51 protein-coding genes are annotated in these 48,464 nt (G+C 71.9%); 28 read left to right on the top strand and 23 right to left on the bottom strand.

Annotation, left to right across the window (positions count from 1 at the left end):
- Positions 1-99: 99 nt before the first annotated feature.
- Positions 100-1,611, bottom strand: coding sequence for a sensor histidine kinase (locus D0D28_RS25305; RefSeq protein WP_116113016.1), 1,512 nt, complete (start codon positions 1,609-1,611; stop codon positions 100-102).
- Positions 1,612-2,031: 420 nt separating this feature from the next.
- Positions 2,032-2,610 carry a helix-turn-helix domain-containing protein gene (locus D0D28_RS25295; RefSeq protein ID WP_094007774.1) on the bottom strand — a complete coding sequence of 193 codons (579 nt, stop codon included), beginning with the start codon at positions 2,608-2,610 and terminating at the stop codon, positions 2,032-2,034.
- A gap of 92 nt (positions 2,611-2,702) precedes the next feature.
- On the opposite strand from D0D28_RS25295, the gene D0D28_RS25290 reads away from it, so the two are divergent.
- The gene (locus D0D28_RS25290; RefSeq protein ID WP_116113013.1) at positions 2,703-3,602 is read left to right on the top strand and encodes an NAD(P)/FAD-dependent oxidoreductase; all 900 of its coding nucleotides are present in this window, start codon (positions 2,703-2,705) and stop codon (positions 3,600-3,602) included.
- Complete coding sequence (locus D0D28_RS25285; RefSeq protein ID WP_116113011.1) at positions 3,599-4,744, top strand: MFS transporter; 1,146 nt, start codon at positions 3,599-3,601, stop codon at positions 4,742-4,744. The genes D0D28_RS25290 and D0D28_RS25285 overlap by 4 nt, the downstream gene beginning before the upstream one ends.
- Here D0D28_RS25285 and D0D28_RS25280 read toward each other — a convergent pair.
- The gene (locus D0D28_RS25280; RefSeq protein WP_094007771.1) at positions 4,741-5,148 is read right to left on the bottom strand and encodes a MarR family winged helix-turn-helix transcriptional regulator; all 408 of its coding nucleotides are present in this window, start codon (positions 5,146-5,148) and stop codon (positions 4,741-4,743) included. The genes D0D28_RS25285 and D0D28_RS25280 overlap by 4 nt on opposite strands.
- Before the next feature lie 51 nt (positions 5,149-5,199).
- On the opposite strand from D0D28_RS25280, the gene D0D28_RS25275 reads away from it, so the two are divergent.
- A complete protein-coding gene (locus tag D0D28_RS25275) occupies positions 5,200-5,529 on the top strand; it encodes an SRPBCC family protein (RefSeq protein WP_094007770.1) in 330 nt (109 codons plus the stop codon).
- A gap of 4 nt (positions 5,530-5,533) precedes the next feature.
- Here the strand turns inward: D0D28_RS25275 and D0D28_RS25270 are convergent, their stop codons facing one another.
- Positions 5,534-7,081: an FAD-binding oxidoreductase gene (locus D0D28_RS25270; RefSeq protein WP_116113008.1), complete on the bottom strand. Its 1,548-nt coding sequence runs from the start codon at positions 7,079-7,081 to the stop codon at positions 5,534-5,536.
- Positions 7,082-7,300: 219 nt separating this feature from the next.
- On the opposite strand from D0D28_RS25270, the gene tig reads away from it, so the two are divergent.
- From tig to D0D28_RS25245, 5 genes are all read left to right on the top strand, one after another.
- On the top strand, positions 7,301-8,689 hold the full coding sequence (gene tig, locus D0D28_RS25265) for a trigger factor (protein ID WP_094007768.1): 1,389 nt from the start codon (positions 7,301-7,303) through the stop codon (positions 8,687-8,689).
- A gap of 142 nt (positions 8,690-8,831) precedes the next feature.
- Positions 8,832-9,446, top strand: a complete 615-nt coding sequence (locus D0D28_RS25260; protein ID WP_094007767.1) for an ATP-dependent Clp protease proteolytic subunit — start codon at positions 8,832-8,834, stop codon at positions 9,444-9,446.
- Between the two features lie 26 nt (positions 9,447-9,472).
- Entirely contained in the window at positions 9,473-10,102 is a 630-nt protein-coding gene (locus tag D0D28_RS25255) for an ATP-dependent Clp protease proteolytic subunit (RefSeq protein ID WP_094007766.1), read from the top strand.
- Between the two features lie 227 nt (positions 10,103-10,329).
- A complete protein-coding gene (gene clpX / locus D0D28_RS25250) occupies positions 10,330-11,625 on the top strand; it encodes an ATP-dependent Clp protease ATP-binding subunit ClpX (protein ID WP_094007765.1) in 1,296 nt (431 codons plus the stop codon).
- Between the two features lie 42 nt (positions 11,626-11,667).
- Complete coding sequence (locus tag D0D28_RS25245) at positions 11,668-12,069, top strand: hypothetical protein (RefSeq protein WP_094007764.1); 402 nt, start codon at positions 11,668-11,670, stop codon at positions 12,067-12,069.
- A gap of 469 nt (positions 12,070-12,538) precedes the next feature.
- On the opposite strand, the gene D0D28_RS25240 is transcribed toward D0D28_RS25245, so the two are convergent.
- On the bottom strand, positions 12,539-13,471 hold the full coding sequence (locus tag D0D28_RS25240) for an alpha/beta hydrolase (RefSeq protein WP_116113006.1): 933 nt from the start codon (positions 13,469-13,471) through the stop codon (positions 12,539-12,541).
- Between the two features lie 74 nt (positions 13,472-13,545).
- Here D0D28_RS25240 and D0D28_RS25235 point away from each other — a divergent pair, with 74 nt between their 5' ends.
- Positions 13,546-14,442, top strand: a complete 897-nt coding sequence (locus D0D28_RS25235) for an LLM class flavin-dependent oxidoreductase (RefSeq protein WP_116113025.1) — start codon at positions 13,546-13,548, stop codon at positions 14,440-14,442.
- A 3-nt stretch (positions 14,443-14,445) separates the two neighbouring features.
- On the opposite strand, the gene fdhD is transcribed toward D0D28_RS25235, so the two are convergent.
- Complete coding sequence (gene fdhD / locus D0D28_RS25230) at positions 14,446-15,282, bottom strand: formate dehydrogenase accessory sulfurtransferase FdhD (protein WP_116113003.1); 837 nt, start codon at positions 15,280-15,282, stop codon at positions 14,446-14,448.
- 99 nt (positions 15,283-15,381) lie between these two features.
- Here fdhD and D0D28_RS25225 point away from each other — a divergent pair, with 99 nt between their 5' ends.
- Positions 15,382-16,740, top strand: coding sequence for an L-lactate MFS transporter (locus D0D28_RS25225; RefSeq protein ID WP_116113001.1), 1,359 nt, complete (start codon positions 15,382-15,384; stop codon positions 16,738-16,740).
- On the top strand, positions 16,737-16,871 hold the full coding sequence (locus tag D0D28_RS37405) for an MFS transporter small subunit (protein WP_275895917.1): 135 nt from the start codon (positions 16,737-16,739) through the stop codon (positions 16,869-16,871). The genes D0D28_RS25225 and D0D28_RS37405 overlap by 4 nt, the downstream gene beginning before the upstream one ends.
- On the opposite strand, the gene D0D28_RS25220 is transcribed toward D0D28_RS37405, so the two are convergent.
- Positions 16,868-17,329: an SDR family oxidoreductase gene (locus D0D28_RS25220; protein ID WP_275895918.1), complete on the bottom strand. Its 462-nt coding sequence runs from the start codon at positions 17,327-17,329 to the stop codon at positions 16,868-16,870. The genes D0D28_RS37405 and D0D28_RS25220 overlap by 4 nt on opposite strands.
- A gap of 65 nt (positions 17,330-17,394) precedes the next feature.
- On the opposite strand from D0D28_RS25220, the gene D0D28_RS25215 reads away from it, so the two are divergent.
- Positions 17,395-17,778, top strand: a complete 384-nt coding sequence (locus D0D28_RS25215) for a MarR family winged helix-turn-helix transcriptional regulator (protein ID WP_240323345.1) — start codon at positions 17,395-17,397, stop codon at positions 17,776-17,778.
- Here the strand turns inward: D0D28_RS25215 and D0D28_RS25210 are convergent.
- Positions 17,740-18,399: a GntR family transcriptional regulator gene (locus D0D28_RS25210; RefSeq protein ID WP_116112996.1), complete on the bottom strand. Its 660-nt coding sequence runs from the start codon at positions 18,397-18,399 to the stop codon at positions 17,740-17,742. The genes D0D28_RS25215 and D0D28_RS25210 overlap by 39 nt on opposite strands.
- Before the next feature lie 66 nt (positions 18,400-18,465).
- On the opposite strand from D0D28_RS25210, the gene D0D28_RS25205 reads away from it, so the two are divergent.
- Together D0D28_RS25205 and D0D28_RS25200 are read left to right on the top strand one after the other, a co-directional pair.
- Entirely contained in the window at positions 18,466-18,885 is a 420-nt protein-coding gene (locus D0D28_RS25205; RefSeq protein WP_116112993.1) for a VOC family protein, read from the top strand.
- Entirely contained in the window at positions 18,882-19,637 is a 756-nt protein-coding gene (locus D0D28_RS25200) for an SDR family NAD(P)-dependent oxidoreductase (RefSeq protein WP_116112990.1), read from the top strand. The genes D0D28_RS25205 and D0D28_RS25200 overlap by 4 nt, the downstream gene beginning before the upstream one ends.
- On the opposite strand, the gene D0D28_RS25195 is transcribed toward D0D28_RS25200, so the two are convergent.
- Entirely contained in the window at positions 19,634-20,095 is a 462-nt protein-coding gene (locus D0D28_RS25195; RefSeq protein WP_116112987.1) for a MarR family winged helix-turn-helix transcriptional regulator, read from the bottom strand. The two genes, D0D28_RS25200 and D0D28_RS25195, sit on opposite strands and share 4 nt — an antisense overlap.
- Before the next feature lie 94 nt (positions 20,096-20,189).
- Between D0D28_RS25195 and D0D28_RS25190 the strand changes: the two genes are divergently transcribed.
- Together D0D28_RS25190 and D0D28_RS25185 are read left to right on the top strand one after the other, a co-directional pair.
- Entirely contained in the window at positions 20,190-20,747 is a 558-nt protein-coding gene (locus D0D28_RS25190; RefSeq protein WP_116112985.1) for a YceI family protein, read from the top strand.
- 70 nt (positions 20,748-20,817) lie between these two features.
- Positions 20,818-21,315, top strand: a complete 498-nt coding sequence (locus D0D28_RS25185) for a VOC family protein (protein WP_116112983.1) — start codon at positions 20,818-20,820, stop codon at positions 21,313-21,315.
- Here D0D28_RS25185 and D0D28_RS25180 read toward each other — a convergent pair.
- The 6 genes from D0D28_RS25180 to D0D28_RS25155 all read right to left on the bottom strand — a co-directional run bounded on the left by D0D28_RS25180 (position 21,312) and on the right by D0D28_RS25155 (position 27,875).
- On the bottom strand, positions 21,312-21,740 hold the full coding sequence (locus tag D0D28_RS25180) for a nuclear transport factor 2 family protein (protein WP_116112981.1): 429 nt from the start codon (positions 21,738-21,740) through the stop codon (positions 21,312-21,314). The two genes, D0D28_RS25185 and D0D28_RS25180, sit on opposite strands and share 4 nt — an antisense overlap.
- 62 nt (positions 21,741-21,802) lie before the next feature.
- Positions 21,803-24,109, bottom strand: a complete 2,307-nt coding sequence (locus D0D28_RS25175; protein ID WP_116112978.1) for an FdhF/YdeP family oxidoreductase — start codon at positions 24,107-24,109, stop codon at positions 21,803-21,805.
- Positions 24,110-24,114: 5 nt separating this feature from the next.
- The gene (locus D0D28_RS25170) at positions 24,115-25,518 is read right to left on the bottom strand and encodes an MFS transporter (protein ID WP_116112976.1); all 1,404 of its coding nucleotides are present in this window, start codon (positions 25,516-25,518) and stop codon (positions 24,115-24,117) included.
- A gap of 4 nt (positions 25,519-25,522) precedes the next feature.
- Positions 25,523-25,960 (bottom strand): MarR family winged helix-turn-helix transcriptional regulator, encoded by a 438-nt coding sequence (locus D0D28_RS25165; protein WP_094007751.1) that lies wholly within the window; start codon positions 25,958-25,960, stop codon positions 25,523-25,525.
- A 40-nt stretch (positions 25,961-26,000) separates the two neighbouring features.
- The gene (locus D0D28_RS25160) at positions 26,001-26,987 is read right to left on the bottom strand and encodes a hypothetical protein (RefSeq protein ID WP_116112973.1); all 987 of its coding nucleotides are present in this window, start codon (positions 26,985-26,987) and stop codon (positions 26,001-26,003) included.
- A 57-nt stretch (positions 26,988-27,044) separates the two neighbouring features.
- Positions 27,045-27,875 carry a hypothetical protein gene (locus D0D28_RS25155; RefSeq protein WP_116112970.1) on the bottom strand — a complete coding sequence of 277 codons (831 nt, stop codon included), beginning with the start codon at positions 27,873-27,875 and terminating at the stop codon, positions 27,045-27,047.
- 93 nt (positions 27,876-27,968) lie between these two features.
- Here D0D28_RS25155 and D0D28_RS25150 point away from each other — a divergent pair, with 93 nt between their 5' ends.
- Positions 27,969-30,593 carry a valine--tRNA ligase gene (locus tag D0D28_RS25150; protein WP_116112968.1) on the top strand — a complete coding sequence of 875 codons (2,625 nt, stop codon included), beginning with the start codon at positions 27,969-27,971 and terminating at the stop codon, positions 30,591-30,593.
- Between the two features lie 274 nt (positions 30,594-30,867).
- On the opposite strand, the gene D0D28_RS25145 is transcribed toward D0D28_RS25150, so the two are convergent.
- The 4 genes from D0D28_RS25145 to D0D28_RS25130 all read right to left on the bottom strand — a co-directional run bounded on the left by D0D28_RS25145 (position 30,868) and on the right by D0D28_RS25130 (position 34,242).
- Positions 30,868-31,359 carry a DinB family protein gene (locus tag D0D28_RS25145; RefSeq protein ID WP_240323343.1) on the bottom strand — a complete coding sequence of 164 codons (492 nt, stop codon included), beginning with the start codon at positions 31,357-31,359 and terminating at the stop codon, positions 30,868-30,870.
- A gap of 10 nt (positions 31,360-31,369) precedes the next feature.
- A complete protein-coding gene (locus tag D0D28_RS25140; RefSeq protein ID WP_240323342.1) occupies positions 31,370-32,644 on the bottom strand; it encodes a hypothetical protein in 1,275 nt (424 codons plus the stop codon).
- 75 nt (positions 32,645-32,719) lie between these two features.
- Positions 32,720-33,049: a DUF4180 domain-containing protein gene (locus D0D28_RS25135; RefSeq protein WP_116112962.1), complete on the bottom strand. Its 330-nt coding sequence runs from the start codon at positions 33,047-33,049 to the stop codon at positions 32,720-32,722.
- Positions 33,050-33,075: 26 nt separating this feature from the next.
- Positions 33,076-34,242: a PucR family transcriptional regulator gene (locus tag D0D28_RS25130; protein WP_240323341.1), complete on the bottom strand. Its 1,167-nt coding sequence runs from the start codon at positions 34,240-34,242 to the stop codon at positions 33,076-33,078.
- Positions 34,243-34,356: 114 nt separating this feature from the next.
- Between D0D28_RS25130 and D0D28_RS25125 the strand changes: the two genes are divergently transcribed.
- Both D0D28_RS25125 and D0D28_RS25120 read left to right on the top strand, forming a co-directional pair.
- Entirely contained in the window at positions 34,357-35,886 is a 1,530-nt protein-coding gene (locus D0D28_RS25125; RefSeq protein ID WP_116112957.1) for a long-chain-fatty-acid--CoA ligase, read from the top strand.
- A 27-nt stretch (positions 35,887-35,913) separates the two neighbouring features.
- Entirely contained in the window at positions 35,914-36,363 is a 450-nt protein-coding gene (locus D0D28_RS25120; protein WP_240323340.1) for an ATP-binding protein, read from the top strand.
- On the opposite strand, the gene D0D28_RS25115 is transcribed toward D0D28_RS25120, so the two are convergent.
- The 3 genes from D0D28_RS25115 to D0D28_RS25105 all read right to left on the bottom strand — a co-directional run bounded on the left by D0D28_RS25115 (position 36,352) and on the right by D0D28_RS25105 (position 39,746).
- A complete protein-coding gene (locus tag D0D28_RS25115; RefSeq protein ID WP_116112955.1) occupies positions 36,352-37,218 on the bottom strand; it encodes an SGNH/GDSL hydrolase family protein in 867 nt (288 codons plus the stop codon). The genes D0D28_RS25120 and D0D28_RS25115 overlap by 12 nt on opposite strands.
- 144 nt (positions 37,219-37,362) lie before the next feature.
- Positions 37,363-38,529 carry an acyl-CoA dehydrogenase family protein gene (locus tag D0D28_RS25110; protein ID WP_116112952.1) on the bottom strand — a complete coding sequence of 389 codons (1,167 nt, stop codon included), beginning with the start codon at positions 38,527-38,529 and terminating at the stop codon, positions 37,363-37,365.
- Positions 38,526-39,746 carry an amidase gene (locus D0D28_RS25105; protein ID WP_116112950.1) on the bottom strand — a complete coding sequence of 407 codons (1,221 nt, stop codon included), beginning with the start codon at positions 39,744-39,746 and terminating at the stop codon, positions 38,526-38,528. The genes D0D28_RS25110 and D0D28_RS25105 overlap by 4 nt, the downstream gene beginning before the upstream one ends.
- Positions 39,747-39,818: 72 nt before the next feature.
- On the opposite strand from D0D28_RS25105, the gene D0D28_RS25100 reads away from it, so the two are divergent.
- The gene (locus tag D0D28_RS25100) at positions 39,819-40,094 is read left to right on the top strand and encodes a DUF2277 domain-containing protein (RefSeq protein WP_094007741.1); all 276 of its coding nucleotides are present in this window, start codon (positions 39,819-39,821) and stop codon (positions 40,092-40,094) included.
- Here D0D28_RS25100 and D0D28_RS25095 read toward each other — a convergent pair.
- The gene (locus D0D28_RS25095; RefSeq protein WP_116112947.1) at positions 40,082-40,678 is read right to left on the bottom strand and encodes a class I SAM-dependent methyltransferase; all 597 of its coding nucleotides are present in this window, start codon (positions 40,676-40,678) and stop codon (positions 40,082-40,084) included. The two genes, D0D28_RS25100 and D0D28_RS25095, sit on opposite strands and share 13 nt — an antisense overlap.
- Positions 40,679-40,754: 76 nt before the next feature.
- On the opposite strand from D0D28_RS25095, the gene folC reads away from it, so the two are divergent.
- From folC to D0D28_RS25055, 8 genes are all read left to right on the top strand, one after another.
- Positions 40,755-42,224: a bifunctional tetrahydrofolate synthase/dihydrofolate synthase gene (gene folC, locus D0D28_RS25090; protein ID WP_116112945.1), complete on the top strand. Its 1,470-nt coding sequence runs from the start codon at positions 40,755-40,757 to the stop codon at positions 42,222-42,224.
- Positions 42,221-42,613: a DUF4233 domain-containing protein gene (locus D0D28_RS25085; RefSeq protein WP_094007738.1), complete on the top strand. Its 393-nt coding sequence runs from the start codon at positions 42,221-42,223 to the stop codon at positions 42,611-42,613. Before folC ends, D0D28_RS25085 begins: the two co-directional genes overlap by 4 nt.
- A 114-nt stretch (positions 42,614-42,727) precedes the next feature.
- Positions 42,728-43,093 carry a DUF4260 family protein gene (locus D0D28_RS25080; RefSeq protein ID WP_116112943.1) on the top strand — a complete coding sequence of 122 codons (366 nt, stop codon included), beginning with the start codon at positions 42,728-42,730 and terminating at the stop codon, positions 43,091-43,093.
- Between the two features lie 61 nt (positions 43,094-43,154).
- The gene (locus D0D28_RS25075; protein WP_116112940.1) at positions 43,155-44,696 is read left to right on the top strand and encodes an alkaline phosphatase D family protein; all 1,542 of its coding nucleotides are present in this window, start codon (positions 43,155-43,157) and stop codon (positions 44,694-44,696) included.
- Between the two features lie 54 nt (positions 44,697-44,750).
- Complete coding sequence (gene ndk, locus D0D28_RS25070; RefSeq protein WP_094007735.1) at positions 44,751-45,161, top strand: nucleoside-diphosphate kinase; 411 nt, start codon at positions 44,751-44,753, stop codon at positions 45,159-45,161.
- Between the two features lie 68 nt (positions 45,162-45,229).
- Complete coding sequence (locus D0D28_RS25065; RefSeq protein WP_116112937.1) at positions 45,230-45,985, top strand: IclR family transcriptional regulator; 756 nt, start codon at positions 45,230-45,232, stop codon at positions 45,983-45,985.
- Positions 45,986-46,042: 57 nt separating this feature from the next.
- On the top strand, positions 46,043-46,954 hold the full coding sequence (locus D0D28_RS25060; RefSeq protein ID WP_116113018.1) for an ABC transporter ATP-binding protein: 912 nt from the start codon (positions 46,043-46,045) through the stop codon (positions 46,952-46,954).
- The gene (locus D0D28_RS25055) at positions 46,954-47,757 is read left to right on the top strand and encodes an ABC transporter permease (protein ID WP_116112934.1); all 804 of its coding nucleotides are present in this window, start codon (positions 46,954-46,956) and stop codon (positions 47,755-47,757) included. The genes D0D28_RS25060 and D0D28_RS25055 overlap by 1 nt, the downstream gene beginning before the upstream one ends.
- Positions 47,758-48,464 lie beyond the last annotated feature (707 nt).

Below are 48,464 nucleotides of genomic sequence, written 5' to 3'. Positions count from 1 at the left end.
GCAGCAGCCCGGCCAGCGCCGGGCGCACCCAGACCGGCCGGGGGCGCGGACTGGCGGGTTCGGGGGTCGGGGGTGCGGAGTCACGCTCGGCGAGGGCCGTCATGACGTCACTGTCACCGGCCGAGCTTGGTCGTCGTTGTGGCGTTCCTGTGCGAAACCTGTGCGTGGCAGCCGCACCTCGAACTCGGTGCGGCCGGGTCTGCTGTGGACACCGACCGTGCCGTGGTGCGCGTGCACCACCGCGGCGACGATCGCCATGCCGAGACCGGTGCTGCCGGCCGCGCGGGAGCGCGAGGAGTCGCCGCGCGCGAAGCGTTCGAAGACGTGCGGCAGCAGGCCGGGGGCGATCCCGGGGCCGTCGTCGGTGACGGTCAGGACCGCGGTGCCGTCCGCGGACACCGCGAGCCGCGTGGTCACGGTCGTGCCGGGCGGGGTGTGGGTGCGGCCGTTGGTGAGCAGGTTGCCGAGCACCTGGTGCAGGCGCTGGGCGTCGCCGGTCACCACGACCGGGTCCGGCGGCAGTTCGAGCCGCCACCGGTGCTCGGGCCCGGTGATGTGCGCGTCGCCGACCGCGTCGGCGACCAGGCGGGTGAGGTCGACATCCCCGGCGTCGAGCGGGCGGCCCGCGTCCAGGCGGGCGAGCAGCAGCAGGTCGTCGACCAGCGTCGTCATGCGGTCGGCCTCGGACTCGACCCGGCTCATCGCGTGCGCGATCTCCGGCGGCACGCGCCCGCCGCCGCGCCGGGTCAGCTCGGCGTACCCGCGGATCGCGGCGAGCGGGGTGCGCAGCTCGTGGCCGGCGTCCGCGACGAACTGGCGCACCCGCATCTCGCTGTTCGCACGGGCGTCGAGCGCGTTGTCGATGTGCACGAGCATCCGGTTCAGTGCGTGGCCGACCTGCCCGACCTCGGTCGAGGGATCGGTGTCGGTCACCGGGACGCGCACCGACAACGCGACGTCGCGGCGGTCCAGCGGCAGCTCGGTGACCTGCGCCGCGGCCGCGGCCACGCGGTCCAGCGGGCGCAGGGTCCGGCGCACGACGAACGCGCCCACGAACCCCGCGCCCAGCACGGCGATCGCGGCGACCGCGGCCAGGATGATCCCGACGGTGACCAGCGTGTCCTCGGCCTGGTCCAAGGGCAGGCCGAGGATCAGCACGGCGCCGTCGTCGATCGTCGCGATCACCCGGTAGTCGCCGCCGGACAGCGAAATCGTGTGTGCGTGACCGTCGACCGGCACCTCCAGCAGGGCCACGGCGTCGGTGGCGGGCAGCGCTTGGGCCTCGTTCTCCGGCGAACCCGGGATCTGGGCGAGGGTCGCCGCCGCGCGGACCTGGCCGCCGGAGAGCTGCGCGTACAGCGTGCCCTCCGCGGTGCCCGGGATGTGCAGCGGATCGTCGCCGGCCGGCCCGTCGAAGTGCCGGGTCCGCTCGACCGCGTCGCGCACCTGCGCGTCGACCTGCTGGGTGAGGAACCTGCTCAGCGCGAACTCGCTGATCACGCCGACCACCAGGCACACCACGGTGAGCAGCGCGACGAGTGCCGCGATCAGCTTGGTCCGCAGCGGCCGGACGCGCCGCGGTCGCGTCCCGGCCCGCGGATGCGGGGTCATGCCACGACGATCCGCCTGGATCGTGTGGAGTCCTTGTGGAGTTCCTGTGCGGCGGCTGTGTCCGGCCGGGCACAGAAATCCTTTGGCCCTGCCACAGTCCGCGCACAGCGGAGCCGCTGAAGTGGTCGACGCGCAAGACCGTCGCTGCGATCGCCGTCGCGATCTACGCGGCCGGCGGGTCGGCCGACGCCTCGGCGACGGAACGCGCTGCACGGCGAGTACGTCGTCTCCGACGGCAACGGCGGCTACACCGCCCACACGCTGACCGAGGGCGACCAGGCCGGCACCGGCACCCCCGGCGGCAGCCAGCAGGGCGTCCTCCCACGCCGCGACGACGGCACCGCGGACTCGGGTTCGAGCTGACCTCGGTCCACGGCGCGACGGTGGCCGGTGTGGAGCACGACTTCCGTGGTTGCGCCGCTAGCGGGCCCGCGCGCGGAGGTGGATGCGTTCGCCCTGCCGGCCGAACAGGCTGAGCACCTCGACGCCGCCCCGGCCGGCCGCGCCGAACCAGTGCGGGATCTGGCAGTCGAACTCGGCCGCTTCGCCTGCGGCCATCACGAAGTCGTGGTCGCCCAGCCGGACCCGCAGCCGCCCGCGCAGCACGTAGAGCCATTCGTAGCCGGCGTGGGTGCGCAGGTGCGGTTCCTCGTCGTGCGCGGGGATGATCATCTTGTACGCCCGCGGCTCGCCCTGGTGCCGCGACAACGGGATCAGCACCCGGCCGTCCTTGCGCGTCGGCTCCTGCGGCACGCGTGGATCGACGATCCGGGGCGCGGCGACGATCTCGTCGAGCGGGATGCCCAGCGCCGTGGTGACCGGCAGCAGCAGTTCCAGGCTCGGCTTGCGCTGCCCCGATTCCAGCCGGGACAAGGTGCTCGTCGAGATCCCCGTGGTCCGCGCGAGATCGGTCAGGCTGACGCCCTTCCGTTCCCGGGCGCGCCGCAGCCGGGGTGCGATCTGCTCGATGACGGCGCCGACGGCCGGTTGTGAGTCCACGGCACGCAGTGAACCAAGGCGTCCCGGTTTTGGCAACGTTCGTTGTCGGGACCGGCCGGATCTCCGGATGCTCGTGGCGGAGGTGATCCGACATGGAGAACACACTGTGGGACGCGGTGATCATCGGCGGCGGGGCGGCCGGTCTGTCGGCGGGGGTGGTGCTGGCGCGGGCGCGGTTCGCGACCCTGGTCGTCGACGCCGGCGAGCCGCGGAACGGGCCCGCCGGCCACATGCACGGCTACCTGACCCGGGACGGCATGGCGCCCAAGGAGTTCCTCGCCACCGGGCGCGACGAGTTCACCCGCTACGGCGGCACCGTCGAGCGGGCCACGGTGGCCGCCGCCCGGCGCGACCCGGACGGCACGTTCGAGATCCGGCTCGGCGACGACCGCGTCCTGCGGGCGCGCTCGGTGCTCGTCGCCACCGGGCTGACCGACGAGCTGCCGGACATCCCGGGGCTGGCCGAGCGGTGGGCGTCCGAGGTGCACCACTGCCCGCACTGCCACGGCTACGAGGTGCGGGGGCGGGCGGTGGTGGTCATCGGCAGCGCCCATCTGGCGGCGCTGATGCGCCGGCACAGCCCCTCGGTCACGTTCTGCCCCAACGGCACCGAAGTCGGCCCCACCGAGCGGCACCGCCTCACCGCGTACGGCGTGCGCGTGGTCGACGCGCGCGTCACGCGGGTTAGCGACGGGCTCACCCTTGAGCTCGACGACGGCGGGACGCTCACCTGCGACGCGATCTTCGTCCAGTCCCGGCCGGTGCCGCACGACGCCGTGCTCAACGCGCTCGGGGCGCGCCGCGACCCCGGGAGCGGGCTCGTCGACGTCGACCGCCAGGGTGCCACGGACGTGCCCGGCCTGTGGGCCGCCGGCAACGTGGTCAACCCGAGGGCGCAGGTCGTCGCGGCCGCGGGGGCGGGTGGCACCGCGGCCATCGCCATGTCCTCCTGGCTGCTGGAGCGGGAGCTCGCCGGGGGCGCGGCCCGATGATCGCCACGCAGACCCGCAACCGGCTGCTCGCCGGGGTCTACCTGCTCGGGTTCAGCCTCTTCGCGATGGGCACCGCGGAGTTCCTGCTGGCCGGGGTGCTGCCCGCGGTGGCCACCGACCTGGACGTCCCGCTGTCGTCCGCCGGGTTCCTGATCACCGCGTTCGCGCTCGGGGTGGTGCTCGGCGGGCCGCCGTTCGCCGTGCTCAGCCTGCGCTGGCCCCGCCGAGCCACGCTGGTCGTGACCCAGGCCGTCTTCGCCGCGAGCGTGGTCGCCGGGCTGCTCGGCGACTACCCCGTGCTGCTGGTCAGCCGGGCGGTCTCCGGCATCGCCTACGCCGGATTCTTCGCGGTGGCGTCGGTGACCGCGATCAGCCTGGTGACACCCGACCGGACCGCCCGCGCCTCCGGGGTCGTGGTGAGCGGGCTCAGCGTGGCGATGGTCGCCGGCGGGCCCGCGGGCACGCTGCTGAGCCACTTCACCGACTGGCGCGGCGGCTTCTGGGCGGTGGCGGCGCTCACGGTCGCCGGGATCGGCGGGTGCCTGCTCGGCATCCCGGCGGCGCCGAACCACGCGGCCCGGCCCAGCGTGGCGCGCGAACTGGCGACCATGCGGAAACCGGCGTTGTGGCGCCTGTTCGCGATCACGATCCTGACCACGGCCGCCTACATGATCACGTTCAACTACCTCGCGGCCATGCTCACCGTGCCCGGGGTGTGGATCCCGGCGATCCTCGCGCTCTTCGGGGCCGGCGCGTTCGCCGGGCTGTCGATCGGCGGCCGCGTGTCCGATCGGCGTCCGCACCTCGCGCTGGTCACGGGTGCCGCCGCGATCGTGGTCCTGTCGGTGGTGATGGCTGTCGCGGTCCGGCACGGATGGGTGGTGGTGCCGGTGGTCTTCCTGCTCGGCGTGGCGGCGTTCGTGCTGAACCCGGCGATCTACGGGCGCGTCTTCACCGTGGCGGCGGACGCGCCGACGCTGGCCGGCGCCACCACCGTGTCGGCGTTCCAGCTGGGCATCAGCATCACCCCGGTCCTGGCGGCCGCCGCGCTGAGCCGGGGCGCGCCGCTCACCTCGGTCTGCCTGATCGGGGCCGCGCTCGCCGCCACCGCGATGCCGCTGATCCGGCTCGACCGGCGCTAGGCCTCGTCCGCGATCCGGGCCAGCATCGCGCGGAACGCACGCTGCTCGGCCGCGCTCAGCGCGCCGAGCAGTTCGTCCTCCAGCGCGCGGATGCCGGCCCGGGCCGCGGCGTGGCGGGCTTCGCCGTCCGGGGTCAGCCGCACGATGTGGGAGCGCCGGTCGGCCGGGTCCCGCTCGCGCACGACCAGACCGGCCTCGGCGAGTTCGTCCAGCAGGCCGATCAGGCGGGTCTTGTCGTAGCCGATGGCCTTCGCCAGCGCGAGCTGCGACGTCGCCGGGCGCTCGGCGAGGCTCGACAACGCCGCGTACGCCCACATCGAGAGCCCGTGTTCACGCAGCACGGGCTCTTCCGCCTTCATCAACCGCCGCACGATGCGCGCCAGCGAAGCGCCGAGATCCGTCACGCCCCGAATCGTAGAGTGACAAAACGATACGCAAGCGCGTACGATCAGCGCATGCAGACAATCACCGAGTCCATCTCGATCGCCGCCGCGCCCCAGACCGTCTTCGACCTCGTGTCCGACCCCGGGCAGCTGCCCAAGTGGGCTCCCGGCGTGGACGCCACGCGGGTGAACGTCCGCGCCTCCCGCGAGCACGGCACCGTCGACTTCTTCGCCGCCGACAACCCGGACGCCGGCGTCTACACCCGCGTGCTGCCCAACGGCCCGGGCGCGGAGTACCAGTTCACGATGTTCTTCCCGGACGGCACGCCGGAGACCGCGGTCGCGGAGCAGGCGTCGGTCGTGCGGGGCGAACTGGAGACCGTGCGCGCGCTCTGCGAGTGAGCGCTCAGGGCCGGTGGAAGTGCTCCACGTGCACGACGTCGTCCGGCACCCCGTGCTCGGCCAGCGCGGCCCGCACCGGCCCGGCGACCTCGGACGGCGCGCACACCAGCCACTCGTCCACCTTCGCCGGGTGCAGGCGCACCTCCAGCAGCGCCCGGATACGCCCCGGGTCCAGCCCGCCCGGCACGTACCGCTCGTACGAGATCGCCAGCGCCTGCCCGATGCTGTCGAACGGCCGCGACCCCCGCGAGTAGCGCAGCGACGGGTCGCGCTCGTCGGTCCGGTAGTGGGTCACCCGCAGCCGCCCCTCGAAGCGGCGCGTGTATTCCGACAGCTCGTCGGCGAACAGCGCGTCGTCCCCCGACCGGTTCACGTACAGCAGCGTCACCCGGCTGCGGGGCGAGGTCTCCAGCAGGTGCACCACGACCGGCAGCACCGGGGCGATCCCCGAACCCGCCGCCACGGCCACCACGTGCCGCGGCCGCGAGCGCAGGGTGAACGTCCCGGACGGCGGCCGGGCCAGGACCCGGTCGCCGAGCCGCAACCCCGTCGCGTATTCCGAGAACCGCCCGCCGGGCACCCGCTTGATCGCCACCCGCAGCTCCGGCTCGTCCGGGCACGCGCAGATCGCGTAGCTGCGCTCCACCGGCTCGCCGCCGATCTCGGCCCGCACCACGCGGTGCTGCCCCGGCGCGAACCGGAACACCTCGCGCAGCCCGTCCGGCACGGCGAGGGTGACCGCGACGGCCTCCCCGGTCAGCCACCGCACGCCGGTGACGGTCAGCGGGTGGAACTCCGCGGGCGGCGCCTCGGCGACCGACGCCGGCGGCTCCGGCGCACGCGGCGCGGGGATCGCGGCGTAGCGGTAGAACGGCTGGCTGGGCCGCTCGGCGTGCATCCGGTGGTAGCCGGTCGGCCGCCGCCGGGGATGCCAGTCGTGGCACCACGACACGAGCGTGAGCGCGAGCCGCTGCGGCAGCAGGTAGACCACCGCCAGCTCCCACCCGTGCCCGGTGCCGACCACGGCGGCCAGCACGCACGGCAGGAACACGAGCATCGCGAGCATCTCGGCGCTCTCCGCGGTCGGCCGCCCGGGTGTGGACAGGTAGCGCCACGCGTACCAGAGGTCGACGGTCGCCCAGCGCGCCGGGAGCGTCCACGCCGGGCCGCGCGTGTTCCACGGCGTGAGGTGCTCCGGCGAGCCGGACCGGTGCTGGGTCAGGTGCACGTACCGGGCCGCGGGGAAGCCGCCGAACGGCGACACGAACGGCACCGTCAGCCGGCCGAGCACCTCGTTCACCCACGTGAGGCTGCCCGCCGCGTGGTGCGCGGCCTCGTGCAGCACGGTGAAGAGGGCGACCACGGCGAGGGTGTGCAGCGGGACGGTCACCCACGCCGGTGAGTGCCAGACGAGCGCGAGCAGGGTCGCCCAGCCCCACAGCGCGAGCCCCGCGACCAGCAGCCCGGCGGTCGGCACGACCACCACCGGCAGGCGCGTCCGGGGTTCCGCCAGAGCCTGCGGAACGCCCTGGACCTGGGCATCGGCTATCACGAACCGGGCTCCTGGGGACGGCGGGACGGCTGGACCAAGACCGTAGACAAAGGGTGTGGAAATGTAAACGGAGAGTCCGCGCCCGGACCCGGCGGCCGGGGAAGCAGGGTCCGGCCGGTGCTGTCAAGTCGCTGGCCTAGACTCGGCCTTTGGGCACCGCCGTGCCCGCTTGTCGGCTACCACCCGAAAACCAGGTTTTCACGGCTCGAGGAGAACACGTTGAAGAGCACCGTCGAGCAGCTCAGCCCGACGCGAGTCAAGATCAATGTCGAGGTGCCGTTCGACGAACTCAAACCGAACTTCGACCGCGCCTACTCCAAGATCGCCTCGCAGGTCCGCATCCCGGGCTTCCGGCCCGGCAAGGTGCCCGCCCGCGTCCTGGAGAGCCGGATCGGCCGCGCGCCGGTGCTCGATGAGGTCGTCAACGAGGCCATCCCGGCGAAGTACCTGGAGGCGGTCCGGGCCGGCGAGGTGCGCACCCTCGGCCAGCCCGACTTCGAGGTGACCAAGCTCGAGGACCGTGAGGTGCTGGAGTTCACCGCCGAGGTGGACATCCGCCCGGAGATCACCCTCCCCGACTTCAGCGGCCTGTCGGTCAGCGTCGACGACGTCGAGGTGACCGACGAGGAGGTCGAGGCCGAGCTGGACAACCTCCGCGCCCGCTTCGGCACCCTCAAGGGCGCCGAGCGCCCCGCCCAGGACGGCGACTTCGTGTCGATCGACCTGTCGGCCACCGTCGACGGCCAGGAGGTCGAGGAGGCCGCCACCACCGGCCTGTCCTACGAGATCGGTTCGGGCCAGCTGGTCGAGGGCATCGACGAGGCCATCATCGGCGCGAACGAGGGCGAGACCAAGACCTTCACCACCAAGCTGGTGGCGGGTGAGTACGCCGGCCGCGACGCCGAGGTGTCGGTGACCGTGCAGAGCGTCAAGGAGCGCGAGCTCCCCGAGGCCGACGACGAGTTCGCCCAGCTGGCGAGCGAGTTCGACACCATCGACGAGCTCAAGTCCGACCTGCGCGAGCGCCTCGGCAAGATGAAGAAGGTCCAGCAGGGCGTGCAGGCCCGCGACAAGATCCTGGACGAGCTGCTGGAGACCGTCGACGTCCCGCTGCCGGAGAAGGTCGTCGAGGCCGAGGTCGAGAACCGCAAGCACGACGCGATCCACGACCTGGACCACAGCGAGGAGAACCTCGCCAAGGTGCTGGAGACCCAGGGCAAGACCCTCGAGGAGTTCCACGCCGAGCTGCAGACCGAGGCGGAGAAGGCGGTGCGCACCCAGCTGCTGCTGGACACCGTCGCCGACGCCGAGCAGGTCCAGGTGGGCGACGCCGAGCTGACCGAGCGGATCATCTACCAGGCCCAGCGCTTCGGCATCAGCCCGGACGAGTACGTGCAGCGGGCCCAGCAGTCCGGCCAGCTGTCCGCGATCTTCGCCGACGTGCGCCGCGGCAAGGCGCTGGCCTCGATCGTGCGCAAGGCGACGGTCACCGACGCCTCCGGCGCCGAGATCGACCTGAGCGACCTCTTCGGGGACGAGGAGGAGGCCCCCGCGGCCACCACTGAGACCGAGGTCACCGAGGAACCCGCGGCTGCTTCCGAGAAATAAAGCTGTCAGCGAACTTGGGCGGTACCGGGCATGCCGGGCCGCCCGAGTTCGTTAGGGTCGGTTACAAGATCTCAGCATCTTCGACAGTGCACAGTGGATCTCCCTCCCCGGGAGAGCCACAGCGGTGAAAAGGCAGGCAGACGTGACGCAGCACAAGGCAGAGGCACGCAGCTCGACCGCGGGCCTCAATCTGACCGACTCGGTGTACGAGCGGCTGCTCCAGGAGCGCATCGTCGTCCTCGGCTCCGAGGTCAACGACGAGGTGGCGAACCGGATCACCGCGCAGCTCCTGCTGCTGTCCGCGGAGGACTCCGAGTCGGACATCCGCTTCTACATCAACTCGCCGGGCGGCTCGGTGACCGCCGGGTTCGCCATCTACGACACGATGCAGCTCATCGAGCCGGACGTGGCGACCTACGCGATGGGCCTGGCCGCCTCGATGGGGCAGTTCCTGCTGTCCTCGGGCGCCCCCGGGAAGCGCTACTCGCTCCCGCACGCGCGCATCCTGATGCACCAGCCGTCGGCCGGTGTCGGCGGCACCGCATCCGACATCGCGATCCAGGCCGAGGTCTTCGGCAAGTGGAAGCAGGAGCTGGCCCGGATCACCGCCGATCAGACCGGTCAGACGGTCGAGCAGATCATCGCCGACGGCGACCGGGACCGCTGGTTCACCGCCGAGGAGGCGCGGGAGTACGGCTTCGTCGACCACGTCCTCACCCGGGAGAACCAGCTCCCGTCCAGCAACGGCAGCCGCTGACCGGGCCTGACGAGGAGAAAGCTCTCATGAACAACTTCCAGCTTCCGCAGTCCCGGTACATCCTGCCGTCGTACGTGGAGCGCACCAGCTACGGCGTCAAGGAATCGAACCCGTACAACAAGCTGTACGAGGAGCGGGTCATCTTCCTCGGCGTGCAGGTGGACGACGCGTCGGCCAACGACGTGATGGCCCAGCTGCTGCACCTCGAGCACGAGGACCCGGACCGCGACATCACGATCTACATCAACTCGCCGGGTGGCTCGTTCACCTCGCTGATGGCGATCTACGACACCATGCAGTTCGTGCGCCCGGACATCCAGACCGTCGCGCTGGGCCAGGCCGCCTCCGCGGCCGCGGTCCTGCTGGCGGCCGGTACCAAGGGCAAGCGGCTCGCGCTGCCCAACGCCCGCGTGCTGATCCACCAGCCGGCCACCGAGGGCACCTACGGGCAGGTCTCGGACCTGGAGATCCAGGCCAACGAGATCCAGCGGGTGCGCCGCCTGATGGAGACCACGCTGTCCAAGCACACGAACAAGACCGCCGACGAGGTCCGCGCGGACATCGAGCGGGACAAGATCCTGACGGCCGAGCAGGCCAAGGAGTACGGCATTATCGACGAGGTGCTGCCGTACCGCAAGGCGTCGCAGATCGGCTGAGTCCTGGCCCCGGGACTCTGGCCCGGGCCGGTGCGTGTCCTACCCGGCACGCCCCGTCCCCCGGTTTAGGGTCTCGGGGCGCCCGGCGCCCGCTGGTCCTCCCGCGCGGCGCTCCGGGCGGGTACCGTCTAGGGGCAGCGGCCATTTTTCCCGCTGGCTCGGCGGTGAGGGCAGGAACACGATCAGGTGTGCCGGCAGGTGCACCGGAGGGGAACAGGTCAACGGTCATGGCACGGATCGGCGACGGCGGGGACCTGCTGAAGTGTTCTTTCTGCGGGAAGAGCCAGAAACAGGTGAAGAAGCTCATCGCCGGACCTGGCGTCTACATCTGCGATGAGTGCATCGACCTGTGCAACGAGATCATCGAGGAGGAGCTGGCCGAGGCCGGCGAGGTCAAGCTCGACGAGCTGCCCAAGCCGCTCGACATCCACGAGTTCCTCGACCAGTACATCATCGGCCAGAGCGACGCCAAGCGGACGCTCGCCGTGGCGGTGTACAACCACTACAAGCGCATCCAGTCCGAGGACAAGACCGGTCCGAAGGACGCCAAGGACGAGCCGGTCGAGCTGGCGAAGTCGAACATCCTGCTGCTCGGGCCCACCGGCTGCGGCAAGACCTACCTCGCGCAGACCCTGGCCAAGATGCTGAACGTGCCGTTCGCCATCGCGGACGCCACGGCGCTGACCGAGGCCGGGTACGTCGGCGAGGACGTCGAGAACATCCTGCTGAAGCTGATCCAGGCGGCGGATTACGACGTCAAGCGCGCCGAGACGGGCATCATCTACATCGACGAGGTCGACAAGATCGCCCGCAAGTCGGAGAACCCGTCGATCACCCGGGACGTGTCGGGTGAGGGTGTGCAGCAGGCGCTGCTGAAGATCCTGGAGGGCACGACGGCGTCGGTGCCGCCGCAGGGCGGACGCAAGCACCCGCACCAGGAGTTCATCCAGATCGACACCACGAACGTGTTGTTCATCGTGGCGGGCGCGTTCGCGGGCCTGGAGAAGATCATCAACGAGCGGGTCGGCAAGCGCGGCCTGGGCTTCGGCGCCGAGATCCGCACGAAGGCCGAGATCGACGAGAGCGACGTCTTCTCCGACACGATGCCCGAGGATCTGATCAAGTTCGGGCTGATCCCGGAGTTCATCGGCCGTCTCCCGGTCGTGGCGAACGTGACGCACCTGGACAAGCATTCGCTGGTCCGGATCCTCACCGAGCCGCGCAACGCCCTGGTGAAGCAGTACAAGAAGTTGTTCGAGATGGACAACGTCGAGCTGGAGTTCACCAAGACGGCGCTGGAGGCCATCGCCGACCAGGCGGTGCTGCGTGGCACGGGCGCCCGCGGCCTGCGCGCGATCATGGAGGAGGTGCTGCAGCCGGTGATGTACGACATCCCGAGCCGCACCGACGTCGCCAAGGTCGTCATCACCGAGCAGACGGTCCGCGAGAACGTCAATCCCACGATCGTGTCGCGCCAGCCCTCGCGGCGCCGCAGCAGCGAACGTGGCGAGAAAACGGCCTGATCTGCGTGAAGGCGGTTCCGCCGCGCTCGCTAAGCTAGTCCGATGAGCGTGGAGGGGGCTGGTCCCCGTTCGGGTGCCGGCGAGGGCACCGCTCCGGCCGAGGCCGGGGACACCGTCGTTCCGGAGGGGCGGGACGACGTGCGCGGCATCAGCGATCTGACGTTCCGGATCGTCGCGCCGTACCTGAGCAGCGCGGCGCTGTACAAGGTCACGCTGGTGCTGTTGGGGCTGATGACGGCGGCCTGCGTGATCGCCGCCCCCGTGCGGCTCTCGGCGCTGCCCCTGATCCCGCTCCCCGTGCTCGGCCTGGGCTTCTACGCGCTCCGCCGGGTACGCGCAGCAGGCACCGAGTACCGCCCCTTGCTGCGCTGGTCATGCGTACTCTTCGCGGCGACGCTGTTCGGGTTGTGGCTGCTGTCGGTGGTGGGCCGCTGGGTCAGCTGACCTGGCACTGCCGGCGGCCGGCAACGCAAGGGAACCGGCACTCGGCTGTCCGCGCGGCAGCCCAGCAAACCGCCGGCCGGCAACGCGAGCCGACCAATACACACTCAAAGAGAGGGGGCGGGGGAGGTGGCACCCAAGGTGACCGTCCGGCGCCGTAGGCGCCTCCGCCCGTAGGGCGGGCTCTTCGCCTGCCTAACGTCACCTCTAAAGATCAAAAGATGTCCTCGCCGGACGGGCAGGCTCCGGGATGACGGGGGACCGTTGTTGTCTCGCCTCGGGCAGGTGGTCGCTGGGTGGTCATCCCGTCGCCTTCCGGTTTGTGTGTATCACTTTGAGCCAGGCCCGCAAGGTTGGCATGTCATCTCGCGTTGGCAGCGGATGTTGCGGGCCTGGCTCAAAGTGATCGTTGCGGTGTCAGGCGACGGGATGACCACCCAGCTTCGTTGGGGTCAAAGATCAAAAGCGGGCGCTACGCGCCGGGGTGGTGCCTGCCGAGGAAGCTCACCATGCTTGGCACCACCGTGCGGTTGAACGAGTCGCCGTGTTTGCCCTTCGCCGTGTAGCCGATTTCCGGTCTCGTCTCGGCGATGAAACGTCGGGCGCCGCTGATGAACGCGTCTTCCGTGCCGCACCACACGGCCGTGGGGATGCCGGCCGTCGCGCCCAGGTTCCTCAGCGGGTCCATCGATGCCCAGTCGGCCTCGTCGCGGAAGGCGTTGCGCTTCGCCATCTCCGTCCAGGACAGGATCAGCGCCGGCGCCAGCAGGGCCAGCGCCCCCACCGGCTGACGCCGCTCCACCCGGCGGCGGGCGTACAGCAGCGAACCGAAACCGCCCATCGACATCCCGGTGCAGGCGAACGGCAGTCCGTCGACGCCGCCGAGGCCGCGTTCCCGCAGCCACTGCGGAACCTCCTCCAGCAGCATCCCCATCGGATCGTCACCGGGGATGTTCTCGTGCCAGTAGTTGTCCCCACCGTCCACCGCGACGAACCCGAACGGCTGAACCCGCTTCCGGGCGACCTGGCTGGCCAGCTCGGCGAGCGTCCCCGTCGGCGCCGCCGTCCTGGCCCGTCCGCGCAGGCCGTGCAGCAGCAGCGACACCGGCAGGTTCCGCGGCGGCGACTTCGACGGCAGCAGGGTCACCAGGTCGACCATCCGGTTCCGGTACCGCGACCACACCCGCTCGACCTTCGCGACCCCGATCTGCGTCGCCGGGGAGGACGACGTCACACCGAGCGCCCGCTGCAGCGCCTCGCTCACCGGCAGCACCCCGGTGGCGGTCCCGGCGGCGAACGCGGCGATCCCCAGGCCCGAAGCGCCCGCGATCAGCACCGAACGGCGGCTCGGCCGCCTGCGCGGTTCGGTCGCTTCGTCCTCGTTCACCTGGCCTCCCGGCGCCATTGAACATCAATCCCGCTACCCATGTCGTGGGAAGGGCCGGAAGCGATACACCGGACGGGACTAGTCTCGTGATCGTGCGGTTCGCGATCTCGATTCCCCAGTTCGTGGCGGACGGAGCCTTCGACCCCGGCGCCTTCCGCGCCTACCTGCGGCGGGCCGAGGACCTCGGTTTCGAGAGCGGCTGGACCCAGGAACAGGTCCTCGGCGCCTTCCCGCACCTCTCGGCGAACGAAACCATGGCCTACGCGTTCGCGTGCACCGAGCGCCTGCGCCTGGGCTGCGCCGTCCACGTCACCCCGCTGCACATCCCCGCGCACCTGGCGAAGAGCCTCGCCACACTCGACCAGCTCAGCCGCGGCCGCTTGGACGTCGGCGTCGGCAGCGGCGGGCGCAACCGCCCGTTCGGCGCGTTCGGCCTCGACGGCGAGGCGCACGTCGCCCGGTTCACCGAAGGCATCCGCCTGCTCAAGGCCCTGTGGACCGAAGAGGAGGTCGACTTCGACGGCCGCTTCTGGCAGCTCGAGGGCGCCACGATGGAGCCCAAGCCGTTCCAGAAGCCCGGCCCGCCGCTGTGGTTCGGCGGCAGCCACCCGAACGCCCTCGCCCGCGCCGTGAAGCACGGCGACGGGTTCTTCGGCGCCGGCTCCTCGACCACCGCGGCCTTCGCCGAGCAGGTCAAAACGCTGCGCGAGCTGCTGGGCGGGCGCGAGGACTTCCAGATCGCCAAGCGCGTGTACATCTCGATCGACGACGACGGGAACGCCGCCCGGCGCCGCGCCGCCGACGGTCTCGCCGGCATCTACGGCAAGCGCGGCCTGGAGGCCGTCGCCGTGGCCGGCACCCCCGAGGAGTGCGTGGCCGGGGTCCAGGAGGTCGCCGACGCGGGTGCGGAGCTGATCCTGTTCACCCCGTTCGCCGACCAGGCCGAGCAGATGGAACGCGTGGCCGCCGAGGTCATGCCGCGGATCTGACGCTCACACCCCGGCCGGCTCCAGCACGCGCTGGTCGCCGGTGTAGAGGTTCATGCTGGTGCCGCGCAGGAACCCGACGAGGGTCATCCCGTTCTCCTCGGCCAGCTCCACCGCCAGGGACGACGGAGCGGACACGGCCGCGAGGAACGGGATGCCCGCCATCGCGGCCTTCTGCACCAGCTCGAACGACGCCCGCCCGGAGACGAGCAGCCCGCAGTCCGACAGCGGCACCCGGCCCTCCAGCAGCGCCCAGCCCAGCACCTTGTCGACCGCGTTGTGCCTGCCCACGTCCTCCCGCACGGCCAGCAGCGACCCGTCCGCGCGGAACAACCCGGCCGCGTGCAGGCCGCCGGTGCTGGCGAACACGCGCTGCTGCGCGCGCAACGCCTCCGGGAGCCCCGCGAGCACGTCGGTGGTCACGGCGAACGCCGACTCCCCGGGCGCGAAGCGGGTCTTGAGCTTCACCGCGTCCAGCGCCGCCTTGCCGCACACCCCGCACGAGGACGTCGTGTAGAAGTTGCGCTCCACGCCCGTCTCCGGCGGCGCCACGCCCTCGGCCAGGGTGAGGTCGAGGACGTTGTAGGTGTTGCGGCCCTGGTCGTCGACGCCGTCGCAGTACCGGGCCGTGAACACGTCGTCCCGCGACGCGATCACGCCTTCGGACAGCAGGAACCCGTGCGCCAGCTCGACGTCGTGGCCGGGCGTGCGCATGGTGACGGCCAGGGCCTTGCCGCCGACCCGCAGCTCCAGCGGCTCCTCGGCCGCCAGCAGGTCGGCGCGCCGCGTCCGCCCGCCGTCGGTCAGCTTCCGCACCGGTCGTCGCACCGTCACGCGCCCCATCGGGCACTCCATTCCACTCATCGACGACAGGAGCTTGCCGTGCCGTCGCGCATCTAGTAAGAAATTGCAGGCTCAATCACCAGCGTAGGGGAGCCCGCCGTGGCCGTCACATTCCTCGACCGTTCGCACAGCATCGCGCCTCCGGACTGGAGCCGGTGGCTGATCCCGCCGGCGGCCCTGTCGGTGCACCTCGCGATCGGCCAGGCCTACGCGTGGAGCGTGTTCAAACCGCCGCTGGAGAAGGCCCTGGGCCTGTCCGGCACGCTCAGCGCGCTGCCGTTCCAGCTCGGCATCGTCATGCTCGGCCTGTCCGCGGCCTTCGGCGGCACGCTGGTCGAGCGCAACGGGCCGCGCTGGGCGATGTTCGTGTCGATGACCTGCTTCTCGACCGGCTTCCTGGTGTCCGCGCTGGGCGCGTTCACCTCCCAGTACTGGCTGGTGGTGCTCGGCTACGGCCTGATCGGCGGCGTCGGACTCGGCATCGGTTACATCTCGCCGGTGTCGACGCTGATCAAGTGGTTCCCGGACCGGCCGGGGATGGCGACCGGGATCGCGATCATGGGTTTCGGCGGGGGAGCGCTCATCGCCTCGCCGTGGTCGAGCCAGATGCTGGAGTCGTTCGGGTCCACGCCGAGCGGTATCGGCACGTCGTTCCTGATCCACGGTGTGGTGTACGCGTTGTTCATGTCGCTCGGGGTGTTCCTGGTGCGCGTGCCTGCCGAGGGCTGGAAGCCGAAGGGCTGGGAGCCGGCGGCGGTGAAGGCCCGGTCGATGATCACCACGGCGAACGTGTCGGCGGCCAACGCCATCAAGACGCCCCAGTTCTGGTGCCTGTGGGTCGTGCTGTGCTTCAACGTGACCGCGGGCATCGGCATCCTGGAGAAGGCGTCGCCGATGATCACCGACTTCTTCCGGGGCACGCCGGTGCCGGTCGGCGCGACCGCGGCCGCCGGTTTCGTCGCGTTGCTGTCGCTGACCAACATGCTCGGCCGGTTCGTGTGGTCGTCCACTTCGGACATCGTGGGGCGGAAGAACATCTACCGGATGTACCTCGGTGTGGGCGCGCTGCTGTACCTGGTGATCGCCCTCGCCGGCAATTCGTCCAAAGTGGTCTTCATCCTCGCGGCCATGGTGATCCTGTCCTTCTACGGGGCGGGTTTCGCCACGATCCCGGCGTACCTGAAGGACATGTTCGGCACCTACCAGGTGGGCGCCATCCACGGCCGCTTGCTCACCGCGTGGTCGGCGGCCGGCGTGCTCGGGCCGCTGATCGTCAACGCGATCGCCGACAGCCAGAAGCACGCCGGCAAGCAGGGACCCGACCTCTACACCACGTCGTTCTACATCATGATCGCGCTGCTGGTGGTCGGCTTCATCGCCAACGAGCTGGTGCGCCCGGTGAACGCGAAGTACCACGAGCCGGAGAGCGCGGACGCCGCGCGCGAGGAGGCGAAATGAGCACGACGGAGCAGAGCCCCGCGCGCCGCCGGGTGTGGCTGATGACCCTGGCCTGGTTGTGGGTGGGCGTGCCGTTCCTCTACGGGCTCTACGAGCTGATCCTCAAGGTGATCAAGCTGTTCGGCGGCTAGAACAGCCCGCCCCCGGCGTGGATGGTCTTGCCGGTGATCCAGCCGCCGTCCGCCCAGGCGAGGAACGCCACGACCGAGGCGATGTCCGGCGGCTCGCCCAGCCGCCCCAGCGGGGTCTGGGCGACCGTCGCGGCGAGGCGGTCCGCGCTCATGCCCGCGTCCAGCGCGTCGCTGCGGGTGGCGCCGGGCAGGACGCTGTTCGCGGTGATCCCCCGCGGGCCGAGTTCCTTGGCGGCCGCGCGCACCAGCTGGTCGCCGGCGGCCTTGCTGGCCGCGTAGACGCCCGTGTGCGGCCGGGTCGTCGCGACGGTCCCGCTGGAGATCAGGATGGTCCGCCCGCCGTCCCGGAGCCGGCCGGCGGCTTCGCGCAGGGCGGTGAAGGTCGCGCGGGTGTTGGTGGCGAAGACCAGCTCGAAGTCCTCGTCGGTGGCCTCGGCGAGCGGCGCGAACCGCGCGATGCCGGCGTTGGCGCGAGCCGCCCGGTCTGGCCAGGGCGGTCGCCGCGCTGCACCGCGAGGCGGCGGTGCTGTACGCGGGCATCGCGCGGGAGTTCGACCTGACGAGCCAGCAGACGCAGGTGCTGTGCGCGCTGTCGCGGCGCCCGTCGTTCGGCGAGCTGGCGGCGCTGCTGGGCTGCGACAAGACGAACGTGACCGGGATGGTCGACCGACTCGGCAAGCGCGGCCTGCTGGCGCGCGAGCCGGACGAGAAGGACCGGCGCATCAGCCGCATCGTGCTGACCGCCGCGGGGGAGGAACTGCGGGAGCGAATCCGGCGGCGGTTCGCCGAGCCGCTGGCGGAGCGCTTCGCCGCGTTGAGCGACGAGGAACGCGCCGGCTACGCGAGCCTGGTCGAGGCGCTCGGCGGCTCAGGCGCGCAGGCTCTCGATCAGCCCCCGGCACGCTGACTGCACGTGCTCCTCCGCCAGGTCGCCCAGCCCCTCGGTCCGTCCGGCACGCAGCAGCGTCGCCAGTTCGCGGTGTTCGTCCACCACGCGGGTCCGGTAGTGCTCGTGTGACAGCCGCACCCGGTGGGCCTGGAACAGGTGCACCTGCGACCGCACGGCCTCCCACGCGCTGGTCAGCCTTCCGTTGCCCGCCATCGCGTACACGCAGTCGTGGAACTCGATGTCCAGCGCCACCAGCCGGCCGCCGTCCGCCGCGCCGTCCACCTCCCGTTCCATCGCCGCGACCAGGCGGTCCAGCTCGTCGAACTGCTCCGGCCGTCCCCGCGCCGCCGCGGTCAGCGTCGCCAGCCGGTCCAGGGCCGCGCGCACCGCGTAGACCTCGGTGATGTCGGTCTCGCTCAGCTCGATGATCCGCGTGCCCCGGTGCCACTCGCTGCGCACCAGCCCCTCGCGCTCCAGGATCGCCAGCCCCTCGCGCACCGACCCGCGGCTGACCTGCAGCGACGCGGCCAGCTCGACCTCCCGCAGCGCGCTTCCGGGCGCGAAGCGGCCGGACAGGATCTCGTCGCGGATGCGGTCGGCGGCCTCCTCGCGCAGCCCGCGCCGCCGGGCGGGTTGCATGTACTAATGTTGACATTACGACATACCTCGGGTCAAGCTGGAGCCACCGACTGAGAAGGAGGCACTATGACCCGCCCCGCGTTCCACCTCGCGATCCCGGTCGACGACCTCGGCCGCGCCCGGGAGTTCTACGGCGGGGTGCTCGGCCTGCCCGAGGGCCGCTCCGACACCAAGTGGGTGGACTGGAACTTCCACGGCCACCAGGTCGTCACCCACGTGGTCGAGGGCGCGCGCAACGAGGCCGGCCGCAACCCGGTCGACGGCCACGACGTCCCGGTGCCGCACTTCGGCCTGGTCCTGACGGTCGAGGCCTTCCACGAGCTGGCCGGCCGCCTCAAGGACGCCGGCACCCAGTTCGTCATCGAGCCCTACCAGCGCTTCGCGGGCGAGCCGGGGGAGCAGTGGACCATGTTCCTGCACGACCCGGCCGGCAACGCGCTGGAGTTCAAGGCCTTCCGCGACGAGTCCCAGCTGTTCGCCAAGTGAGCCGCGGCGTTCTCGTCACCGGCGCGTCGGCGGGCCTGGGCCGCGCGATCGCCACGGCCTTCGCCGAGCGCGGAGACCGTGTCGCGGTGCACTACAACTCCAACCAGGCCGCCGCGGAAGCCACCTTGACCGCCCTGCCCGGCGACGGGCCCGCGCTGGTCCAGGGCGACATCCGCGAGGCGCGGCACCTCGCCGACACCGCCGAAGACGCGCTCGGCGGGGTCGACGTCCTGGTCAACAACGCCGCCGTGGTGACCACCACCGAGACCGCGCACCCGCTCGCGGACACCACCTTCGAGCACTGGCGCGAGGTCTGGCGCCAGTCGGTGGAGGTGAACCTGCTCGGGGCGGCGGACATCACGTTCTGCGTCGCCCGGCACATGATCGCCCGCGGCGCGGCCGGACGGGTGGTCAACGTCGGCTCGCGCGGCGCCTTCCGCGGTGAGCCGGACCACCCCGCCTACGGCGCGACCAAGGCCGCGCTGCACTCGCTCGGGCAGTCGCTGGCGGTGCACCTCGCGCAGCGCGGCATCGCGGTCGCCACGGTCGCGCCCGGGTTCATCGCGACCGAGCGCGTCGCGGGCTGGCTGACCGGCGAGCGCGGCGACGCGCTGCGGGCCCAGTCGCCGTTCGGCCGCGTCGCCCAGCCGCAGGAGATCGCCGCGGCCGTGGTCTACCTGGCCTCGGCGGAGGCCGAGTGGGCCTCCGGCGCCATCCTCGACCTCAACGGCGCCTCCTACCTGCGGTCCTAGGGACAGTCCTCCGGGCGAACCACCTTCAGGATCCGTTCCGAGATCGCCCGGAGGGCTTCCACCTGGTCCCGGGTGAGCACGTCGAACACCAGCTCCCGCACGCTGTCCACGTGGTGCGGCGCGGCCTGCTCGATCGCCTCCCGGCCCTCCCGCGTCAGCACGATGAACGCGCCGCGCGCGTCGTCCGCGCACTCCTCGCGCGCCACCAGCCCGCGCTTCTGCATGCGCCGCAGGTGGTGCGACAGCCTGCTCTTCTCCCAGTCCAGCGCCCTGGCCAGCTCGAACACCCGCACCCGGCCCTCGGGTGTGTCCGTGAGCTGCACCAGCACCTCGAAGTCGGGCAGCGACAGCCGGGAGTCCGCCTGCATCCGGCGGCCCAGCGCGGCGTTGAGGTGACTCTGCATCTTCACGTACGCGCGCCACGCCTGCTGTTCACCGTCGTCGAGCCATCGGGTCATGCCACCGAGTATAGCGGGAATAGTTGACGCGTCATCTAAGTTGTGTCACTGTGTCGATGACACATCAACCGGACCTTCACGGGAGGAACCCACAATGACCACCCAGACCAGCTACGCGAACCTGACCGGCGAGTACACCCTGGACCCGACCCACACGCGGATCGGCTTCGTCGCCCGCCACGCGATGGTCACCAAGGTGCGCGGCGCGTTCAACGAGTTCACCGGCACCGCCCACATCGACGGTGACGACCCGGCCAAGTCGTCGGTGACGATCGCCATCAAGGCGAACAGCATCGACACCCGCAACGCCGACCGCGACGCCCACCTGCGCAGCAACGACTTCCTGTCGATGGATGAGTACCCGGAGATCACCTTCGCGTCCACCGCGATCCGGCAGACCGGCGACGCGAGCTTCGACGTGACCGGTGACCTGACGATCAAGGGCATCACCAAGTCCGTCACGGTCCCGTTCGAGTTCGAGGGCACCGCCCAGGACCCGTTCGGCAACACCCGGATCGGCTTCGAGGGCTCGACCACCATCAACCGCAAGGACTTCGGCGTCACCTGGAACGCCGCGCTGGAGACCGGCGGCGTCCTGGTGAGCGACAAGGTCACCCTCGAGTTCGAGGTCTCCGCGATCAAGGCCGCCTGACGCGGATGGCGGTGGTGCCCGGCGGGTACGCCGGGCACACCACCTCCGCCCCCAGAAAGGAACGCAGGCCATGACCTCCGTCGACCTCGACGCGGTCCGCCGGGAGCGCGACCGCATCCGCGACACCCACCTCAAGCCGGCCGGGCAGCGCCCGCCCTCGTCCGCCCGCGGGCTGCACCACACGGCGCTGATCAGCAGCGACGTCGAGCGGACCGTCCGCTTCTACCAGGACCTGCTGGAGTTCCCGCTCACCGAGCTGATCGAGAACCGCGACTACCCCGGGTCGTCGCACTTCTTCTTCGACATCGGCAACGGCAACCTGCTGGCGTTCTTCGACTTCCCGGGCCTGGACGTCGGGCCCTGCGCCGAGGTGCTCGGCGGGCTGCACCACATCGCCATCTCGGTCGACCCGCAGCGGTGGCAGCGGCTGGTCGCCAAGCTCGACGAGGCCGACGTGGAGCACGCGGTGCACAGCGACGTGTCGGTCTACTTCCGCGACCCGGACGGCGCCCGCATCGAGCTGATCGCCGACCCGCTCGGCGAGATGTACGGCAGCCAGGTGCTCTAGGACGCCGCCGGCACGGCCGCGCCGAAGACGGCGCGGTGCCCGCGGGCGGTGTCCAGGTACTCGCGGACCCGGTGGATCAGCCCGTCCCGCAACTCGAAGACGAAGCAGTAGTCGTTGCGGTAGGCGTTGCCGTTCGCCAGCGTGGCGCTCATCGTCTCTTCCACGACCACCCGGTCGCCATCTGCGTAGAAGCCGTGGAACTCCACCGAGACGTCGCTGACGAACAGCCGCGAAAAGTCGTGCGCCAGGAAACGCGTGATCGCCTCCCGGCCCACCATGTGGCTGGGCGCGTCGAGCGCGACGGCCGTGGCGTTGCCCGCCGGTGCCAGCCACTCGGCGTCCTCGGTGAAGAACGCCGCGATCTGCTTCGCGTCATGTGTGGCGAACGCGCGCCACGCGGCCTGTACCACGGCTCTGTTGTCCATCCGGGGGACGTCACTGGTCGGCGCCCCGGCCACGCTGGCGGAAATCGGACAAGATCGTCGCGTCAGGACGCGGGCTCCAGGCGGAGCACGATCGCCTTCGAGACCGGCGTGTTGGACTTCTTCGCCACCGAGTCCAGCGGCACCAGCGCGTTCGCCTCCGGGAAGTAGGCCGCCGCGCAGCCGCGGGCCGTGGGGTAGGCCACGGTCCGGAAGTGCTCCGCCCGCCGCTCGCTGCCGTCCTCCCACTCCGACACCAGGTCGACCAGCTGCCCGTCGGCGAAGCCCAGTTCGGCCAGGTCGTCGGCGTGCACCAGCACCACCCGGCGCGCGTCCTCGATGCCGCGGTAGCGGTCGGACAGGCCGTAGATCGTGGTGTTGTACTGGTCGTGGCTGCGCAGCGTCTGCAGCAGCAGCCGGCCCGCCGGCACCCGCGGGAACTCCAGTTCGCTCGTCGTGAAGTTCGCCTTGCCGGTGCTCGTCTGGAACGACCGCGAGTCGCGCGGCGGGTGCGGCAGGACGAACCCGTCCGGCTGCCGCACCTTCGCGTTGTAGTCCTCGCACCCGGGCACGACGGCCGCGATCCGGTCGCGGATCAGGTCGTAGTCGCCCTCGAAGTCCCGCCACGGCACGGCGTGGTCGTCGCCGAACAGCTCGCGCGCCAGCCGGCAGACGATCGCCACCTCCGACAGCAGGTGCTCGCTCGCCGGCTTCAGCCGCCCGCGCGAGACGTGCACGCACGACATCGAGTCCTCGACCGTGACGAACTGCTCGCCCGTGGCCTGCGTGTCCCGCTCGGTGCGGCCCAGCGTCGGCAGGATCAGCGCGGTCCGGCCCGGCACCACGTGCGACCGGTTGAGCTTGGTCGACACGTGCACCGTCAGCTCGCACGAGCGCAGCGCCCGCTCGGTCAGCTCCGAATCCGGCGTGGCGGCGGCGAAGTTGCCGCCCATGCCGAGGAAGACCTTGCCCCGGCCGTCACGCATGGCGCGGATCGCGTCCACCGTGTCGAACCCGTGCTTGCGCGGCACCGGGATGCCGAACTCGTCCTCCAGCTTGCTCAGGAACGCCTCGGGCATCTTCTCCCAGACACCCATCGTGCGGTCGCCCTGCACGTTGGAGTGCCCGCGCACCGGGCACAGGCCCGCGCCCGGCTTGCCGATCATGCCGCGCGCGAACGCGAGGTTGCTGATCTCCTGGATCGTCGCGACCGCGTGCCGGTGCTGCGTGACACCCATCGCCCAGCAGTAGACGGTGCGCTCGGACGCGGCGATCATCCGCGCGATCCGCTCGATCTGGCCGCGGTCCAGGCCGGTGGCCTCGTCGATCGCCGCCCAGTCGATCTCCCGCAGGTTCTTGGCCCAGTCGTCGAAGCCGTGCGTCGAGGAGTCGACGAACGCGCGGTCGACGATCGTGCCCGGCGCCTCCTCCTCCCACGACAGCAGCAGGTGCCCGATCGCCTGGAACAGCGCCAGGTCGCCGCCGAGCCGGATCTGGGCGAACTCGTCGGACAGCGGCGTGCCCTTGCCGACCACCCCGCGCGGGTTCTGCGGGTTCTTGAACCGCATCAGCCCGGCCTCGGGCAGCGGGTTCACCGCGATCACCTTCGCGCCGCGGCCCTTCGCCTCCTCCAGCGCGGACAGCATGCGCGGGTGGTTGGTGCCCGGGTTCTGGCCGACGACGACGATCAGGTCGGCGTGGTGGATGTCGGCCAGGCTGACCGACCCCTTGCCGATGCCGTAGGCCTCCGACAGCGCCGCGCCGGAGGACTCGTGGCACATGTTGCTGCAGTCCGGCAGGTTGTTCGTGCCGAACGAGCGCACCAGCAGCTGGTACAGGAACGCGGCCTCGTTGCTGGTGCGGCCCGAGGTGTAGAAGATCGCCTCGTCCGGGTTGTCCAGTTCCCTGAGCCGGCCGGCGATCAGGCGGAAGGCGTCGTCCCAGCTGATCGGCTCGTAGTGCGTGCCGCCCTCGCGCAGCACCATCGGCTCGGTGAGCCTGCCCTGCTGGCCGAGCCAGTAGTCGGTGCGGCCGTGCAGCTCCTCGACGGAGTGCTGGGCGAAGAACTCCCGGCCGACGCGCCGTTTCGTGGCCTCCTCGGCGACCGCCTTCGCGCCGTTCTCGCAGAACTCGGCGAACTTGCGGTGCTCACCGTCCTCGGCGCGGGGCTCCGGCCAGGCGCAGCCGGGGCAGTCGAAGCCGTCGCGCTGGTTGAGCAGGCGCAGGGTCTTCACCGTGCGGCCGGTGCCCATCTGCTCGACACCGCGCAGGAGTGACACCGCCACTCCCGGGATGCCGGCCGCCCATTCCTTGGGTTTGTGCACTTCGAGGGCGGCTTCGTCGATGTCGGCGCGAGGAGCGTTGCGTGTCACGTCCCCTATCTTGCGTTAGCGGCCGCCCCGGGTCGAGTACCGGATTTCGGGAGTTTCCGGTCGGCCAGCGTCACGGCGAACAGCACGACGCCGATCACGATGAGCGCCGTCGCCAGTTCGTGCAGGCCACGCGAGGTGGCCTCGTCGCCGAAGCACAGGGCGATCAACGTGGACGCCGCGATCGCGCCCAGGTACTGCGCGGTGCGGAACAGCCCGCTCGCGGTGCCGATCACCTCGGGCGGGGCCTGGCCGTAGAGGACGGTCTGGTTGGTCACGCTCGTCAGGCCCTGGCCGAGCCCGAACACCGCGGCGAGCACGACCAGCGCGCCGATCCAGGTCCCGTCGCCGACGAACAGCAGCAGCACCGACCCGGCGAGCAGGGCCAGCGAGTTGACGATCAGGCGGCCCTTGAGTCGCGTCGGCTTGCCCGCGAAGGCGGCCGCCAGCACGGCGGCGACCGACATCGGGGTCAGCAGCGCGCCCGCGGCCGACTCGGTGAGCCCGCGCGCCGACTCCAGCCACTGCACGTAGCCGAACATGATCGAGTAGACGATGAGGAACGCCAGCGACTGCCGCAGGTAGGTGCGCAGCAGCGGGCCGTTCCCGGCGAGCATCCGCAGGTCGACGAACGGGCGGCGGGCGCGCAGCTCGACCCGGACGAACAGGGCGCCCAGCACCAGCGCGACACCGATCAGGTACAGGTCGGACACCGCGGGCGCCATCACGTAGAGGAGCACCGCGAGCAGGGTCGCGGAGAACAGGGCGATACCCGCGGCGTCGATCGGCTCCCGCGGGCCGGTGCGCGGCGGGTCCCTGGGCACCCAGACGAGCGCGAGCACGAACGCGACCGCGGCCAGCAGGATGTTGACCGCGAAGATCGCCGGCCAGCCGGCCAGGCCGATCAACGCGCCGCCCAGCGTCGGGCCGATGACCATGACGGTCTGCGCGGACATCGCGAGGATCGACAGGATGCGGCTCGGCACGCCGCCGCCGGTGGCGTCCGCGCGTTTGCGCAGCACCGCCATCGCGGCCGGGAAGCCGGCGCAGGTGCCGATCCCGAGCACCACCCGGACCGCGACCAGCCAGCCCAGCGAGAACGCGAGCAGCCCGCCGACACCGGCGAGCAGCACGGTGACCGCGCCGGCCAGCAACACGCGCCGCGCGCCGAACCGGTCGACGAACAGCCCCACCACCGGCTGCCCGACGGCGGTGGCCAGGTAGAGCGAGGTGATCAGCCACGCGGTCTGCCCCGGCCCGGCGCCGAACGCCTGGCCGATGGGCACCAGCGCCACGGCGATCAGGGTGGAGTTGATCGGGTTGAGCACCGCGCTGGCCACCAGGGGCAGGACCAGGCGCGGCGGGTAGGCGGTTCGCGTGGGCTGGGTCGTCCGCTGAGGCGTCGTCACCACTTCCTCATCGCTGCGCCAGCTTCGCGAGCAGGGGCAGCGCTTCGTCGAGCTTGCGGCGTTCCTCGGCGGTGAGGTCGTCGGTCAGGGCGCGGGCCAGCCACTCCTCGCGGTGCTGGTGCACGCCCCGCACGGTCTTCTCGCCCAGGTCCGACAGGGCGACCAGCACGCGGCGCCCGTCGTGCGGGTCGCGGGTGCGGCTGAGGTAGCCCAGCTCGTCCAGGGCGCCCAGCGTGGCCGCCATGGACTGCTGCCGGACGTGCTCGGCCGCCGCGAGCTGCGCCTGGGTGGCCGGCCCGTCCCGGTGCAGGCGCGCGAGCACCGCCGACTGGGAGGGCGTCAGGACACCCGCGTTGTCCACCTGCCGGAGGCGGCGGTGCAACTGCCCGACCACGGCGCGCACGGCTCCCGCGAGGCGCGCCGCGTCGTTCGGTACCCGCGTCATATAGACAGGCTAGGCTGTTGAGCCTGGACTGTCGAACTGACTACTCGCAACCCCCGGTGAACTCGGGCATCGGCTTGGTCACGTCGTACATCGCGGCCTCGTCGAAGCCGACGGCCTCCGGGTCGTCCGGATACGGCTCGCTGTACGCCGGTGCCAGGTAACCGCGCTTCGACGGCTCGCAGGCCATCGAGTAGACGACTCCCTGCGTGCTCGTCACCCACAAACCGCGGTCGTTCTTCTGGTAGGTGGTGCCCCGGACCAGTTCGAAATCCACCTCGTAGCGGAGGAACACGTCGATGTCACCGGGGCCCAGGATCGGTGCGTGGCTGCCGGGGTCGAACGCGTAGGCCACCGAATAGTCGGCGTGCAGGGCCAGGGTGTTCGGCTCGCGTCCGGGGGCCGCGGTGATGGTGCCCGTGATCCGCGGGCCGGCCGGGAGCAGCCGGTAGCCGTCCTCGGCGAAGCTGACCACCTCGCGAAGGCCCTCGGTGCGGTCGGTGATCGCCTTGGCGAACTCCGGCCGGGCGTTCGGGGCCAGCAGGTTCAGCAGCAGCGATCCGTCGTGGCCTTCGATGGTGCGGCGGTCGAGCCTGCCCGCCCGGATGACCTCCTTCACCTGGGCGACAGCGTTCTGCACCTCGCCGGCGGAGAACTTGCCGACCGGGCCGGGCGGCGGGGTCAGCAGGCTGTCGACCGACTCGCCCCAGGTCTCGGCGGGCGTGCCGTCGAAGGGACGCTCCAGGTTCACCCGGGCGAGGTCCGGCAGCACGCTGGGCGCGGTCGGGCGCATCTCGGCCGCTGGGGGAGCGCTGCCGTCGTAGTGGGCGGACGTCGAGCGGCCCCACTGGACGAACCCGAACACGGCCCCGGCCACGACGACGAGCGACACGCCGGTCCACGCGAGCCGCTTGCCCATCCGCGCCCGGCGGCGCTGCCTGCGCAGGTCGACCCACGCCTCCTTGACCGCGTGCCGCTGCCAGTCCGGATCCCGCAGATCCGGGTGCTGCCCGATGTCGTAGTCGTCCACTTCGGACCCGCCCTTCCGGTTCGATCTCGACTGGTGATCGACGGGCGGCGAAGATCGTTACGTGGTGCAAGCATCCTGAGACCGATCCGCAAACAACGGTGCGATCAGGTTCACGCGGGCGTACCGGCAGGCGGCGCCCTCCAGGAAGGCCTGGCCGCCGACGACGTGGATCCCGGCGGTGGTGGCCTTGAACGGCGGCGACCTGCGCACCACGAAGTCGAGCTGGAAGGTGCGGAGCACGACCAGTTCGGCCGGGTCGAACACCTTCGCGCCCGCCGGGTCGAACGCGTACGCGACGCGCAGGTCCACCCGCACGGACAGCTCGGCCCGGCTCGTGCCCGGGCCCACCGACATGGTCCCGTCCGTCTTGGGGCCCGCCGGCAGCAGCCGGTAACCGTCGGCGACCACCGCGAGGTAGGGCGGAAAGTTCTCCGTGCGCGCGAGCACGGACGGCTCGGCGATCTCGCGCGCGCTGGGGGACAGCAGGCCCAGGAAGCGGTCGAAGCGGCGCTGCTCGATCACCTCGCGGTCCACGTTGAGCGCCGCCGCCAGCTGCCGGACCTGCTCCGCCGCCGCGGCGACCTCGGCGGCGGAGAAGTCGCCGACCGGGGTCGCCGCGGGCAGGCGCAGCCCGTCGATGCCATCCGGCCAGGCGGCCGCGGGAGTGGCGGCGAACGGTGCGGCGAGGTCGACCGGCACGGCGACCGGCAGCGCGACCGGCAGGCCCGCCGCCCGCACCGCCGACAGGACGGCCGCGGGTCTGCTCGCGGGCACCACCAGCAGCGCCGCCACGCCGGCGAGGGCCAGTGTGGCCGCCGTCACCAGGGCCGCCGTCATTCGCCACGGCACCGGCCGCGCGTTGTCCAGGGTGTGCTCGTAGCCGTCCACTTCGGACCCATCGCTGGTGCCCGGAGATCGTTACCGGCCCCGGGAGGCAATGCGGATGCGGCGCTGATTACCAGGTTCGTACACTTACCGGTTGTGACGGAGAACGCCCCTGACCAGCAGCCCGCCCTCCCGGCCGCGTGGAACCCGGCCGACGAAGAAGCCGCCCTCTACCAGCGGTGGGTAGACGCGGGCTACTTCACGGCCGACGCCGGGTCGGACAAGCCTCCGTTCACCATCGTGCTGCCGCCGCCGAACGTCAACGGCAGCCTGCACATGGGGCACGCGCTCAACCACACCCTGATGGACGTGATGACGCGCCGCCGCCGCATGCAGGGCTACGAGGTCCTCTGGCTGCCGGGCACGGACCACGCCGGTATCGCCACCCAGAACGCGGTGGAGCGCGAGCTGGCCAAGCAGGGCAAGTCGCGCCACGACCTGGGCCGCGTGAAGTTCGTCGAGCGCGTCTGGGAGTGGAAGGCCGAGTACGGCGGCAAGATCCTCGGCCAGATGCGCCGCCTCGGCGACGGCGTCGACTGGTCCCGCGAGCGCTTCACCATGGACGAGGGCCTGTCCCGCGCCGTCCAGACCGTGTTCAAGCGCCTCTACGACGACGGCCTGATCTACCGCGCCGAGCGCATCATCAACTGGTGCCCGCGCTGCATGACGGCGCTGTCGGACATCGAGGTCGACCACTCCGAGGACGAGGGCGAGCTCGTCTCCATCCGCTACGGCGACGGCGAGAACTCGATCGTCGTGGCCACCACGCGCGCCGAGACGATGCTGGGCGACACCGCGGTCGCCGTCCACCCCGACGACGAGCGGTACCGGCACCTGGTCGGCACCGAGGTGGAGCTGCCGCTGACCGGCCGCCGCATCCCGGTCATCGCCGACGAGCACGTCGACCCCGAGTTCGGCACCGGCGCCGTCAAGGTCACCCCGGCGCACGACCCGAACGACTTCGAGATCGGCCGCCGCCACGACCTGCCGATGCCGACGATCATGGACGAGCGCGCCACGATCACCGTGCCGGGCCCGTTCCAGGGCCTCGACCGGTTCGAGGCGCGCCCGGCGGTCGTCGCGGCGCTGCGCGAGCAGGGCCGGATCGTCGCGGAGAAGCGGCCGTACGTGCACGCCGTCGGGCACTGCTCGCGGTGCGACACGGTCGTCGAGCCGCGGCTGTCGCTGCAGTGGTGGGTCAAGGTCGAGCCGCTGGCCCGCGCGGCCGGTGACGCGGTCCGCGACGGGCGCACCAAGATCCACCCGCCGGAGCTGGCGAAGCGCTACTTCGACTGGGTCGACAACATGCACGACTGGACGATCTCGCGCCAGTTGTGGTGGGGCCACCGCATCCCGGTCTGGTACGGCCCGAACGGCGAGACCGTGTGTGTCGGCCCGGACGAGCAGCCGCCCACGGGCGAGGGCTGGAAGCAGGACCCGGACGTCCTGGACACCTGGTTCTCCTCGGGCCTGTGGCCGCTGTCCACGCTCGGCTGGCCGGAGAAGACGCCGGACCTGGCGAAGTTCTACCCGACCAGCGTCCTGTCCACCGGCTACGACATCCTCTTCTTCTGGGTCGCCCGGATGATGATGTTCGGCCTCTACGCCGGCGACGACGTCCAGCCGTTCGACCACGTCTACCTGCACGGGCTGATCCGGGACCAGTTCGGCAAGAAGATGTCCAAGTCCCGCGGCAACGGCATCGACCCGCTCGACTGGATGGACAGCTACGGTGCCGACGCCACGCGCTTCACCCTCGCCCGCGGCGCGAACCCGGGCGCGGACATGGCGGTCGCCGAGGAGTGGGCCGCCGGCTCGCGCAACTTCTGCACGAAGCTGTGGAACGCCACCAAGTTCGCGCTGATGAACGGCGCGACGGTGGCGACGCCGCTGCCGCCGGCCGCCGAGCTGACCGAGGCCGACCGCTGGATCCTCGGCCGCCTCGCCACCACGGTGTCCGAAGTGGACGACCTGCTGGAGGACTTCCAGTTCGCCAAGGCCATCGACCGGCTCTACCACTTCACCTGGGACGAGCTGTGCGACTGGTACCTGGAGCTGGCGAAGGTCCAGATCGCGGGTGACCGGGCGGAGGGCACCCGCGCGGTGCTGGGGCACGTGTTCGACACGGTGCTGCGGTTGCTGCACCCGGTGATCCCGTTCATCACCGAGAAGCTGTGGCAGGCGCTGACCGGCGGCGAGTCCATCGTGATCGCGCCCTGGCCGAAGCCGGACACCTCCTACGCCGACGCGGCGGCCGACGCCCGGATCGCCGACGTGCAGAAGCTGATCACCGAGATCCGCCGGTTCCGCTCCGACCAGGGCCTCAAGCCCGGTCAGCGCGTCGCGGCGCGGGTCGACGGCGAGGGCTTCGGCGACGTGTCCGGGCACGAGGAGGCGGTGCGGGCGCTGGCGCGGCTGACCGCCCCGGAGGACGGGTTCACGGCGTCGGCGTCGGTCGAGGTGAGCCTGTCCGGCGGGAACGTGCACGTCGAGCTGGACCTGAGCGGCGCGGTCGACGTGGCGGCCGAGCGCAAGCGGCTGGAGAAGGACCTGGCCGCGGCGCAGAAGGAGCTGAAGCAGACCGAGGGCAAGCTCGGCAACCAGGCGTTCCTAGACAAGGCGCCGGCCGAGGTGGTCGAGAAGATCAAGGTGCGCCGGGACGCCGCGGCCGCCGACATCGAGCGCCTGACCGCGCGGCTGGCTTCGCTGCCCACCGCGTGAGTCGTGCGGTGCCGTCCGCGGGGACCCCCGCGGGCGGCACTCGCGGGATCAGGCGATGGCGCCGAGGATGCCGGCGACGAGCCGCGGTCGCGAGACGTGCGGGCAGTGTCCGGCCTCGATTTCGACCGGCTCGGTGCCGAGGCGTTTGTGCGGGTACCACAGGCGCAGGGTGGAAGTAGGCCGCTTCGGCCGGGTCCGGCGCGGGCGCCGTCGCCAGCCGCCATTCGTTGCCGGGCACGTCCGGCGTACGGGACGGAGCCGCCGCCCCGCGCGGTCAGCGGCCGGTGGAGCCGTCGATCTGTTCGCGCAGGATGTCGGCGTGGCCGGCGTGCCGGGCGGTCTCCTCGATCATGTGCACGAGCAGCCAGCGCATCGACGGCGGCTCGGTCTCTCGCAGCGAACGCGCGCCCGGCCGGTCCAGGTCCGCGCACCCGGCGACGATCGCGTTGCCGCGTTCCACCATCGCGCGGTACTCGGCGACCAGCGAATCCGTCGTGTCGGCCGCCGTGGGGACGGCGTCGTCGTCCCACAGCTCGACCTCTTCGCCCGCGTAGGCCCACACGAACCAGTTGTGCTCGACCGCGGTCAGGTGCTTCACCAGCCGCAGCAGGCTCGTGCCGGACGGGACGCCCGCGGCGCGCGCGGCCTCGTCCGGCACCCCGGTGGCCTTCGCGATGATCGATTCCCGCAGGTAATCGAGGAAGGCCACCAGTGTCGTCCGCTCGTCGGAGTTCAGGCTGGGGGGACGCAGGTCGCCGCGTGTCATGGTGCTCACCCTAAGCGGGCGGGTAGACGAGGATGCTCTCGCCACCGTTGGTGGCGGTGCCCAGGTACGCCGCTCCGGCCGCGATGCCGTCGGGCAGCTCGGTGCCGCCGGGCAGCGGCGTCGCCTGGCCGGTCAGCAGTGAGACGCTCACCGGCGTGTCGTCGCTGCCCGCCGTGCCGTAGGCGGTGCCATCCTCGCCGACCGCGGTCAGCTCGATCGCCCGCCGGCCGGCGGTTTCGGCGAAGCACTGGCCCTGCCCGGTCCGCAGGTCGAACGCCGCGAACCCGGCGAGCACGAACCGGTCCGACACCAGCGGGGTGAGACCGGACGGGCCGTGCGCGCCGCGGAGGTCACACCGCACCGAGCCGCGGACGTGCCCGGTGGCGGCGTCGTGCAGCGCCCACAGCCACTCGGTGGGATCCTCGGTCGGCCAGCCGGCGAGGATCGCCTCGCCGTCCGGGGACGCGACGATCTCGACGTTGCGGAAGCCCTCGTTCGGACTCGCACCGGAGGGCACCACGTCGTCGCTGATCCACCCGCCCGGAACCCAGAACGCCTGGAAGCCCTGCACCAGCGGGCCGTTCGCGGTCATGCCGACGACGGTCATCCCGTCCGCGCACGAGCCGATGGCGTGCGGGCAGTCCTTCGGCGGCCGCAGCTCGGCGCCGTCCGCCGGGTAGCTCGTCATGCTGCCGTCCGCGACGCGCACCACCGTGACGCCGTCGCCGTTCTCCAGGAAGACCCGGCCATCGGCCTGGGCCCAGTAGTCGCCGACCGCGACGGGCAGGCTGATCTCCCGTTCGGGCGTGACCGAACCGGACGAGTCGGTGCCGTACACGTAGAGGCGCGTGCTCCGCGCGGGTTTGTCCACGCCGTTGTCCTCGCCCGCGCCGGTGGTGGCCAGTACCGCGTACTCCCGGTCGCCGTCGGTGGTCACGAACACCGTCGAGCCGAGACGGCCGCTGTCGAGTTCCGGCACTGGCGCGCTCCTCCACCGGATCGCCCCGGTGACGGCGTCGTGCGCGACCACGTGCACCCCGTCCGGGCCGCTCGCGAGCACGAGCAGCAGCCCGGCCCGCGGCGCACCCGTGGGGCGGGCGAGCTCGACGTCCTGGTCCTCGCTGATCGACCAGCCCCGGGCGCTGTCGAACGCCGCGGGAACCGGTTCCCGCGGCGCGGCCGGCGCGGCGCTGGTCGACGGTGGCGGCGCGGCCGGGTGCCCGCCATCGGAACCACATCCGGCGAGCACCACGACCGCGCAGGCCGCCGCCAGAACCCCCGTCACCTTGTGCACCACGTCGTCACTCCCAGTCGATCATCGAAACCGGGGCTGAGACGCGGGTGCGGCGGAACCGGTTCCTCAGGCGGCCGGCCGGAGCCGGGCCTCCAGCGCGTCCAGGTCCGGCGCGAACCACACCTGCCGGCCCCGGTTCGACTCCCGCACGTAGGCAGCCAGCGCCTCGCTCGCCGCGGTGAACCGCTCGATGTCGTCGACGATCGCCAGCCGGAACCCGTAGTTCAGGAACTTCTGGGTGACCGCGCCCGCGATGCCCGTGCTCAGGTCGAAGAACCCCGGGTCCAGCCGCTCCACCGGCAGGACGAGCCACTCGACGTCCTGCCCGTAGAGCTGCCCCATCACGTCGATCGCGTCAGCCTCGGACGCGATCGGGCTCTCAATCACCTTGTACATACCTTCAATGTACCAGATAGGGAAGTTTAGGGAAGCATGCGTAAGGCTTGGAGGGCTGCGGACAGCTCCGCGACCGCCGCCGGGTCCGCCAGCTTCCGCCCGGTCAGCTCCTCGATCCGCCGCAGCCGGTACCGCACGGTGTTGGGGTGGCAGAACAGCCGCCGCGCCGCCTCGCCCGCCGATCCGCCCGCGCCGAACCAGCACTCCAGCGTGTCCACCAGCGTCGCGCCGTCGCCGAGCGCCAGCACCGGGCCGAGCACCCGGGCGGCGACCTGCCCGGCCTCGGCGGGCGCCGCCGCCATCAGCACCGCGAGCGGGGTGTCGGCGAACTGCGCGACCTCACCTTCACCGAGCCCGCGCAGCGCCAGCCGCGCGAACTGCAGCGCCTGCGGTGTCTCCCGCAGCGCGGAGTACAGCGGGCTGACGCCCGCGCGCGCGTTCGTCCGCCGCAGCACCGCGAGCACACCGTCCACAGTGGCCGATGGCGGCAGCGACAGCACCCCGATCTGCTGATTCGGCTGCAGCCGCCAGGCCGACCGGATGTCGGAGGCGTCCAGCCGGGAGGCGATCTCCGGCAACGCTTCCCGGCCCGGCTCGGGCGTCGCCGCCGCCACGACCAGGAACCGCCCCTCGACCGGCAGCCGCAGCGCGTGCGCGGTCTCCCACAGCGACCGCTGGTCGGCGATCTCCCCGGACAGCAGCGCCTCGACCAGCACCGACCGGCGGTGCTCGTCGCGCAGCATCATCTCGGCGACGGCGTCCCGGTAGGCCGCGGTCATCGCGTCGGCGACGTCCCCGGCCAGCTGCCACACCTCGGCGACCATGTCCACCAGGGCGGCGTCGTCGATGGCCCGGGACGCGCGGGCCTCGGCGGCGATCGCGGCCCACAGCGCGCCGAACCCGACCCGGAAGGCGGCCAGCACCTCGGGCAGCGGCGCGGCCCGCAAGGCCCGCTCCCGTCCGGTGGCGTGCGCGGCGGCCAGGTCCGGCGGCTCGCCCGCGATCAGGGCGCGCAGGATCAGCCGCAGGTTGTCCTGCACGGACGCGGCCAGCGAGCTGTCCGGCACGTCGTCGCTGACCACGTAGAAGTCGATCTCGTCCCGGATCCGGGCGGTCATCTGGGCGGCGAGGGAGTCCAGCCGGGCCAGCAGGGTCGCCGCCACGGCCGGCAGCCCGGGGGCGGTGCGCGACACGTCCGCCATTGTTCCCCACGACAACGAGCACCGGGCATCGGTTGTCCGCGCGGACATGGGCCGGGCGGGTGGCGGCACGCACGATGGTCGGAACGAGCTAGCGGAGGACATTCGATGACGAATCTCGCGCACATCCTGGCCAACACCGCGCGGCGGCAGCCCGACGCGCCCGCCCAGCGTCTCGGCGACGCGGTGCTCACCTACGCCGGTCTCGACGAGGCCGCCGCCAAGGTCGCCGCCCAGCTGCGGGCCGAGGGACTCCAGTCCGGTGAGCGCGTGTGCGTGATGCTGCCGAACATCCTGCCCTTCGCCCCGCTCTACTACGGCATCCTGCGGGCCGGCGGGGTGGTTGTGCCGATGAACCCGCTGCTCAAGGTCCGCGAGGTGGAGCACTACCTCACCGACTCGGGCGCCGTGCGGCTGTTCGTGTTCGCCGGGGTCGCCGAGCCGGTCGGCAAGGCCGCGGCCGCGGCCGGGGTGCCCTGCACGGTCGTCGACCCGGCGGCGTTCCTGACCGGGCTGACCGCGCAGCCGCAGCCGGAGATCGCGCCGCGCGAGGACAACGACCCGGCGGTCATCCTCTACACCTCGGGCACCACCGGCCGGCCCAAGGGCGCCGTGCTCACGCACGCCAACCTGCGCAGCAACATCACGACCGTGGCGGGCAGCCTGTTCGACCTGCGGCCGTCCGACGTCGTCATGGGCTGCCTGCCGCTGTTCCACACGTTCGGCCAGGCCTGCGCGCTCAACGCGGCGGTCTACCGCGGCTCGTGCCTGGTCCTGGTGCCGCGGTTCGAGCCGGCCGCCGTGCTCGACGCGATCGAGCGGTTCGGCGTCACCGTCTTCGAAGGCGTGCCGACCATGTACGGCGCGCTGCTGCAGCATCCCCGCGCCGCCGAGATCGACGCGAGCGCGTTGCGGGTGTGCGTGTCCGGCGGCGCCGCGCTGCCGGTCGAGGTCCTGCACGGGTTCGAGAAGGCCTTCGGGTGCGCGATCCTGGAGGGCTACGGGCTGTCCGAGACCTCGCCGGTGGTCACCTTCAACCACCCGGACCGGCCGCGCAAGGCCGGGTCGATCGGCACGCCCATCGACGGCGTGCGGGTGCGGCTGCTCGACGCGGACGGGGCGGAGGTCGCGCCCGGCGAGATCGGGGAGATCGCGGTGCAGGGCCCGAACGTGATGCGGGGCTACTGGAACCTGCCGGAGGCGACGGCCGAGGCGATCCCGGACGGCTGGCTGCGCACCGGCGACCTGGCCCGGCAGGACGAGGACGGCTACTACTTCATCGTCGACCGGAAGAAGGACCTCATCATCCGCGGGGGCTACAACGTGTATCCGCGGGAACTCGAAGAGGTCCTCTACGAACACCCGGCCGTGGCGGAGGCCGCCGTGATCGGCGTGCCGCATCCCACCCACGGTGAGGAGGTCGCGGCGGCCGTCGCGCTCAAGGCCGGGGCCACCGCGACGGCCGACGAGCTGCGTGACTACGTCAAGGAACGGGTCGCCGCCTACAAGTACCCGCGGCAGGTGTGGCTGGTGCCGGAACTGCCCAAGGGGCCGACCGGGAAGATCCTGAAACGGCAGATCGGGGCGATCCTCCCGGAAAGGCCCAAGGACCCTTCAGCGGTTCCCACGGAAGTGTGACGATGGGGAAACCTGAAGGTGCTCGGAGTGGGGAAGCCGATGGACACGACGCCCAGGCCGTCGGGGTGCACCGAGACCAGCCTGCACTGCCGCTGGCCCGCCTCACCGCGTGACATCACGGCGCTGCGCTGCGAGCTCGTGCGGTGGGCCCAGGACCTCGTCCTCCTCGGCCACCTCGCGCACGCGATCGGTCTCGCCGGCTACGAGGCGCTGACGAACTCGGTGACCCACGCCTACCCGGAGGGCACGGACGGGCCGGTCGAGCTGCACGCGAGCCGGGACCACGACCTGATCGCGGTCACCGTCATCGACCGCGGCCGCTGGAAGATGCCGCCGCCGGGGCGCTCGATGTCCGACGGCCGCGGCCTGCGGCTGATCCGCGGGCTGGCCGGGCACGTCGAGGTCACGGCGACCGGCGAGGGCACCACGGTGTCGATGACGTGGCAGCTTCCGCCCGCCGCGCGCTCAATCGCGTAGGTGCGCGTACGTCACCGCGGCGACGCCCTGCATCCCGACGAAGAACGGGTGGTAGTTCGCGGCCCACGGCTTGAGATCCTTGCCGTTGATCCACGCCTGCCCGGGCGGGGCGCACGCGTCGTGGCCCAGCGACGGGGTGAAGGTGTCCACATAGGACGCGTCACCGTCGTCGGCGACCGCCTTCGCCAGCGCCGCGTTGAGTTCCTCCTCCACGCTGTTGAGCCACGGGTAGTCGCCGTCGGCGAAGGGCAGGACGTCCGGGCAGGTGCCGGTCGGCGGCGCGATGCGCGGGTAGCCGATCACCAGCACCTCCGCGTTCGGGGCGCGGTCGTGGATCTCGCCGAGCACCGCGGTCACGTTGGCCTGCGTCTGCGGCAGCCGGGCCTTGATCGTGTCGACGCCGTTGACGGTGAAGTGACGCTCGCACGGGTTGCCGGTGGGATCCGAAGCCCGCAGGCCCGGGCAGGTGCCGATGATCGTGCCGAACACGCTGTAGTCGTTGCCCCCGATGCCGAGCGTGACCAGGTCGGTGTCCGGGCGGAGGGCGTCCAGCTGCGGCGGGTTCGGGCCGAGCAGCACGTCCTGCGGGGCGGCCATGTCGCGGGTGTCCGCGCCGCTGCAGGAGACGTCGGTGAACGAGCCGACCCGCAGCGCGATCGCCAGCAGCGACGGGTAGTTGCCGGTGGAGCGGAAGCAGCCGACCGGGTCGAGGCGCTGCAGCGGGATCAGCGGGCCGGCCGTGTAGGAGTCGCCGAGGGCGACGTAGTGCCGGTACCGGGGCGCGGCGGAGGCCGTGAGCGTCGAGGCGAGCAACGTGCAGGCGGCGACCAGGAGGACGAGCATGCTGCGGCGCATGACTTCTTTCTTAACCCCTGCCGGAGCGTGCTACCGCCGCCATTCGGGTGGGGCAGGCCGTTTGTCACCCGCGCGGGTGGCCGCCGAACTGCCCGCCGCCCGTCCGTGCGGGTGGTGAGCGGTCTCCGCTCACCACCCGGCCGCTCAGCGGTAGGCGCTCTGCCCGGTCAGCAGCTGCCCCAGCACCAGCGTGTGGATCTCCTCGGTGCCCTCGTAGGTCAGCACGCTCTCCAGGTTGTTGGCGTGCCGCAGCACCGGGTACTCCAGGCTGATCCCGTTCGCCGCCAGGATCGTGCGCGCCGTGCGGGCGATGTCGATCGCGGTGCGCACGTTGTTCAGCTTGCCGAAGCTGACCAGCTCGGGCGGCAGCTCACCGGCGTCCTTGCGGCGGCCCAGGTGCACCGCGAGCAGCATGGCCTTGTTCAGCTCCAGCGCCATCCCGACGAGCTTCTGCTGCGTCAGCTGGAAACCACCGATCGGGCGGCCGAACTGCTCCCGCGTCGCCGCGTAGTCGAGCGCGCTCTCGTAGCAGGTCCGGGCCGCGCCGAGGGCGCCGAACAGGATGCCGAACCGCGCCTCGGACAGGCACGACAGCGGGCCCTTCAGCCCGGTCACGCCGGGCAGGACCGCGTCGCCGGGCAGGCGCAGGTCGTCGAACGACAGCTCCGCCGTCGCCGACATCCGCAGCGACAGCTTGTGCTTGATCTCCCGCGCGGTGAACCCCGGCGTGTCCGTCGGCACGACGAATCCACGCACACCCTCGTCCGTGCGCGCCCACACCACCGCGCCGTCGGCGAGGGTGCCGTTGGTGATCCACATCTTGGAGCCGTTGAGGATCCAGTCCCCGCCGTCGCGCTTGGCGAACGTGCGCATGTCGCCCGGATCGGACCCGCGGTCGGGCTCGGTCAGGCCGAAGCAGCCGATCGCCTCGCCGCGCGCCATCGACGGCAGCCAGCGGTCCTTCTGCTCGTCCGAGCCGTACTTCCAGATCGGGAACATCGCCAGCGAACCCTGCACGGACACGAAACTGCGCAGCCCGCTGTCACCGGCCTCCAGCTCCAGGCACGCCAGGCCGTAGGCGGTGGCGCTGGTGCCCGCGCAGCCGTAGCCGGTCAGGTGCATGCCGAGCAGGCCCATCTCGCCGAGCTGCCCCACCAGGTGCTTCGGGAACGTCGCGTCCTCGAACCACTGGCCGGCGTGGTCGGCGACCTCCTTGCGGACGAAGGTCCGCACCGTGTCCGCGATCTCGCGCTCCTCCTCGTTCAGCAGATCGCGGATGCCGAGCAGGTCACGGGGGTCGGGCTTCGTCATGAGCACGTTCTTCCTGTGCGGGCCCGGGCCAGGGCACGGGCGGGTGGACCGGCTTCGATCGCTCCGCCGAGCAGGCAGAGCAGGGCCTCCTGCCGCCGCGGTCCGACGAGCTGGGCGCCGACCGGGAGACCGGCAGCGGTCAGCCCCGCGGGGACCGTCAGCGCGGGATGCCCGCTCACGGAGGCTAGTGCGGTCAGCCGGTAGTAGGCGTTCTCGAGTGACTCTCCTCGCCCGCCGAGTTCGACCACGTCGGTGTCGGCCGGGGCGGCGGTGACCGGCAGGGTCGGCATCAGCAGGGCGTCCACCTCGGTGAACGCGGCATCCACCTCGGCGGCGATCTCGGCGGCGCGGGCGCGGGCGGCGTCGTAGTCGTCCCGGCTCACCTCGGTGCCCGCCTTGAGCTGCCCGATCGCGCGCCCGCGCAGCCCGGACGGGTCGTCCTGGTACGCCCGCCACCACAGCTGGGCGGACTCGTAGAGCATCGTGGTGAACCCGGCCGTGCGCGCGTGCCGGTGGCCCAGCGGCAGCTCGACCGGCACGAGCACCGCGCCCGCCGCACGCAGCGTGTCCGCGGCCGACTCGACGACCCGCAGCACCTCGGGGTCGATCTTGGTGCCCCACAGGTGCTCCGGCCACCCCAGGCGCAGCCCCTCGACGGTGTCCGGCGCGGGCTCGGCGGTACCGGCCAGGATCCGGTGGACCCGCAGGCAGTCCGCCGCGGTGCACGCGATCGGGCCGACGGTGTCCATGGACGGCACCAGTGCGGTGACTCCGCGCATGGGTACGGTGCCGTGCGTCGGCCGCAGCCCGGCGACCCCGCAGAGCGCGGCCGGGATGCGGATCGAGCCGCCGGTGTCGGTGCCCAGCGCGGCGGGCACGTCCCCGGCGGCGACCGCGACCGCCGAGCCGCCGCTGGACCCGCCCGCGTCCCGGTCCGGGGCCCACGGGTTGCGGCAGCCGGGCGTGCGGACCGACCACGCGAGTTCCGGCACCGTGGTCCGGGCGACCGGGACGTATCCGGCGGCGCGCAGCCGGGCGACCGGCTCGGCGTCCTCGGTCGCGGCGTGGTGCCCCAGACCGGGGGTGCCGTTGCGCGTCGTCTGGCCGGCCACGTCCAGGAAGTCCTTGACGGCGAAGGGGATTCCGGTCTCCGGAAGGGGAAAGCGCTCGACGTAGGCGCCGAAGTCGGTCGACAGCGCGTACACCTCCTCGTGCACGGGGAACTTTCCCGAGAGCTTGCCCGATCAGTGTGACCCCGTCGAGGGCGCGGCGCGCGTAGTCTCGGCCACATGTGCCGAAACATCACCGTGCTCCGCGGGCTGGAGCCGTCGGCGACGGCGGAGGAGATCGAGGCCGCCGCGCGCCAGTACGTGCGCAAGGTGAGCGGGGTGCAGACCCTGTCCGACGCCACGCGCGAACCGTTCGAACGGGCCGTCGCGGAGATCGCCGAGATCACCACGCGGCTGCTCGGCGAGCTGCCCGCGCGCCGCCAGCCCCCGGCGACGGTGCCCCCGCTGCGGCGGCCCGAGGTGCGCGCCCGGATCGCCGCGCGTCAGGCGCGGTAGACCAGCAGGTAGCGGAAGAACAGCAGCGGCCGCACGCTCGATCCGGGCAGCAGCCGCGCCGAGTCGTGCCGCACCTGCGTCATCGTCGTGTCCCAGGCGCGCACCGGCGCCGTCGCGACTGGGTCCGGGCCGCCGTTGAGCCGGTCGCCGGCCGCGACGACCAGCCGGGCCGCCAGGTTGACCGGCGGCGCGAGCAGGCCCCACTTCACCCAGTCGGCGACCGAACGCGGCTTGGCCAGGCCGAGCACCGCCAGCACCCCGCCCGGGTTCAGCGCCGCGCGCAGCTTCGTCACGGTCTCGAACGGCACGTGGTGCAGCGACGCCAGGCACGAGACGAAGTCGTAGCGCCCCAGCTCCGCCGTCGTGACGTCCGCGTGCCGGTAGGTGATCGTCTCCGGTCCCAGCGCCCGCGCCACCGCGATCATCTCGCCGGACGGGTCGATGCCCTCCACCGACAGACCAGCCGCGGCGAGCCTGCGGGCGAAGCGCCCGGCGCCGCAGCCCACGTCGAGCGCCGTGCGCGCCCCGGCGGGGACGTGCCGCAGCAGCAACCGGTGGTAGGCGTGGTTGTGGTCGAACGGCATGCAGCCCAACCTGCCAGGACCCGCGAAAGTAGACTCGGCGGGGTAGTCAACCCCCCGGCCGGAGTAGGGAGAACGCGTGACATCGGGCGAGGACGAGGAGTACCCGGTGGAGCTGTCCAGCGGGGGCAACTTCGTGGCCGGGCCCCTGCCCGGCGACCCGGCCGAGATCGACCCGGTCGACCTCGAGGAGATCGAGCGCCAGGCCCGCCGCGAGCTGCTTCGGGTCGAGGCCGAGCTGAACCAGCGCTGGCCGGAGACGAAGATCGAGCCGTCGCTCGACCGCATCGCCGCGCTGATGACCGTGCTGGGCGACCCGCAGAAGACCTACCCCGTCATCCACGTCGCCGGCACCAACGGCAAGGGCTCGGTCACCCGCATGATCGACGCGCTGCTGTCCCGCCTCGGGCTGCGCGTCGGCCGCTACACCAGCCCGCACCTGCAGCTGGTCACCGAGCGCATCGCGGTCGACGGCGCCCCGATCGCCGCGTCCAAGTACGTCGACATCTACCGCGACATCCAGCCCTACATCGGCATGGTGGACAGCGCGGGCGGCCCGAAGATGAGCAAGTTCGAGGTGCTCACCGGCATGGCGTTCGCCGAGCTCGCCGACGCCCCGGTCGAGGTCGCGGTCATCGAGACCGGTATGGGCGGCACCTGGGACGCCACCAACGTCGCCGACGGCCAGGTCGCCGTCATCACCCCGATCGGTCTCGACCACACCGACTACCTCGGCGACAGCCTCGGCGAGATCGCGGGGGAGAAGGCCGGGATCATCAAGCCGGGCAGCGTCGCGATCCTCGCCGAGCAGGACCCCGAGGCGCAGCGCGTGCTGCTGGAGCGCACCGTCGAGGTGGACGCCACCGTCGCCCGCGCGGGCAGCGAGTTCGGCGTGCTGCGGCGTGAGATCGGGGTCGGCGGGCAGATGCTGAGCCTGCAGGGCCTCGGCGGGGTCTACGACGAGATCTTCCTGCCCCTGCACGGCGCCCACCAGGCGAACAACGCGCTGCTGGCGCTGGCCGCGGTCGAGGCGTTCTTCGGCGCGGGCAAGGACCGCCGGCTCGACCTCGACGCCGTGCGCGAGGGGTTCGCGGCGGTGCAGAACCCGGGTCGGCTGGAGCCCGTCCGCGCCGCGCCGACGGTGCTGCTCGACGCGGCCCACAACCCGCACGGCGCGCGGGCGCTGGCCGCCGCCATCGAGGAGGAGTTCGCGTTCCGCAAGCTCACCGCGGTGATCGGCGTGCTCGAGGACAAGGACGTGCGCGGGGTGCTGGAGGCGCTCGAACCGGTGGTCTCCGACGTGGTGATCACCAAGAACAGCTCGCCGCGCGCGATGCCGCTGGACGAGCTGAACGAGCTGGCCCTGGCGGTGTTCGGGGACGACCGGGTGGTCGCCGAGCCCAGCCTGGACGCGGCGGTGGAGACCGCGGTGGCGCTGGTCGAGGAGAGCGACGGCGGCGAACCGCTGGCCGGCGGCGGGGTGCTGATCACGGGTTCCGTCGTCACCGTCGGGGACGCGCGGACGTTGTTCGGGAAGGAGCCCGCGTGAGCGAGGAGAACACGGTCCGGCCCCCGGCGAAGGACCCGATGAAGTCGTTCCGCGGCGTGATGGCGGGGACCCTGATCTGCGAGGCCATCACGGTCGGTCTCGCGGTTCCGGTGATCGCCAACCTGGGCGGCGGCGTGGGCACCCTGGCCGGCTGGGGCGTCATCGTGATCGCCGTGCTGCACGTGCTGCTGTGCGGCGTGCTCAAGCGACGCTGGGCGGTGCCGGCCATCCTGGTCCTGCAGGTCGCGCTGGTGGCGTACTTCGTGGACACGGTGGCGATCGGCATCATCGGCCTGCTGTTCCTGGCGTTCTGGCTGTGGGCGCTGTGGCTGCGCAACGACGTGGCGCGCCGCATGGCCGAAGGCCGTCTGCCCAGCCAGCAGCAGTAGCGGCGATCCGAACCGAGAGCACCGCTCTTGACAAGAGTGCTCAGCGGGACCATGCTATGTCTTCATGAGAGCACTGCTCTCGAAATAGACAACTGATCTCGGAGGAGTGTTCTCATGAAGCGCATCGCCTGGGCCGTCGCCGGTGTCTTCCTGCTCGGGTTCGCCGTGTTCGAGGCCGTCCAGCACGGGGGCTGGACGGTCGGCGCCCTGCTGCTCGGGCTGATCGGGCCGGACCTGACGTTCCTGGTCGGCATCGGCGCCGAACCGGTCGAGCGCGGTGTGCTGCCGCGACGGGTCGTGCCGTTCTACAACGCGGCGCACTACTGGGCGGGGCCCGCCGTCCTGCTCGTGGTCTTCAGCTTCGTCACGAACCCCGCCGCCTGCACGCTCGGACTGGCCTGGCTGGCGCACATCGCCGTGGACCGCGTGTTCGGCTACGGTCTGCGCACGGCCGATGGCCGTCAGCGCGCCACCGCGTGAGTTCACCGTGCGGACAGCCGGAGTTGGTTCGTCGGCCCCCGAGCCCGCATAGAACTCCGGCATGACCGAACAGACTCGCCGCTCCGCCCTCAGAACCGGACTCGTCGGCGCCGGTGTCCTCGCCGCCGGGGTCCTGGGCAGCCCCTTCGCCAGCGCCGCCCTCGTCCGCAGGGACCGCCCGGTGCTGACCCACGGCATCCAGTCCGGCGACGTGACCCCGCACTCGGCACTGGTCTGGACCCGCGCCGACCGGCCGTCCCGCATGATCGTCGAGGTCTCACGCGACCCGTCCTTCCGGCACGCCCGGACCCTCCGCGGCCCGCTGCTGACCCCGGACACCGGCCGGACCGGCAAGCTGCGGATCTCCTCGCTCCCGCCAGGCACCGAGCTGCACTACCGGGTCACCGCCGAATCGCTCGACGGCCGCGTGAGCAGTGAGCCGTTGACCGGCACCGTCAAGACCGCGCCCGTGGGCCGCAACGACGTGCGGCTGACGTGGTCGGGCGACGTGGCCGGCCAGGGCTGGGGCATCAACCCCGACATCGGCGGCATGACCGCCTACTCCGCGATGCTCGCCCGCAGGCCGGACCTGTTCCTGCACAGCGGCGACACGGTCTACGCCGACGGCCCGCTCACCGAGACGGTGACGCTCCCCGACGGCCGGGTGTGGCGCAACCTCGTCACCCCGGAGAAGACGAAGGTCGCCGAGACGCTCGACGAGTACCGCGGGCAGTTCGCCTACAACATGCTCGACGAGAACGTGCGCGCGTTCACCGCCGCCGTCCCCAGCTACGTCCAGTGGGACGACCACGAGGTGACCAACAACTGGTACCCGGGCGAGATCCTGGACTCCCCGCAGTACACCGAAAAGCGCGTCGACGTGCTGGCCGCGCGGGCGTTCCAGGCCTTCCACGAGTGGCAACCGATCGACCCGAAGCGCGCCGTGGACGGCCGCGTGTACCGCAGCTTCACCTACGGTTCTCGCCTCGAGGTGTTCGTGCTGGACATGCGGACCTACAAGGACGCCAACACGTCGGATCCGCGCCGGCCCGGGCAGGTCCTCGGCGAGAAGCAGGCGAAGTGGCTCGTCGACGGCCCGTCCCGCAGCCGCGCGACCTGGAAGATCGTGCAGGCCGACCTGCCGATCGGGCTCGCCGTGCCGGACGGATCCACCGGCATCGAGGGCGTGGCGAACAACCTGCCCGGCGCGCCCGCCGGCCGCGAGAGCGAGATCGCGTGGGTGCTGCGCGAGCTGGCGAGGCGGAAGGTGCGCAACACCGTGTGGCTCACCGCGGACGTGCACTACACGGCGGCGCACCACTATTCGCCGGACCGGGCCGCGGTGCAGGATTTCGACCCGTTCTGGGAATTCGTTTCCGGCCCGCTGCACGCCGGCGCGTTCGGCCCGAACAGCCTCGACCCGACGTTCGGCCCGCAGGCCGTTTTCGTGCACGCCCCGCCGGCCGCGAACACCTCGCCGATGGCCGGTTTCCAGCATTTCGGCGAAATCAACATCGACGGCGGCTCCGGCGAACTGCGAGTCGATCTCCGCGACGGCACGGGCGCCTCGCTGTGGTCGACCACCCTGGAACCGCGGCGCTGACCAGGCCAGTAGGCTTCGGGCAATCCGTGCACGCAATAAAGGAGAAACACAGTCGTGAGTGAACGCACGCTGGTTCTGGTCAAGCCCGACGGCGTACAGCGCGGCCTCGTCGGCGAGGTCATCTCGCGCATCGAGCGCAAGGGGCTGAAGCTGGCCGCGCTGGAACTGCGCACCGTCGAGCGTTCGGTCGCCGAGGAGCACTACGCCGAGCACAAGGACAAGCCGTTCTTCGGTGAGCTGCTGGAGTTCATCACCTCCGGCCCGGTCGTGGCCATCGCCGTCGAGGGCGTGCGCGCCATCGCGGCCTTCCGCCAGCTGGCCGGCGGCACCGACCCGGTCGAGAAGGCCACCCCCGGCACCCTGCGCGGGGACTACGGCCTGGAGACCCAGTTCAACCTGGTGCACGGCTCGGACTCGCCCGAGTCGGCCGAGCGCGAGCTGAAGCTCTGGTTCCCCGACCTGTGAGTGACGGCGGGGGCTTCCGGTGGGGTTGATCCTTACCGGAAGCCCCTCCCGGGAATTACCATCCAGGGATGTCCGCCACTGAAGGCGATGTCCCGAAGTCGGTGCTGGCGCGCGGCCTGATGCTGCTGGACGCGTTCGAATCCGCCGACGCCGAGCTCTCCCTGGCCGAGCTGTCCGCCCGCACGGGCCTGCCGAAGGCCACCGCGCACCGGCTGGTCGCCGAGCTCGTCCGCTGGGGCGGGCTGGAACGCGGCGGCGCCGGCTACCGGCTGAGCTTGAAGCTGTTCGAACTCGGCCAGCGCGTGCCGCGGCGCCGTGAACTGCGCGAAGCGGCCTTGCCGTACCTGCAGGACCTGTACGAGGCCACGCACGAGAACATCCACCTCGCGGTGCCGGACGGCGGGCACACGCTGTTCCTGGAGAAGGTCACCGGCCACCGCTCGACGCCCATCGGATCGCGCGTCGGCAGCCGGATGCCGGTGCACTGCACCGCGACCGGCAAGGTGTTCCTCGCCCTCGGACCGCCGGAGTACTTCCGGCGCGTGACCGCGGCCGGACTGGCGCGCAAGACCCCGCGCACGATCGTCGCCCCGGGACTGCTGCGCCGCGACCTGGACCGCGCCGTGGCGCGCGGGTACGGGGTCAACCACGAGGAAGCCGAGGTCGGGGTCGCCGCGGTGGCCGCCCCGGTGTACGACCGGCGGCGACGGCTGATCGCCGCCGTGTCGATCACCGGCAGCGCCGAGCGCCTCGACGTGGAGCGGCTGGCGCCCGCGGTGCGCACCGCCGCGTCCGCGCTCACGCGGGAGCTGGCCGGAGCGTAAAGCGATCGAAAACTGTCGGTGGTCGGCTCTAGTCTGCGTGGTGTGGACGAACCGAGCATGGTGCAGGCCAAGGCGCTGGTGAAGCGCTTCGGCGACTTCGAGGCGGTGCGGGGGATCGACGTCGAGGTCCGGCGCGGGGAGGCGTTCGGCTTCCTCGGGCCCAACGGTGCCGGCAAGTCCTCGACGATGCGGATGATCGCGTCGGTGTCGCCGCGGTCCGACGGGGATCTGACGGTCCTCGGTATGGACCCGAACGTCGAGGGTCCGCGCATCCGCGCCCGGCTCGGGGTGGTGCCGCAGCAGGACAACCTCGACAACGAGCTGACCGTGCGGCAGAACCTGCAGGTGTACGGCCGCTACTTCGGGTTGTCCCGGGCGCAGGTGCGGCGCAAGGCGGTCGAGCTGATGGACTTCGCGCAGCTGTCCGACCGGGCCGAGGACGAGGTGGAGCCGCTGTCCGGCGGCATGAAGCGGCGGCTGACCATCGCCCGCGCGCTGGTCAACGACCCGGAGCTGCTGCTGCTCGACGAGCCGACCACCGGCCTCGACCCGCAGGCGCGGCACCTGTTGTGGGACAGGCTGTTCCGGCTCAAGGCGCAGGGCGTCACGCTCATCATCACCACGCACTACATGGACGAGGCCGAGCAGCTGTGCGACCGGCTCGTGGTCATGGACGGCGGGCGGATCGTCGCCGAGGGGTCGCCGGCCGAGTTGATCCTGCGCTACTCCACGCGGGAGGTGGTGGAGCTGCGGTTCGCGCCGGGGGAGGAGGTGCCCGCGGATCGGGTGGCGGACCTGGCCGACCGGGTCGAGGTGCTGCCCGATCGGCTGCTGCTCTACACCGCGGCCGGGGAGTCCGCGCTGGAGCAGGTGCACCAGCGGGGCGTGCGGCCGCTGTCGTCGCTGGTGCGGCGGAGCTCGCTGGAGGACGTGTTCCTGCGCCTGACCGGACGGACGCTGGTGGACTGATGAGCGTTGCGTCGACGGGCCGGGTGGTGCCGGCGTGGCAGGGCGCGTGGTTGCGCGTCGAGGGGTACTGGGCGTGGTACCGCCGGTACTGGAAGTCCAATGTGTACTCGACCGGCCTGCAGCCGCTGCTGTTCCTGCTCGCGATGGGTCTCGGCTTCGGATCGCAGGTGCAGGCGGGCCCGGCCACCGGTGGACTGTCCTATGTGCACTACATCGCGCCCGCTCTGCTGGTGTCGGCGGCGTTGCAGAACGCGGTGGGGGAGTCGACGTACCCGGTGCTGTCGGGGTTCAAGTGGCAGAAGGACTACCTGGCCATCACGGCGACGCCGGTCACGCCGGGGCAGGTGCTGGGCGGGCACCTGATCTGGGTGACGCTGCGGCTGCTGCTGGCCAGCGCGGTGTACGCGGTGATCGCGGTGCCGTTCGGGGCGTGGCTGAACGCTGGAGCGGTGCTGGTGGTGCTGGTCGGCGCGGTCACCGGGCTGGCGTGCGCCGCCCCGGTGACGGCCCTGGCGGCGACGACCTACGACGAGGGCGTCCGGTTCAACGCCGTGTTCCGGTTCGTGGTGATGCCGATGACGCTGTTCGCGGGCACGTTCTTCCCGATCGAGCAGATCCCGGTGGCGCTGCGCTGGCTGGCGTGGATCTCCCCGCTGTGGCACGGAAACGAACTGGCCCGCGGCGCGACACTGGGCGGCCTGGAGTGGCTGCCCGCGCTCGGGCACCTGGCGTTCCTGGCGGCACTGTTCACCACCGGAGCCCTCCTGGCCCGCCACTACTTCTACCGGCGCCTGGTGGTCTGACCATGCCCCACGACGCGCACCACACCCCGCCGACCCACGACCGGCCGCCGATGGCGACCCACCGCTGCCCGCCGATGGCGGCCCGCTGTTTCTCGCGCGCCAGCGCGCCAGCGCCCCGTTCGCCGGTGGTGCCGATGGCAGCCCGCCGCTCCTCGCGGCCGAGGCTGCCGGCCCACGACCGGCCGCCGATGGTGGCCCGCCGCTGCCCGCCGATGGCGGTCCGCTGTTTCTCGGGCGCCAGCGCGCCAGCGCCCGGTTCGCCGGTGGTGCCGATGGCGGCCTGCCGCTCCTCGCGGCCGAGGCTGCCGGCCCACGACCGGCCGCCGATGGTGGCCCGCTGTTTCTGGTGCGCCAGGCCGCTGGCTCACCACGGGCCGCCGCTGGTGGCGCACTGTTTGTCGCGCGCGAGCGCGACAGCATGCCGCCTGCCGTTGGTGCCGGTGGCGGTCCGGTGTTTTTCGCGCGCCGCCGAGTCGGGCAACCGCCGCCCGCCGCTGGCGGCCCGCTACTTCTCACGCCCCACCCGCGACCGCCCGCCGGTCCTGCCGCCGCGCGGCAGCGCCCTACCGTCGTCCGGCTCTCGTGGGTGCGATCCCGCCCGGACGGTGCCGTCCCGCTTGCGGCCGGGAGCCACATCCGGCCCCCATCCCCGGAAGCCCGTGCTCCCGATGGCCACCTCGCTCACGGCCCCTCCCGGACCCCCAGCC

Origin of the sequence: Amycolatopsis ruanii, from assembly GCF_003385175.1 — a bacterium.
GTDB classification, from domain to species: Bacteria; Actinomycetota; Actinomycetes; order Mycobacteriales; family Pseudonocardiaceae; genus Amycolatopsis_E; species Amycolatopsis_E thermalba.
The sequence above is the reverse complement of the archived record's forward strand: the minus strand, read 5'-3'. Positions and strand labels throughout refer to the sequence as shown.

Coding starts and splice junctions, on each gene's coding strand:
- D0D28_RS25275 (WP_094007770.1), top strand. CDS start 5,200: ATGCAGACAATCACCGAGTCCATCTCGATCGCCGCCGCGCCCCAGACC.
- D0D28_RS25100 (WP_094007741.1), top strand. CDS start 39,819: ATGTGCCGAAACATCACCGTGCTCCGCGGGCTGGAGCCGTCGGCGACG.
- D0D28_RS25125 (WP_116112957.1), top strand. CDS start 34,357: ATGACGAATCTCGCGCACATCCTGGCCAACACCGCGCGGCGGCAGCCC.
- D0D28_RS25075 (WP_116112940.1), top strand. CDS start 43,155: ATGACCGAACAGACTCGCCGCTCCGCCCTCAGAACCGGACTCGTCGGC.
- D0D28_RS25065 (WP_116112937.1), top strand. CDS start 45,230: ATGTCCGCCACTGAAGGCGATGTCCCGAAGTCGGTGCTGGCGCGCGGC.
- D0D28_RS25135 (WP_116112962.1), bottom strand. CDS start 33,049: ATGTACAAGGTGATTGAGAGCCCGATCGCGTCCGAGGCTGACGCGATC.
- D0D28_RS25060 (WP_116113018.1), top strand. CDS start 46,043: ATGGTGCAGGCCAAGGCGCTGGTGAAGCGCTTCGGCGACTTCGAGGCG.
- D0D28_RS25205 (WP_116112993.1), top strand. CDS start 18,466: ATGACCCGCCCCGCGTTCCACCTCGCGATCCCGGTCGACGACCTCGGC.
- D0D28_RS25110 (WP_116112952.1), bottom strand. CDS start 38,529: ATGACGAAGCCCGACCCCCGTGACCTGCTCGGCATCCGCGATCTGCTG.
- D0D28_RS37405 (WP_275895917.1), top strand. CDS start 16,737: ATGAGCACGACGGAGCAGAGCCCCGCGCGCCGCCGGGTGTGGCTGATG.
- D0D28_RS25285 (WP_116113011.1), top strand. CDS start 3,599: ATGATCGCCACGCAGACCCGCAACCGGCTGCTCGCCGGGGTCTACCTG.
- D0D28_RS25145 (WP_240323343.1), bottom strand. CDS start 31,359: ATGACACGCGGCGACCTGCGTCCCCCCAGCCTGAACTCCGACGAGCGG.
- D0D28_RS25255 (WP_094007766.1), top strand. CDS start 9,473: ATGAACAACTTCCAGCTTCCGCAGTCCCGGTACATCCTGCCGTCGTAC.
- D0D28_RS25290 (WP_116113013.1), top strand. CDS start 2,703: ATGGAGAACACACTGTGGGACGCGGTGATCATCGGCGGCGGGGCGGCC.
- D0D28_RS25210 (WP_116112996.1), bottom strand. CDS start 18,399: ATGCAACCCGCCCGGCGGCGCGGGCTGCGCGAGGAGGCCGCCGACCGC.
- D0D28_RS25245 (WP_094007764.1), top strand. CDS start 11,668: ATGAGCGTGGAGGGGGCTGGTCCCCGTTCGGGTGCCGGCGAGGGCACC.
- D0D28_RS25185 (WP_116112983.1), top strand. CDS start 20,818: ATGACCTCCGTCGACCTCGACGCGGTCCGCCGGGAGCGCGACCGCATC.
- fdhD (WP_116113003.1), bottom strand. CDS start 15,282: ATGGGGCGCGTGACGGTGCGACGACCGGTGCGGAAGCTGACCGACGGC.
- D0D28_RS25195 (WP_116112987.1), bottom strand. CDS start 20,095: ATGACCCGATGGCTCGACGACGGTGAACAGCAGGCGTGGCGCGCGTAC.
- D0D28_RS25055 (WP_116112934.1), top strand. CDS start 46,954: ATGAGCGTTGCGTCGACGGGCCGGGTGGTGCCGGCGTGGCAGGGCGCG.
- clpX (WP_094007765.1), top strand. CDS start 10,330: ATGGCACGGATCGGCGACGGCGGGGACCTGCTGAAGTGTTCTTTCTGC.
- D0D28_RS25115 (WP_116112955.1), bottom strand. CDS start 37,218: ATGCGCCGCAGCATGCTCGTCCTCCTGGTCGCCGCCTGCACGTTGCTC.
- D0D28_RS25190 (WP_116112985.1), top strand. CDS start 20,190: ATGACCACCCAGACCAGCTACGCGAACCTGACCGGCGAGTACACCCTG.
- D0D28_RS25180 (WP_116112981.1), bottom strand. CDS start 21,740: ATGGACAACAGAGCCGTGGTACAGGCCGCGTGGCGCGCGTTCGCCACA.
- D0D28_RS25240 (WP_116113006.1), bottom strand. CDS start 13,471: ATGGCGCCGGGAGGCCAGGTGAACGAGGACGAAGCGACCGAACCGCGC.
- D0D28_RS25080 (WP_116112943.1), top strand. CDS start 42,728: ATGAAGCGCATCGCCTGGGCCGTCGCCGGTGTCTTCCTGCTCGGGTTC.
- D0D28_RS25095 (WP_116112947.1), bottom strand. CDS start 40,678: ATGCCGTTCGACCACAACCACGCCTACCACCGGTTGCTGCTGCGGCAC.
- D0D28_RS25165 (WP_094007751.1), bottom strand. CDS start 25,960: ATGACGCGGGTACCGAACGACGCGGCGCGCCTCGCGGGAGCCGTGCGC.
- D0D28_RS25305 (WP_116113016.1), bottom strand. CDS start 1,611: ATGACCCCGCATCCGCGGGCCGGGACGCGACCGCGGCGCGTCCGGCCG.